This is a genomic window from Streptomyces cynarae (assembly GCF_025642135.1).
Classification (GTDB): Bacteria; Actinomycetota; Actinomycetes; order Streptomycetales; family Streptomycetaceae; genus Streptomyces; species Streptomyces cynarae.
Genome location: NZ_CP106793.1, coordinates 5,386,493 through 5,443,100, shown reverse-complemented (window position 1 = coordinate 5,443,100; position 56,608 = coordinate 5,386,493). Strand labels below are relative to the sequence as shown.

The window sequence follows — 56,608 nt, the reverse complement described above, 5'->3', positions numbered from 1 at the left end:
TGGCGGCGGCGAGCTGGCGCCGCCAGACGTAGACGAGGAACTCCTCCAGTTCCGGCAGGAGCAGCTCGACCAGCGGGTACGTCACCTCGGTGCGGGTCATGCCGGGCTCGGGCGGCTCGGTCAGGCCCTCCAGGAAGGAGTCGATCTGCCACTCGGCCAGGCGGGCGGTGGTCTGCCCGGTGGAGCGGGCCACCTGTACGGCCATGGCCTCACTGAGCAGTCCCGCCTCCACGAGACCGGCCAGGCGCCGCAGGGCGAGGACGTCGGCCTCGGTCAGGGCCCTGGCCTGGCCTATGTCGGCGAAGCCCATGGCCCGCCAGAAGCGGGACGCCAGTTCCATCGAGACGCCCGCGCTGCGGGCCGCCTGGAAGGGGGTGTAGCGGCGCTCGGCCCCCAGGATGAGCTGCTCGAGGCGGAGCGCGAGGGGGTTCTCCTCGGACTCGGCGTGTGCGTCGCGCCCCGGTTCACCGTCGGGGGCGGGATGTACGCCCGTGCCCGAGCCCGTGTCGTCGACGGTCACGCGTGCTGCCCTTCCGATCTGCCGCGGTCAGGTATCGACCGCGGTCAACTCTACGGCAGGTGTGCGGTAGCTCACTCCCCAGCGGCCGTTACGTCCCCGGCGCCGGGTGCGCACCCGGCGTCGGGGTGACCGTTCCGGGGGCTCCGCCACAGGCCCCCGATCGACCTGAACGGCCTCGTCCTCAGACTCCCCCGAGCTCTTCGAGCAGGGGGACTCCCAGACGGGCCGAGATCGCCCGCCCCACGCCGAGCAGCACCGTCCCTTCAGGCCGACCGCAGGTGCACCACATCTCCGGCACCCACCGGCTCCTGCATCCCTTCCTCCGTCGCCAGTACGAGGCGTCCGTCACCGTCGATCGCCACCGCCTCCCCCGTGATCGAGCGGTTGCCCGGGAGTTCCGCGCGGACCAGGCGGCCCAGGGTCGCGCTGCCCGCCGCGTACGTCTCCTGCAGACCGCTCGCGGTCGGGTCGCCGTCCGCCGCGCGCCAGCGGCCGTACCAGTCCTCCAAGGAACGCAGTACCGCACGCAGCAGCGGGTCGCGGTCGGTGGTGCGGGCGCCCGCCAGGGCCAGGGAGCCCGCCGTGGGCACCGGCAGCTCGGCCTGGCGCAGGGTGACGTTGATGCCGATGCCGATCACGACCCCCGCGTTCCCGGCCCGCTCCGCGAGGATCCCGCCGGTCTTGCGCTCCTCCCCGCCCACGGTGACCAGCACGTCGTTGGGCCACTTGAGTGCCGTGTCGACGCCGGCCGCCTGCGCGAGTCCGGTCGCGACGGCGACTCCGGCCAGCAGCGGCAGCCAGCCCCAGCGGGCCACGGGCACCTCGGCCGGGTTGAGCAGGACCGAGAAGAACAGCCCGGAGCGGGGCGGGGCCGTCCAGACCCGGTCCAGCCGCCCGCGTCCCGCGTTCTGCTCCTCGGCGACCAGCACGGCGCCCTCGGCGGCCTGACCGGCCGTGGCGCGGGCGACCAGGTCGGAGTTGGTGGACCCGGTGCGCTGCACCACGTCGACCCCGGTCCACAGCCCGCCCTCGCGCACCAACCCCCGGCGCAGCGCGGCGGTGTTCAAGGGCGGGCGGTCCAGGTCGGACCAGCGGCTGCCACCACCCGCGGCACCGTTCGACCTGTCGTCAGCGTCAGAGGAATCTCGCGGCATCATGCAAGCCACCCTAGGTGTGGTAAACGCCGCACTGCCGATCGGTAGGCACAGCACTACGCTACGGATGAGTAACCGTTCCTTCTTCTGAGCACTTACAGCACGTACAGGTAGCACCTCACCCTCACGTCCCCACTTGAGCAGGCAGGGAGCCGCATCCCGATGTCCGAGCCGGAAGAGATCGACATTCACACCACCGCGGGAAAGCTCGCGGACCTGCAGCGCCGCGTGCAGGAGGCGACGCACGCCGGCTCGGAGCGCGCGGTCGAGAAACAGCACGCGAAGGGCAAGCTGACGGCCCGTGAGCGCATCGAACTGCTGCTCGACGAGGACTCGTTCGTCGAGTTGGACGAGTTCGCCCGGCACCGCTCGACCAACTTCGGGCTCGATAAGAACCGCCCGTACGGAGACGGTGTCGTCACCGGCTACGGGACCGTGGACGGCCGCCCGGTCGCGGTCTTCTCCCAGGACTTCACGGTCTTCGGCGGGGCGCTGGGCGAGGTCTACGGACAGAAGATCGTCAAGGTGATGGACTTCGCCCTGAAGACCGGCTGCCCGGTCATCGGCATCAACGACTCCGGTGGCGCCCGGATCCAGGAAGGCGTCGCCTCGCTCGGCGCGTACGGGGAGATCTTCCGGCGCAACACGCACGCCTCCGGTGTCATCCCGCAGATCTCACTCGTCGTGGGTCCGTGCGCGGGCGGTGCCGTCTACTCGCCGGCCATCACCGACTTCACGATCATGGTCGACCAGACCTCGCACATGTTCATCACCGGCCCGGACGTCATCAAGACGGTCACCGGCGAGGACGTCGGCTTCGAGGAGCTGGGCGGCGCCCGCACCCACAACTCCACCTCCGGCGTGGCCCACCACATGGCCGGGGACGAGAAGGACGCGATCGAGTACGTCAAGCAGCTGCTGTCGTACCTGCCGTCGAACAACCTCAGCGAGCCCCCGGCCTTCCCGGAGGAGGCGGACCTCACCGTCACCGAGGAGGACCGCGAGCTGGACACGCTGGTGCCGGACAGCGCGAACCAGCCGTACGACATGCACACGGTCATCGAGCACGTCCTGGACGACGGCGAGTTCTTCGAGACCCAGCCGTTGTTCGCGCCGAACATCCTCACCGGCTTCGGCCGGGTCGAGGGCCGCCCGGTGGGCATCGTCGCCAACCAGCCGATGCAGTTCGCCGGCTGCCTGGACATCGACGCCAGCGAGAAGGCCGCCCGTTTCGTGCGGACGTGCGACGCCTTCAATGTCCCGGTCGTCACCTTCGTCGACGTGCCCGGCTTCCTGCCCGGCGTCGGCCAGGAGCACGAGGGCATCATCCGCCGCGGCGCCAAGCTGATCTTCGCCTACGCCGAGGCCACCGTCCCGCTGATCACGGTGATCACCCGGAAGGCGTTCGGCGGCGCCTACGACGTCATGGGCTCCAAGCACCTGGGCGCCGACCTCAACCTCGCCTGGCCGACCGCCCAGATCGCCGTCATGGGCGCGCAGGGCGCCGTCAACATCCTGCACCGCCGCACGATCGGCGAGGCCGACGACCCGGAGACGACCCGGGCGCGGCTGATCCAGGAGTACGAGGACACGCTCCTCAACCCGTACGTCGCGGCCGAGCGCGGTTACATCGACGCGGTGGTCATGCCGTCGGACACCCGCCGCCACATCGTCCGCGGCCTGCGTCAGCTGCGCACGAAGCGGGAATCCCTTCCCCCGAAGAAGCACGGCAACATCCCTCTGTAACCCCGGGACTCCTGGAGCCGTCATGAACATCAAGGTCATACGGGGCAATCCGACCCCGGAGGAGCTGGCCGCCGCCCTGGCGGTGGTCCGCGTCCGCGCCGCGGCGGCGGCGGCCACGCCGTCCGGCGCGGCGCAGCGGGACTCCTGGGCCGACCCGGCCCGTGTCGCCGCCCACCGCGTTCCCCAGCCGGGCCCGACGGCCTGGGCCCGGACCTACTGGCCCGGCTGACCCGCGACCCCCGGCCATGTCCGGGGGCGCCACGCGCACGTCGGGCACGTCCGCGACGGCTTCCGAGGTCCGGCGCGCCCGGCACCTTCACGACGGCTTCGGCCGTCACCACGCACCCGCGTCGTCCGGTGCAGGTGACGGCCGAAGCCGTGTGCCGTGTGCCGTGTGCCGTGTGCCGTCGACAGACGTCCCGGCGGCCGGCGGCGGAAGTTGAGTACGGGTACTCAGGCGCCGCCGCGGCCGCCCGCCGGACGATGGAAGGCATGCTGTGGTCCGACCCCGAGAACGAGCCGCCCGACGAACTCCGCGAGACGCAGGAGATGTTGAGGCGGCTGGGGGTCCTCATGGCGCTGGCCATGGTGCTGGCGATGATCATCATCGGCACCAGATGAGGGCCGCCTATACGCTGAGCGCATGACCGATCAGCCGCGCCGCCGTCTCGTTCTCGCCTCCCAGTCCCCCGCCCGGCTCGGACTGCTCCGACAGGCCGGGCTCGACCCCGAGGTGATCGTCAGCGGGGTCGACGAGGACGCCGTCACCGCCCCGACCCCCGCCGAACTCGCGCTCGCGCTCGCCGAGGCCAAGGCCTCCGTCGTGGCGGCGAAGCCCGAGGTCAAGGGGGCCCTGGTGATCGGCTGCGACTCCGTGCTCGACCTGGACGGCGAGGCCCTCGGCAAGCCCTCGGACGCCGAGGAGGCGACGGCCCGCTGGAAGTCGATGCGCGGCCGGGCGGGCACGCTCCAGACCGGCCACTGCGTCTACGACACGCTCAGCGGCCGGTACGCGTCCGCCACCGCGTCCACCGTGGTCCGCTTCGGTGAGCCCACGGACGAGGAGATCGCCGCCTACGTTGCCTCCGGCGAGCCCCTCCACGTGGCCGGAGCGTTCACGCTCGACGGCCGCTCGGCGCCCTTCATCGACGGCATCGACGGCGACCACGGCAACGTCATCGGCATCTCGCTGCCCCTGATCCGCCGACTGCTGGCCGAACTGGGCGTGGGCATCACGGAGTTGTGGGCACCGCGGGAGCGGTGAACGGGGCGGGCCCGGGCTCTGTCCGGTCGACGTGCACGTGCGACGTTCAGGGGGTGACGGGCGCGGGGCCGCCGTCCTCCAGGGGGCCGGCCCGCTCCGGGGACTCGGCGGGCTCCGGGGCCTGCCGCGCGGCCCTGTCGCCGTCCTCCGGGCCGTCGCCGGCGGGCGGCGCACCGGCCGCCGCGCCCCCCGGGCGGTCGTACGTCATCAGGGTGAGCACGATCAGCCCGAGCACCACCATCATGAACCCGAACGCGCCCCAGCCGACCAGGCCCACCACGAACGCCCCGAGCAGGCCGTGCACCACCGCGGCGCTGATCAGCAGCATGCGCCAGATGCCGGACGGCGCGCGGTCGCGCACGGCGACCAGCAGGGCGGCCAGCCCGCACACCGCGAAATAGAGCCCGAAGACGACGCCGGCCGCCTTCGACGACACGGACATGGCGTGCGGATCGACGCCCCCCATGGACATGTGCTGGTGGTCGACGACCACTCCGAGGAACCAGTTCAGCAGCGCGACACCGAACGCCTCCACGAAGAGGACGATCGCCACGACCCATGCCACCGGTCTGCGGACCACCGGCCTCCACCCACCTTCGAGTGCCCTCTGGTTTCCTTCAGCATCGCGAACGCTACTAACGGGTAAACCTTCGGACAAGAGGTCCGGCAGGAGCAAAGATTCGTTGGGCCATTAGTAGGGACTCCACAAAGAAACACGACGGGCGGCGGGACTACTTCATAGAGACCTTGGCCACGTCGGAGGGCTAGGGTTTTCCGGTGGATTCCCATGTGCGGCGGTGCGACAAGGGACTTCGCAGGTTGAGTGAGCCTCGTTTCACGCTCCGTGTGGGCAAGCTCACCACTGGGGATGGGTCGAAACGTCGTGTCGGCAGTCCCTAAACTCGGCTTGTTTCAAGGAGAGGGAGCCAACGTGCGCAAGGTGTTGATCGCCAACCGTGGCGAAATCGCTGTCCGCGTCGCCCGGGCCTGCCGGGACGCCGGGATCGCCAGCGTGGCCGTGTACGCCGATCCGGACCGGGACGCCGTGCACGTCCGCGCCGCGGACGAGGCGTTCGCCCTGGGCGGTGACACCCCGGCCACCAGCTACCTGGACATCGACAAGGTCCTGCAGGCGGCCAAGGACTCCGGCGCGGACGCCGTCCACCCCGGCTACGGCTTCCTCTCCGAGAACGCGGACTTCGCCCAGGCGGTGCTGGATGCCGGGCTGATCTGGATCGGCCCGCCGCCGCAGGCCATCCGCGACCTGGGCGACAAGGTCGCCGCCCGCCACATCGCCCAGCGCGCGGGCGCCCCCCTGGTCGCCGGCACCCCCGACCCCGTCTCCGGGGCGGAGGAGGTCGTCGCCTTCGCCGAGGAGCACGGGCTGCCGATCGCCATCAAGGCCGCCTTCGGCGGTGGCGGACGCGGCCTGAAGGTCGCCCGCACCCTGGAAGAGGTCCCCGAGCTGTACGAGTCGGCGGTGCGCGAGGCGGTGGCCGCCTTCGGCCGCGGCGAGTGCTTCGTCGAGCGCTACCTGGACCGGCCGCGGCACGTGGAGACCCAGTGCCTTGCCGACAAGCACGGCAACGTGGTCGTCGTCTCCACCCGCGACTGCTCCCTGCAGCGCCGGCACCAGAAGCTGGTCGAGGAGGCCCCGGCGCCGTTCCTGAACGAGGAGCAGGTCGCCGAGCTGTACCGCGCCTCGAAGGCCATCCTGAAGGAGGCCGGCTACGAGGGCGCGGGCACCTGCGAGTTCCTGGTCGGCCAGGACGGCACCATCTCCTTCCTGGAGGTCAACACCCGTCTGCAGGTCGAGCACCCGGTCACCGAGGAGGTCGCCGGGATCGACCTGGTCCGCGAGATGTTCCGCATCGCCGACGGCGAACCGCTCGGCTACGACGACCCCGAACTGCGCGGCCACTCCTTCGAGTTCCGCATCAACGGCGAGGACCCCGGCCGCAACTTCCTCCCCGCCCCCGGCACGGTGACGACGTTCGCCCCGCCGTCCGGCCCCGGTGTGCGCCTGGACGCGGGCGTGGAGTCGGGATCGGTGATCGGCCCGGCGTGGGACTCGCTGCTGGCCAAGCTCATCGTGACCGGCCGCACCCGCAAGGAGGCCCTTCAGCGGGCCGCCCGCGCGCTGGAGGAGTTCCAGGTCGAGGGCATGGCCACGGCGATCCCGTTCCACCGCAAGGTCGTCACCGACCCCGCGTTCGCTCCGGAGGTGCACGGACAGGACGGTCCGTTCACGGTCCACACCCGCTGGATCGAGACCGAGTTCGTCAACGACATCAAGCCCTTCACCGCCCCCGCCGAGGCGGAGGCCGAGGAGGAGCCGGGCCGCGAGACGGTCGTCGTCGAGGTCGGCGGCAAGCGCCTGGAGGTCTCCCTCCCGTCGTCCCTGGGCATGTCCCTGGCCCGCACGGGCCTGGCGGCCGGCGCGAAGCCGAAGCGGCGCGCGGCCCGCAAGTCGGGGCCGGTGGCCTCGGGTGACACCCTCGCCTCGCCGATGCAGGGCACGATCGTGAAGGTCGCGGTCGAGGAGGGCCAGGAGGTCAAGGAGGGCGACCTGGTCGTCGTCCTGGAGGCCATGAAGATGGAGCAGCCGCTGAACGCCCACAAGGCGGGCACCATCAAGGGCCTGAGCGCCGAGGTCGGCGCCTCCGTCACCTCGGGTGCCGCCATCTGCGAGATCAAGGACTGACGGCACGGCCTGACCCACACGGACGGCACAGCGCCCGGCGGACCGGAGGAACCCGACCCGCCGGGCGCCTGCTTTCCCGACGGCTCTGAGCGAGCCGAGTCGTCCGACGGAGGAGGAGTCGGGCCGGACTGACGCCGTACGGCGCCGGCCACCCGGATCGTGGCCCTCGCGGGCCGAACACCTGCGACCGCGTGTCAGCGACGGCGCAGGTCCGCCACCCGGGCGCGCTCTCCCGGGGGGTGCTCGCCGAGAGCCGTGGCACTGCGGAGCTGTGGGCCGGGGGCCTGGCTGCGGCGGGGCCCGGGGAGGGGCACGTCCCGCCGTTGCCGGCTGCCCGCCGGGACCGGGTCCGCGGCCGAGGCTCCGGCGACCGCGATCTGCACGCCCTGGTCGGCCAGCGCCTGCAGTTCCGTCGCCGCGCGGTCGTCGTGCGCCGGGGGCTCGTCCGTCACCAGTCGGGTGATGACGTCCGTCGGCACCGTCTGGAACATCGTGTCCGTGCCCAGCTTGGTGTGATCGGCGAGCACGACCACCTCGGCCGCCGCCTGGACCAGCGCCCGGTCCACGGACGCGGACAGCATGTTCGACGTGGACAGACCGCGCTCGGCGGTGAGTCCGCTCCCGGAGAGGAAGGCCTTGGAGACCCTGAGACCCTGGAGGGACTGCTCCGCGCCGCTGCCGACCAGGGCGTAGTTCGAGCCGCGCAGGGTGCCGCCGGTCATGACCACCTCGACGCGGTTGGCGTGCGCCAGCGCCTGGGCGACCAGGAGCGAGTTGGTGACGACGGTCAGCCCGGGCACCCGCGCGAGCCGGCGGGCCAGCTCCTGCGTGGTCGTACCCGCTCCGACGACGATGGCCTCGCCCTCTTCGACGAAGCTCGCGGCGAGGTCGGCGATGGCCGTCTTCTCGGCGGTCGCGAGGTGGGACTTCTGCGGGAAGCCGGACTCCCGGGTGAACCCGCCCGGCAGGACCGCACCACCGTGCCGGCGGTCCAGGAGTCCTTCGGCCTCCAGTGCGCGCACGTCCCGCCGTACGGTCACTTCGGAGGTCTGGACGACGCGGGCGAGCTCACGGAGCGACACTGCCCCATTGGCCCGCACCATTTCGAGGATCAGTTGGCGACGTTCTGCAGCGAACACGAAACTGACAGTAACCCCAACGACCGTCTGCTTTCAGCAGTTTGCGCCGAATAACAGAAGTTGTTCGCACGGCAGGGCGGAAAGTGGTATAGGCGCCCGATCCATGCCCATCCGGGCCACCCCTGCCGTGAGCATCACCGGCCGCCCGCCGCGACCAGCCGCCTGACCTGCGGATCGGCCGGAAAGCGGGCGCCCGGGCCGTCAGCCTTCGCCCGATGTCTTCCGGGTGTGCAACTGTCGCGCCACCTCGGCGATCGAGCCCGACAAGGACGGGTACACGGTGAAGGCGTTCGCGATCTGTTCGACCGTCAAATTGTTGTCGACCGCGACCGAGATGGGATGGATCAGTTCCGAGGCGCGCGGTGCGACCACGACACCGCCGACGACGATCCCCGTGCCCGGGCGGCAGAAGATCTTCACGAAGCCGTCCCTGATGCCCTGCATCTTCGCGCGCGGGTTGCGCAGCAGCGGCAGCTTGACGACCCGGGCGTCGATCTTGCCCGCGTCCACGTCGGCCTGCGTGTAGCCGACGGTGGCGATCTCGGGGTCGGTGAAGACGTTCGAGGAGACGGTCTTCAGGTTGAGCGGGGCCACCGCGTCGCCCAGGAAGTGGTACATGGCGATGCGTCCCTGCATGGCGGCCACGGACGCCAGCGCGAAGACACCGGTCACGTCACCGGCCGCGTACACGCCCGGAGCCGTCGTGCGGGAGACCTTGTCCGTCCAGATGTGTCCGGACTCGCGCAGCTTGACCCCGGCCTCCTCCAGGCCCATCCCGCTGCTGTTGGGTATGGAGCCGACGGCCATCAGGCAGTGGGAGCCGGCGATCACGCGGCCGTCGGAGAGAGTGACCTCGACCCGGTCGCCCACGCGCTTGGCGGACTGCGCCCGGGAGCGGGCCATGACGTTCATGCCGCGGCGCCGGAACACCTCCTCGAGGACGGCGGCGGCGTCGGGGTCCTCGCCCGGCAGCACACGGTCGCGCGAGGAGACGAGGGTGACCTTGGACCCGAGGGCCTGGTAGGCGCCGGCGAACTCGGCACCGGTGACACCGGACCCCACGACGATCAGCTCCTCGGGCAGCTCGTCGAGGTCGTAGACCTGGGTCCAGTTCAGGATCCGCTCGCCATCGGGCTGCGCATCGGGCAGCTCGCGCGGGTGACCGCCGGTGGCGATGAGCACGGCGTCGGCGCTGAGCGTCTCCTCGCTGCCGTCCGCGGCGCGCACGACGACCTTGCGCGAGCCGTCCAGGGCCTGCATGCCCTCCAGCCGGCCGCGGCCGCGCATGACCCGGGCGCCGGCGCGCGTGACGGAGGCGGTGATGTCGTGGGACTGGGCGAGCGCGAGCCGCTTGACCCGTCGGTTGACCTTGCCGAGGTCGACCCCGACCACGCGAGCGGCCCGCTCGAGGGGCGGGGTGTCGTCGGCGACGATGATCCCGAGCTCTTCGTACGACGAGTCGAAGGTGGTCATCACCTCGGCCGTCGCGATGAGTGTCTTGGACGGCACGCAGTCGGTGAGCACCGACGCCCCGCCCAGACCGTCGCAGTCGACGACGGTCACCTCCGCGCCGAGTTGTGCGGCCACCAGCGCCGCTTCGTATCCGCCGGGTCCGCCACCGATGATCACGATCCGAGTCACGTACTCCATTGTCCCGCACCCTTCGGGCGGCGCTCCTCCTGGGGGCGGCCGGTGATGCTTCTGTTACGGCAGAGGCGCCCGAAACGCTGCCGTACCCTCGACTCCATGTCGCTCTACGCCGCGTACGCCGGCAACCTCGACGCGCGGCTGATGACCCGCCGCGCTCCCCATTCGCCGCTGCGCGCCACGGGCTGGCTGAACGGCTGGCGGCTGACCTTCGGGGGCGAGCACATGGGGTGGGAGGGCGCCCTCGCGACGATCGTGGAGGACCCGCTGTCGCAGGTCTTCGTCGCGCTGTACGAGATCGCGCCGATGGACGAGGAGTCGATGGACCGCTGGGAGGGCGTGGGCCTCGACGTCTACCGCCGGCTGCGCAGCGTCCGCGTCCACACGCTGGACGGCGAGGAGACGGCATGGGCGTACGTCCTCAACGCCTACGAGGGCGGCCTCCCCTCGGCCCGCTACCTGGGCGAGATCGCGGACGCGGCGGAGTCCGCGGGGGCGCCGCACGACTATGTGATGGAGCTGCGCAAGCGGCCCTGCTGACCCCTTTCAGCCCGTTTTTCTCCCTTTCTCCGAAAACGGCAAGACAACGATCGCATTGCCGTGACCTCCGTCATCTACGCGCGTAGGCAAAGACCGGCTACCCTCATGCGCGTGAACGCATCTCTTCTTCCGGACGACATCCAGGGCGACCCCTACGCCGCCGCCGACGCCGCCGCCGCGCGCCTGCGCGAGCTGACGGGTGCCGAGACCCACGATGTCGCCCTCGTGATGGGCTCCGGCTGGGCTCCGGCCGTCGACGCCCTCGGCGCCCCCGCCGCCGAGCACCACGTCACCGAGCTGCCCGGCTTCCCGCCGCCGGCCGTCGAGGGCCACGGCGGCAAGATCCGCTCGTACCGGATCGGCGACAAGCGTGCCCTGGTCTTCCTCGGCCGTACGCACTACTACGAGGGCCGCGGCGTCGCCGCCGTCGCGCACGGCGTCCGCACCGCCGTCGCCGCCGGCGCCAAGACCGTCGTGCTGACCAACGGCTGCGGCGGCCTGCGCGAGACGATGCGCCCGGGCCAGCCGGTCCTGATAAGCGACCACATCAACCTGACGGCGACCTCACCGATCGTCGGCGCCAACTTCGTCGACCTCACCGACCTGTACTCCCCGCGCCTGCGCGCCCTGTGCAAGGAGATCGACCCCACCCTCGAGGAGGGCGTCTACGCGCAGTTCACCGGCCCGCACTACGAGACCCCGGCGGAGATCCGCATGGCCCGCACCATCGGCGCGGACCTGGTCGGCATGTCGACGGTCCTCGAGGCGATCGCCGCGCGCGAGGCGGGCGCCGAGGTCCTGGGCATCTCCCTGGTCACGAACCTCGCCGCCGGTATGACGGGCGAGCCGCTGAACCACGAGGAGGTCCTGCAGGCGGGCCGCGACTCCGCCACGCGGATGGGAGCACTGCTGGCGCAGGTGCTGGAACGGCTGTAGGGCACCGTCGCACGGGGTGCCCTCCTCTGGGGGCTCCGCCCCCAGACCCCCGGGTCGGCCTTCGGTCTCGTCCTCGAACTCTCCCGGCCTCTTCGAGCAGGGGGACCCCCAGACGGGCTGACCTCGCCGGCCTGGGCCGAGAGGCGCGGACCGACATGCCGCCGCACCCGGCTCCCCCACCTGTCCGGCCGCCGTGCTGCACTGGACGGGAAAGCGATGCGCGACGCACCCGCCCGCTCCCCACACGCAACGCCACCGACCACACAACGAGAGGTTGACCCGACGTGCACGACGAACTCATCGCACGGGCCAAGGCGTGGCTGGCCGAGGATCCCGACGCGGACACCCGTGACGAACTCGCCAAGCTCATCGACGCCGAGGACCACGCCGAGCTCGCCACGCGTTTCAGCGGCACCCTCCAGTTCGGCACCGCCGGCCTGCGCGGCGAACTCGGCGCCGGCCCGATGCGCATGAACCGCTCGGTGGTCATCCGCGCCGCCGCGGGACTCGCCGCGTATCTCAAGGCCCAGGGGCACGGCGGCGGCCTCGTCGTCATCGGCTACGACGCCCGCCACAAGTCCGCCGACTTCGCCCGGGACACCGCGGCCGTCATGACGGGCGCGGGCCTGCGCGCGGCCCTCCTCCCCCGCCCCCTGCCCACTCCCGTCCTCGCCTTTGCCATCCGGCACCTCGGCGCGGTCGCCGGCGTGGAGGTCACCGCCAGCCACAATCCGCCGCGCGACAACGGCTACAAGGTCTACCTCGGCGACGGTTCCCAGATCGTGCCCCCGGCGGACGCCGAGATCGCGGCCGAGATCGACGCGATCACGACCCTCACCGCCGTCCCCCGCCCGGACGCAGGCTGGGACACCCTGGACGACAGCGTCCTCGAGGCCTACCTCGCCCGCACGGACGCCGTCCTCGCCCCGGACTCCCCGCGCATCGCCCGCACCGTCTACACGGCGATGCACGGCGTCGGCAAGGACGTCCTCCTCGCGGCCTTCGCCCGGGCCGGCTTCCCCGAACCGGTCCTCGTCGCCGAGCAGGCCGAACCCGACCCGGACTTCCCGACCGTCGCCTTCCCCAACCCGGAAGAGCCCGGCGCCATGGACCTCGCCTTCGCCAAGGCCCGCGAGACGGACCCCGACCTGGTCATCGCCAACGACCCGGACGCCGACCGCTGTGCCGCCGCAGTCAAGGACGGCAGCGACTGGCGCATGCTCCGCGGCGACGAGGTCGGCGCCCTGCTCGCGGCCCACCTGGTCCGGCGCGGCGCGCACGGCACTTTCGCCGAGTCGATCGTCTCCTCCTCCCTCCTCGGCCGCATCGCCGAGAAGGCGGGCCTGCCGTACGAGGAGACCCTCACCGGCTTCAAGTGGATCGCCCGTGTCGAGGGCCTGCGCTACGGCTACGAGGAGGCGCTCGGCTACTGCGTCGACCCGGACGGCGTACGCGACAAGGACGGCATCACCGCGGCGCTCCTGATCACGGAGCTCGCCTCGCAGCTGAAGTCCGAGGGCCGCACGCTGCTGGACCTCCTCGACGACCTCGCCGTCGAGCACGGCCTGCACGCCACCGACCAGCTCTCGGTCCGCGTCCAGGACCTGTCGCTCATCGCCGCCGCGATGCGCCGCCTGCGTGAGCAGCCTCCGACCGCGCTGGCGGGGCTGCCCATCACGAAGTCGGAGGACCTCACCCAGGGCACGGACATGCTCCCGCCCACGGACGGCCTGCGCTACACGCTCGACGGCGCCCGCGTGATCGTCCGCCCCAGCGGTACGGAGCCCAAGCTCAAGTGCTATCTGGAGGTCGTGGTCCCGGTCGCGACGCACGCCGACCTCCCGGCGGCCCGGGCGAGGGCCACCGAGCTGCTGGCGTCGATCAAGCGCGACCTGTCGGCGGCGGCAGGCATCTGACCTGTCCCCGCCGGGGGTGCGCGGCCGGGGGGCTTCGGCTCGCCGGGGGTTGTGAGGTGGCCGTTGGGCCGCTCGCTTCTTGGTCAGGGTCGTGCTTCCGCGGGCCGAGTCAAGGGCGCTGCACTCCGCTGCGCTGCGTTCCGCGTCGGCTGCGCCGATGGCCCTTCGGGCCACCCTTGACTAGTCCCGCTCCAGCACGGGGGAGAAGCGAGCGAGCGGCCCGGAGGAACGGGTGCCCAGGCCGGGCGACCTGCGCGTGGGCTGCGCTGTACTCGGGGTTCGGGGTTCGGGACGCGATCGCATCTCGCCTGCACGCCGGGTGGGTTCAGCGGCATACGGCGGGTAGCGGATGCGCGATCGCAACTCGCATGCACGCCGGCCCGGCAAAGCGGCAGACGGCCGATAGGGGTTCGCGATCGCATCTCGCCCGCACGACGAGTGGGTTCAGCGGCTGACGGTGCGAAGGCGGGAACGCGACCGCGGATCGGCGGCGCATCGGCGGACTTGGTGCTCACGGTGCGTGGGCGGACGGACCCGGCCCCGTCGGCTCACACGGCATGCAGATGGGGAGGGGAGCGCAAGGGCAAGCGGCGACCGGCGGCACATGCGCAGAGCCGCCATGCCGGGGACCGCCACTCACACGGACCCGACCGCCACCCCCAAAGGAGGGCCAACCCCAAAGGAGGATGGGAGACCGTCACGCTCGCAGGGCGAGGGCAGTGTCTCTCCCGCGAAGTGCGACAGATGACGCGGATGTGTTGCACTCTCCGCACACACACCACCCACCACCCACCACCATCAACCGGCCGCACGCCGCTTCGCCGATCCGGCGTGCCCACCCACCACCATCCACCGGCAGCCGCACGCCGCTTCGCCAGCCCGGCGAGCCTCCCACCACCATCAACCGGCCGCACGCCGCCTTGCCGGCCCGGCGTGCCCACCCACCACCATCCACCGGCAGCCGCACGCCGCTTCGCCAGCCCGGCGAGCCTCCCACCACCATCAACCGGCCGCACGCCGCTTCGCCGATCCGGCGTGCCCACCCACCACCATCCACCGGCAGCCGCACGCCGCTTCGCCAGCCCGGCGAGCCTCCCACCACCATCAACCGGCCGCACGCCGCCTTGCCGGCCCGGCATAACCACCCACCATCCATCCATCCACCGGCCGTATGCCGCTTTGCCGGCCCGGCGTGCATGTGAGGCGTTGATGCGTCCGCCCAGCCACCGGGCACAAGCCGGACGACAGGCTCCTTGAACCCCGCCGGCCCCCCGTTCCATCCCCGGCCGCTCGCTCGCTTCTCCCCCGTGCTGGAGCGGGACTAGTCAAGGGTGGCCCGAAGGGCCATCGGCGCAGCCGACGCGGAACGCAGCGCAGCGGAGTGCAGCGCCCTTGACTCGGCCCGCGGAAGCACGACCCTGACAAAGAAGCGAGCGGCCCGACAGCCACCCCGGCAACGGACGTCCACCGATCCAACCCCCGGGGCAGCCCACCCCGCCCCCGCCTCAAGAGCTCACCGCGCGCAGCCCGCCCGGCTCAGCCCACCGCCAGCAGAATCGCCAGCACCACCGCTCCCGCGACCGCCGGCCCCGCGATCTCGTAGGCCCAGCGGACCGTCACCTCACCCTGAGCCGTCTCCTCCGGCTCTCGGGTCTCGTGCAGCTGACGCAGGTCATCCATGATCTGGTCGGTGGTGGCGCGGGCGGGACCGGTCGGGCCGGCGGGGCCCACCGAGCCGGCGTCCAGTGCGCCGGGGCCGAAGGGCCGAGGCCGCAACAGCCGGTCCTTCCCGCGATCCCCGGCCCCGGCGGCCCGCGCCTGCTGCCGTGCCGCCCTCTTGCGTGCCCGCATCGACACGGGCACCGCCCACAGCTGGTACTTGGTGCCGGACTTGGCGATGACCTCGTTCGAGTAGCCGGACCGCAGGGCGGCGACCTGGCCCCAGGGCAGGACGATCACGCGGAAGGGGTTGCGGATGCGCAGCCGCTCGTCGTTGGCGTACACGGCCGGCCGCAGGGTGAAGGCGACCACCAGCGGCACGACGAGGATCATCGCGGCGAGCGCCAGCCACGGGGTGCGGCCGTGGCCGGTGAACAGCGCGTCGAAGCCGAGCCACGCGACGATGGCGAGCAGCAGGACACCGCCCGCGATGCCTCCGGACGACCGGTGGACCCGGTCCCTGAACTCGGGGGCCGGCGGCTGCGGCGCTGGTGACTCGTGCTCGGGCGTCGTCATGGTCCCGATTCTGCACGACGGGGCCGGCGCGGTCGTGGGCGGTCTCGTCGGCATTGCGTCGGCGTTGCGATGCGCACACGGGGGTGTACAGCCGCTACGCGCGTAGATATGCTCGGCTGGTGACCATGCCCACCACTGCACCCACAGCACACGCCCTGTCGGACGTCACCGCGTCCGACAGTACGCTGCGCCGCTTCCTCCACGGGCTGCCCGGCGTCGACGCGGTCGGCCTCGAGGCGCGCGCCGCCTCGCTCGGCACCCGATCCATCAAGACCACCGCGAAGGCGTACGCCATCGACCTCGCCATCTCGATGGTCGACCTGACGACGCTGGAAGGCGCGGACACCCCCGGCAAGGTCCGGGCGCTCGGCGCCAAGGCGGTCCACCCCGACCCGACGGACCGTACGACCCCGACCACCGCGGCGGTCTGCGTCTACCCCGACATGGTGGCCGTCGCCAAGGAGGCCGTCGCGGGCTCCGGCGTGAAGGTGGCCTCGGTCGCCACCGCCTTCCCGGCCGGCCGTGCCGCCCTCGACGTGAAGCTGGCCGACGTGCGTGAGGCCGTCGCCGCGGGCGCCGACGAGATCGACATGGTCATCGACCGCGGGGCGTTCCTCGCCGGCCGGTACCTGAAGGTGTACGACGAGATCACCGCCGTGAAGGAGGCCTGCGGGACGTCCGCCCGCCTGAAGGTCATCTTCGAGACCGGCGAGCTGTCGACGTACGACAACATCCGGCGCGCGAGCTGGCTCGGCATGCTGGCGGGCGCCGACTTCATCAAGACCTCGACGGGCAAGGTCGCGGTCAACGCCACGCCCGCCAACACCCTCCTCATGCTGGAGGCCGTGCGCGACTTCCGCGCGCAGACCGGCGTCCAGGTCGGCGTGAAGCCGGCCGGCGGCATCCGCACCAGCAAGGACGCGATCAAGTTCCTCGTCCTGGTCAACGAGACCGTCGGTGAGGACTGGCTGGACAACCACTGGTTCCGCTTCGGCGCCTCCTCGCTGCTGAACGATCTGCTGATGCAGCGTCAGAAGCTGGCCACCGGCCGCTACTCCGGCCCCGACTACGTGACGGTGGACTGATCACCATGGCATCCGCATTCGAGTACGCACCGGCGCCCGAGTCCCGCTCGATCGTCGACATCGCACCCTCCTACGGCCTGTTCATCGACGGCGAGTTCACCGAGGCGGCCGACGGCAAGGTCTTCAAGACGATCTCGCCCAGCACGGAAGAGGTGCTGTCCGAGGTCGCCCAGGCCGGCGAGGCCGACGTCGACCGAGCGGTGAAGGCCGCCCGCAAGGCGTTCGAGAAGTGGTCGGCTCTGCCCGGCTCCGAGCGCGCCAAGTACCTGTTCCGCATCGCCCGCATCATCCAGGAGCGCAGCCGCGAGCTCGCGGTCCTGGAGACCCTGGACAACGGCAAGCCCATCAAGGAGACCCGCGACGCCGACCTGCCCCTGGTCGCCGCGCACTTCTTCTACTACGCGGGCTGGGCCGACAAGCTGGAGTACGCCGGGTTCGGCCAGAGGACGACAAACGGGCACAGCGGCTCGAACCCGCGTCCGCTGGGCGTCGCCGGCCAGGTCATCCCCTGGAACTTCCCCCTGCTCATGCTCGCGTGGAAGATCGCCCCGGCGCTGGCCACCGGCAACACGGTCGTCCTCAAGCCGGCGGAGACGACCCCGCTGTCCGCCCTGTTCTTCGCGGACATCTGCCGCCAGGCAGGCCTGCCCAAGGGCGTCGTCAACATCCTCCCCGGCTACGGCGACACCGGCGCCGCTCTCGTCGCGCACCCGGATGTGAACAAGGTCGCCTTCACCGGCTCCACGGCCGTCGGCAAGGAGATCGCCCGCACGGTGGCGGGCACGGAGAAGAAGCTCACGCTCGAACTGGGCGGCAAGGGCGCCAACATCGTCTTCGACGACGCACCCGTAGACCAGGCCGTCGAGGGCATCGTGGGCGGCATCTTCTTCAACCAGGGCCAGGTCTGCTGCGCGGGCTCCCGCCTGCTGGTCCAGGAGTCGATCCACGACGAGCTCCTCGACTCCCTCAAGCGCCGTCTGTCCACGCTCCGCCTGGGCGATCCGCTGGACAAGAACACCGACATCGGCGCGATCAACTCCGCCGAGCAGCTGGCCCGGATCACCGCGCTCGCCGAGCAGGGCGAGGCGGAGGGCGCCGAGCGCTGGTCCCCTGCCTGCGACATCCCGGAGAGCGGCTACTGGTTCGCCCCGACCCTCTTCACGAACGTCACCCAGGCCCACACCATCGCCCGCGACGAGATCTTCGGCCCGGTGCTCTCCGTCCTGACCTTCCGCACGCCGGACGAGGCGGTCGCCAAGGCGAACAACACGCAGTACGGCCTGTCCGCCGGCATCTGGACGGAGAAGGGCTCCCGCATCCTGGCCGTCGCGAACAAGCTGCGCGCCGGTGTCGTCTGGTCCAACACGTTCAACAAGTTCGACCCGACCTCGCCGTTCGGCGGCTACAAGGAGTCGGGCTTCGGCCGCGAGGGCGGCCGCCACGGCCTGGAGGCGTACCTCGATGTCTGACCGACTCAGTGTGTTCAAGACCTACAAGCTGTACGTCGGCGGGAAGTTCCCGCGTTCCGAGAGCGGCCGGGTGTACGAGGTGCAGGACTCGAAGGGCAACTGGCTGGCCAACGCTCCGCTGTCCTCCCGCAAGGACGCCCGCGACGCGGTGGTCGCCGCGCGCAAGGCGTTCGGCGGCTGGTCCGGCGCGACCGCCTACAACCGCGGCCAGGTCCTCTACCGCGTCGCTGAGATGCTGGAGGGCCGGCGCGACCAGTTCGTGCGCGAGGTGGCCGACGCGGAGGGGCTGTCGAAGTCGAAGGCGGCGGCGGTCGTGGACGCGACCATCGACCGCTGGGTCTGGTACGCGGGCTGGACCGACAAGATCGCCCAGGTGATCGGCGGTGCCAACCCGGTCGCGGGCCCGTACTTCAACCTCTCCTCCCCCGAGCCGACGGGCGTGGTCGCCGTACTGGCCCCGCAGGAGTCGTCCTTCCTCGGCCTTGTCTCGGTCGTGGCCCCGGTGATCGCCACCGGCAACACGGCGATCGTGGTCGCCTCCGAGAAGGCCCCGCTGCCCGCTCTGTCGCTGGGCGAGGTGCTGGCCACCTCCGACGTCCCGGGTGGTGTCGTGAACGTCCTCTCCGGCCGTACGGCGGAGATCGCCGCGCCGCTGGCCGCGCACCAGGACGTCAACGCGATCGACCTGGCCGGCGCCGACGACGTCCTGGCGAAGGAGCTGGAGATCGCGGCGGCGGACAACCTGAAGCGCGTTCTTCGTCCACAGCCTGTGGATTACTTCGAGACGCCCGGCATCGAGCGCATGACGGCCTTCCTGGAGACGAAGACGGTCTGGCACCCGACGGGTTCGCTGGGCGCGTCCGGTTCGTCGTACTGACGCCGGTCCGCGGGGCGGCCGGCGGACCGACCGCTCCCACAGACAGCAGAGCCGCGCTTTCCCCGTCCGGGGAAGCGCGGCTCTGCGTCGGTGGCCGCCGGCCGGGAAGCGGTCAGTGCAGCGCCCCGACCACCTGCCCGACCACCGGCACACTGCCGAGCGACTCCGCCTCGGCCACCGGCCGGGTCAGGGACCGGGACGACAGCTGCTTGAAGTCGGCGAGTTGGGTGGCGACGCCGTTGTCGAGCGGGTCGACGCCCGTGCCGGCGAGCGGGTTGGGCTTCAGGCCCGCGAGCGGCCCGGCCGCGTACCGCACGGGCCCGGTGACGTACCCCACGGTCCCCGTCAGTGCCGACACCCCTGCCTGCGGGTCGACCTTGCCGAGCGACGTGGGCCGGGTCCGCATCACGTCGGCCAGTGGGCCGCCGTCCGCCGCCGACGCCGAGGCGGCGCCCGCCCCCAGGGCGACGCCCGCGGTCGCGAGAGCGACGAGCGCGCGCTGGGCGGTGGGGGACTTGGGGGAGGCGTGTCGTGCCATGGCTGCTGCCACCTTCTTGCTGCGAAACGTGAGAATGTCGCCACGCAGCGTAGTTGAGGTGTGATCTGCGCTCCAAACGTCGACCCGCGGGGTCCGCAAGGTGTACGGAGTGCGTCACACTGGTGTCTCGTGAGCCTTCATCCCCCGGCCCCCGCCCGTGTCGTGCTGCTGTGCGGCCCCTCCGGCTCCGGCAAGTCCCTCGTCGCTGCCCGCTCCGGCCTGCCCGTGCTGCGGCTCGACGACTTCTACAAGGAGGGTGACGACCCCACACTGCCCCTGGTGGAGGGGAGTTCGGACATCGACTGGGACCATCCGCAGTCGTGGGACGCGGACGTCGCGGTCGCGGCCATCGCCGAACTGTGCGCCACGGGCCGTACGACCGTGCCGGTGTACGACATCGCCCTGAGCGCGCGTACGGGCGAGGAGACGCTGGACATCGACCGTGCTCCGGTGGTCATCGCGGAGGGCGTCTTCGCCGCCGAGATCACAGAGCGCTGCCGGGAGCTAGGGGTGCTCGCGGACGCGCTGTGCCTGACCCGTGGACCCCTCACCACGTTCCGCCGCCGCTTCCTGCGCGATCTGAGGGAGGGCCGCAAGTCGGTGCCGTTCCTGTTGCGCCGCGGCTGGCGGCTGATGCGCGCCGAGCGGTCGATCGTGGCCCGGCAGACGGCGCTCGGCGCGTACGCCTGCGACCGGGACGAGGCACTGAGCCGACTGGCCGCGGCGGCCGCGGGACGGCGGGCGTCGGTGGGTACGGCGGCGTAGCCCGTCCGTCCGAGGACGGCACGGGAAACAAGAACGGAAGCAAGAAGCGGGACTGGTTGGACCCCCGGCCCTCCAGTCCCGCTCCCCCGTGCTCCCCCGTGTTCCCCCGCGGTTCCCCCCCGGTACCGCTCCCCCGTTCCCCCGTTCCCCCGTTTCCCCCGTGCTCCCCGTGTCCCCCCGTCCCTCAGGCGACGAGCTCGCCGAAGGACTCCTCCTGGTCACGGCCGAAGCTGAGGACCTCGTCCTCACGCAGCCGGCGGAGCGACCGCCAGATGCTCGACTTCACCGTGCCCACACTGATGTCGAGGATCTCCGCGATCTCCGGGTCCGTGCGGCCCTCGTAGTAGCGCAGGACCAGCATGGTGCGCTGGAGTTCCGGCAGCCGGGCGAGCGCCTGCCACAGGACCGCGCGCAGCTCCGTACCGCGCATCGCGTCCGTGTCGCCGGGCGTCTCCGGCAGCTCCTCGGTCGGGTACTCGTTCAGCTTGCGGCGGCGCCACGCGCTGATGTGCAGGTTGGTCATCGTGCGGCGCAGGTAGCCCCCCACGGCGGCCTTGTCGCTGATCCGGTCCCACGCCCGGTAGGTCGAGAACAGGGCGCTCTGCAGCAGGTCCTCGGCCTCGAAGCGGTCACCGGTCAGGTGGTAGGCGGTGGCGTACAGGGAGGCGCGGCGCTCCTCGACGTAGGCGGTGAACTCCGCCTCGGTCGCGGAGCGGCGCTCCCCCGAGTCCTCCCCGTACGCGGCTCCCCCGTGTGTTTCCCCCGTGTGAGCGTCGACCACCGTCATGAACCCGGTGTGCTGACGCCCGGTGCCGCGAGCGCACCCCCGTCCTCCCCCACGCTCGAACACGCTCGCGCGGGAGGGACCCCCCTCTGCACCGGGCTTCTCAGACCCCCGGGTCACGTCGTGCAGACGCGTGACCACTGCGCTGGTACTTGTGCCCTGCAGCGTGTTCATCTCGCGCCCCCCGTCGTGGAGTCCCGGTCGTCGGCTCGCTTCCTTGCCTGTGCCGAAGAGCTTGCCCGGGCCAGTTCATGGCCGTGTCCGTCGACTGTCACAGAGCTGTCACAGGGGTCGTCCGCAGCCGTGCCACAGCCCGCTCACAGAGAACAGCGCTACGGCTACGCAGACGTCACGGGCAGTGGCGCCCTGCCGTGCGCGAGGGGCCGGAGCAGCACGACAGTCGAAAGACGGCCACGGCATGGGCCAGAATGACCCCCGTGCCTTCCCTGTTGCTGATCGAGGACGACGACGCCATCCGAACGGCCCTGGAGCTCTCACTGACGCGCCAGGGACACCGTGTGGCCACCGCTGCCACCGGCGAGGACGGTCTGAAGCTGCTGCGCGAGCAGCGGCCGGACCTGATCGTGCTGGACGTGATGCTGCCCGGCATCGACGGGTTCGAGGTGTGCCGGCGCATCCGGCGCACCGACCAGCTGCCGATCATCCTGCTGACCGCGCGCAGCGACGACATCGACGTCGTGGTCGGGCTGGAGTCCGGCGCCGACGACTATGTCGTCAAGCCCGTGCAGGGGCGGGTGCTGGACGCCCGGATCCGGGCCGTGCTGCGGCGCGGGGAGCGCGAGGCCAGCGATTCGGCGGCCTTCGGGAACCTGGTCATCGACCGGGCCGCGATGACCGTCACCAAGAACGGCCAGGACCTGCAGCTGACGCCGACCGAGCTGCGGCTGCTCCTGGAGCTGAGCCGGCGGCCCGGACAGGCGCTGTCCCGGCAGCAGCTGCTGCGGCTGGTGTGGGAGCACGACTACCTGGGCGACTCGCGGCTGGTCGACGCGTGTGTGCAGCGGCTGCGCGCCAAGGTGGAGGACGTACCGTCCTCGCCCACGCTCATTCGTACGGTCCGTGGGGTCGGATACCGGCTGGACGCGCCTCAGTGACCGATTCACCAGGGGGAATCCGCGGCTGGGCCGCGGCTCGCAGGACCGTACAGTCCCGTCTGCGCTTCACGAGTCTGCGGCTGCGCCTGGTCGTGGTGTTCGGGCTCGTGGCGCTGACCGCCGCCGTGTCGGCGTCCGGCATCGCGTACTGGCTGAACCGGGAGGCCGTGCTCACCCGCGCCCAGGACGCGGTGCTGCGCGACTTCCAGCAGGAGATGCAGAACCACGCGAGTTCGCTGCCGCCGCACCCGACGCAGGACGAGTTGCAGCGCACCGCCGGTCAGATGGCGAACAGCAGCCAGCGCTTCAGTGTGCTGCTGATCGCGCGGGACGAGCGCGGGAAGACGGTCGTCGGCAACTCCGACCTGGACTCCTTCACGCTGGAGGACGTGCCCCCGTCGCTGCGGAAGGCCGTCGACAAGCAGCAGAAGGTGTCCTCCACCAACAAGTACGCCCACCACCTGTACTGGCAGCGGATCGTGGAGGGCGGCAAGCCGTACCTGGTGGGCGGCGCCAAGGTGATCGGCGGCGGTACGACCGGCTACATGCTCAAGTCCCTGGAGCCGGAGGCCAAGGACCTCGACTCGCTCGCCTGGTCGCTCGGTATCGCCACCGGTCTCGCGCTGATCGGCTCGGCGCTGCTCGCGCAGGCCGCCGCCACGACCGTGCTGAAGCCGGTGCACCGCCTCGGCATCGCCGCCCGGCGCCTGGGCGAGGGCAAGCTGGACACCCGGCTGCGGGTGTCCGGCACGGACGAACTGGCCGAACTGTCACGGACGTTCAACCGCGCCGCGGAGTCCCTGGAGAAGACGGTCGCGGACATGAGCGCCCGCGAGGAGGCCTCCCGCCGCTTCGTCGCCGACATGTCCCACGAGCTGCGGACGCCGCTGACGGCGATCACGGCCGTCACGGAGGTACTGGAGGAGGAGCTTGACGCGGAGACCGGCAGCGTGGACCCGATGATCGAGCCGGCCGTGCGGCTGGTGGTCAGCGAGACCCGGCGGCTGGGCGACCTCGTCGAGAACCTGATGGAGGTCACCCGCTTCGACGCGGGCACGGCCCGGCTGGTCCTGGACGACGTGGACATCGCCGACCAGATCACCGCGTGCATCGACGCCCGCGCCTGGCTGGACGCCGTCGAGCTCGATGCCGAGCGCGGCAACATGGCCCGCCTGGACCCGCGCCGCCTCGACGTGATCCTCGCGAACCTGATCGGCAACGCCCTCAAGCACGGAGGTTCGCCGGTACGGGTCTCGGTGCGCGAGGAGGGCGAGGAGCTGGTCATCCGGGTGCGGGACCACGGCCCCGGCATCCCCGAGGACGTCCTGCCGCACGTCTTCGACCGCTTCTACAAGGCGAGCGCCTCCCGGCCGCGCTCCGAGGGCAGCGGCCTCGGTCTGTCCATCGCGCAGGAGAACGCGCACATCCACGGCGGCAGCATCAGCGCCGCCAACTCCCCGGAGGGCGGGGCGGTCTTCACACTGCGCCTGCCGCGCGACGCGTCACCGCTGATCGAGCAGGAGACGCGGAACGGGAACGGCACCGAGGAGAACGCGCGATGAGGGCACGGGGCGGACGCCTTACGGCGATACGGGGCGGTCGCCCGGCGGTGCTGCCGGGCCGACGCCGAGTGGCCGCACGCGGCACACGCCCGGTGGCGGTACGCCGCGCGCGCCGCTGGCTCGGCGTGCCGTTGCTGGCCGCGCTCCTGGCCGGCTGTGGGATCCGGGCCACCCAGGTGCCGACGGACTTCGGGCCGGCGCCGTCCCGGGTGCCGTGCGCGCTGTCCGGTGCGGACCTGGCCACGCAGGCGGGCCGCGGCATTCCCGTCCAGGTCTTCCTGCTGTGCGCCTCGCAGCTGGTGACGGTGGACCGTTCCGTGCACATCCCGGACGGCACGGCCGAGCGGCAGCGCCGGGTGCTGGTGGCGCAGGGGCTGCTCGACCAGCTCGCCATGACGCCGTCGCCCGCGGAGAAGCAGGCCGGCTACACGACGGACGTGGTCGGCGGCATGATTGTGAGCGGCCCGCGCGGCAAGGACCCGGAGGGCACGTTCCGGCTCAGCAGCCGCCTGCAGGACCTCACCTCCTCCGCCCTCGGGCAGATCGTCTGCACGTTCGCCGACTCGGAGGCGACCGCCGCCGACGACGGGACGGTCGTCCTCGGCGGCCCGGACGACCGGCCGCTGCGCCGCTACCGGTGCACGGCTCAGGTGCGGTCGCACCCGGGTGCGGTGGCGCCGCCGTCGACCGAGGTGACCGGCGAGTGAACCGTGGGCCGCGCCCCTGAGGTGAGCGGGCCCGTCACGAAGGGGAACCGATCGTGCCGGGAGCGGCGTCTTGGGGGGCGTGCAGCGTCAAGGCTCAATCGGCGGCAGCGCCGCGATCCGCGTCCGTGTGGCAGGGGGTGTCCTCCTCGTCGCACACCTGGCGCTCGTCGCCTGGATCACGCTGCGCCCCCTGGACGTGCCCTGGGTGAGGCCCGCCAACCTGCATCCGTTCTCCGGTATCAGAGCCGATCTCGCGCTGGGCTGGCCGGAGGCCGCCCGCCGCATCGGCGAGGGGCTCGCGCTGCTCGCGCCGCTCGGAGTGCTGCTGCCCATGGCGGGCGGACGGCTCGTCGTCTCCCCGCTCGCCTCGCTGGCCCGTACGGTCGCCGCGGGCACCCTGATCTCCCTGGGCATCGAGCTGCTGCAGACCGGGGTGCCCGGGCAGGTCGTGGACATCGACGCGATCCTGCTCAACACGGCCGGGGTGGCGCTGGCGCACCTCCTGGTCGTGCCCGCGGCACGGTTCCGGCTGCGCCGGCGGATGGAGTCCCGCAGCCTGGGCGCCCACCCCCGGGAGGAGCCCGCTCAGGGCCGGACCCCGACGATTCCCAGGGTCGGGATAGCTCCGTAGAGTGACGCTTCGTCCGCTTCGCCCCCGTAGCGTGGAACACGTCGAAAGCGCCGATGAGTTCGGCGCCGGCCCCCGGACTTCCGGCAGCCGCCGGAGCGGGGTTCCACCACGGTTCGCGAAGGAGCCACCATGACCGCCCTGTCCCGCCCCACCCACGGACGGATGATCGGCGGAGTGTGCGCAGCGCTGGCACGGCGCTTCGGCACCTCCGCGACCACGATGCGCGTGATCTTCCTGCTGTCCTGTCTGCTTCCGGGCCCGCAGTTCCTGCTCTACATAGCCCTGTGGATCCTGTTCCCCTCGGAGGACAAGGCGGCGGCCGGCACGGCCTGGTGACCTGCCGACCGCACGCACGCCGATGGGCGCCCCGAGCGGGGCGCCCATCGTGGTCGTGGGGGTTCGCTCAGCCCAGCGGGAGGCCGTTCACCGGCAGGCCGTGCGTGGGCAGCCCCTGCACCGGCAGCCCGCCGAGCAGCCCGGCGGCCGGCGCGACGGGGCCGTTGCGAAGGGCCTTCTCGGCGGCGGGCTGCGCGGCGGCCACCACGGTGCCGAGCGCGTTCTGCCCCTGGCCGAGCGCCTGGTCCGCGCCGGGCAGCGTCTTGGCGACGTTGCCCACGGGCAGCGCCTGGGTGACGGAGTCCAGTGCGGCGGTGTCCGGCACGGCGGGGGCCGCGCTCGCGACACCCGCGCCCGCGGCGGCGAAGGCGGCGCCGAGGGCGGCGACACCGAGGGTCCTGGCAGCAGACTGCTTCATGTTGAACGCGTCCTTGGGTCCGTTGACGGAGATCTGAGCGGTCCAAAACCGTAAACACGCGCCGACGGCCTCCGCAAACATACGAATACGGCCGGACGATGATCGACCGGCCGCATCGAAAAAGCCCTCCGTCAGCCCTCGGACGTCACGGAACCCCTGGTGGAGGCGCTCTGCTGGAACAGCCATTCGGACTTCAACTCGGCGTATCCCGGCTTGATGACGTCATTGATCATCGCCAGTCGTTCATCGAAAGGAATGAATGCTGACTTCATAGCATTGACGGAGAACCACTGGAGGTCGTCGAGCGTGTAGCCGAATGCCTCGACCAGGTGGTCGAATTCCCGGCTCATGCTCGTCCCGGACATCAGGCGGTTGTCCGTGTTCACCGTGGCGCGGAAATGCAGCCGCCGCAGCAGCCCGATGGGGTGGTCGGCGTACGAGTCGGCGGCGCCCGTCTGGAGGTTGGAGCTAGGGCACAGCTCCAGCGGGATGCGCTTGTCCCGCACGTAGGAGGCGAGGCGCCCGAGCTTGACCGTGCCGTCCTCGAGCACCTGGATGTCGTCGATGATGCGCACGCCGTGCCCGAGCCGGTCGGCGCCGCACCACTGCAGCGCCTGCCAGATGGACGGCAGCCCGAAGGCCTCCCCCGCGTGGATGGTGAAGTGGTTGTTCTCCCGCTTGAGGTACTCGAAGGCGTCGAGGTGCCGGGTGGGCGGGTATCCGGCCTCCGCTCCGGCGATGTCGAATCCCACGACCCCCAGGTCCCTGTACCGGTTGGCGAGTTCGGCGATCTCCAGGGCGCGGGCGGCGTGCCGCATGGCGGTGAGCAGGGCGCCGACGCGGATGCGGTGGCCGGCCGCCTTGGCCCGCCGCTCGCCCAGCCGGAAGCCCTCGTTGACCGCCTCGACGACCTCCTCCAGGGTGAGCCCGCCCTCCAGGTGCTGCTCGGGCGCGTACCGCACCTCGGCGTAGACGACGCCGTCCTCGGCGAGGTCCTCGGCGCACTCGGCGGCCACGCGCACCAGCGCCTCGCGGGTCTGCATCACGCCGACGGTGTGGGAGAAGGTCTCCAGGTACCGCTCCAGGGAACCGGAGTCGGCGGCCTCGCGGAACCAGACGCCGAGCTTGTCCGGGTCGGTCTCGGGGAGCCGGGTGTACCCGGTCTCGCGGGCGAGGTCGATGATCGTGCCGGGGCGCAGACCCCCGTCGAGGTGGTCGTGGAGCAGGACCTTGGGAGCCCGGCGGATCTGGTCCCAGCTCGGGGTGTTCTGGTGCTGGCTCGTCATTGCCGCACCATACGCCCTACGCGCGTAGAGCACGGGGTGCGGCAAGGCGTCGATACCCAAAGGTGACCCATCGGCCAGGTTTCGTACACCGTCGCTTCTGACACTGTTCTGTCATGGCACTTCAAGCGACGCCGGTTCGCAGGGCCCGGCTGGGGAGGGCGCTCGGCCCGGAACCGACGGCGGTGAGCGGTGCGGTGCTGCTGCTCCCCGGTGGTGACGAGATGTCCTCCCGAAGACCGCTCCCTGTGATGGCCACCGCCTCGGTCCGCGCGCTCGGCCGCCGGCTGACCCGGGCCGGGCACGGCGAAGGCCTGGTCACGCATGTCGTGCACTACCGCTACCGGGGCTGGAACGGCAGCGAGGCGCATCTGGCGCGGGACGCCGACTGGGCCGCCGAGGAGGTCGTCCGCCGCTACGGGGACGTGCCCGTCTGTCTGGTCGGCCTGGGCATGGGCGGCCGGGCGGCGCTGCGCGCGGCCGGGCACACGGCCGTCGACTCCGTTGTCGCGCTGTCCCCTTGGCTGCCCGAGGAGGACGTGGCGGCGCCCCCCGAACCGGTGAAACAGCTCGCCGGACGCCGGGTGCTGATCGTGCACGGCACGAACGACGAACGCACGGACCCGGAGCTGTCGTTCCGCCTGGCGGCGCGCGCGAAGAAGGCGAACCGCGACATCTGCCGCTTCGAAGTCCACTCCGACGGCCATGGGTTGCACCAGTACCGCTCCGAAGTCCACGCCCTGGCCGAGGACTTCGTGATGGGCTCCCTGTTCGGACGGGCGTTCTCCCGCCCGGTCCAGGACGCACTGGCGGCTCCGCCGCCGCTGGGGTTGAGGATGCCGCTGGCGGCGGGGTTCGGGAGGTCGCTGAGGAGGTGAGCCGGGGGCACCCCTTGAGGGCGCGGGACCGCGTCGACATGCGGCGCCTTCACGCGGGCGCGAGCGACCACGACGAACCTGTGCCCTCAGTCCGGCAGCAGCCGCCCCCTCCTCGACAGCAGAAACTTCTTGAAGGCCGCCACCGGCGGCGTGTCCACGTGCCCCGCGAGCCACGCCACGCCGATCTCCCGCGCCGCACGCGGCGCGGTGACCGTGAGCTCCACGACCCCGGGCCGAGGCACGGCCGGCGGTGGCAGCAGAGCCACCCCCAGACCCGCCGCGACCAAACCGCGCAGCGTCTCGGCCTCCTCGCCCTCGAAGGCGATCCGCGGCTTGAACCCCGCCTCGCGGCACAGGTCGTCGGTGATGCGCCGCATCCCGTACCCGGGCTCCAGGGTCACGAACGTCTCGTCGGCGGCTTCCGCGAGCCGTACGCGCCTGCGGCTCGCGAGCCGGTGGTCGGCGGGCACCACGAGCCGCAGCTTCTGCTCGTCCAGGCGCCGGGCGACCAGATCGGGCGCGTCCGGCACCGGAGAGGTCAGGCACAGGTCCAGCTCCCCCGCCCGCAGCCGCTCCAGCATCGCCTCGCCGTAGTTCTGGACCAGGCTGAAGCGGACGCGCGGATGGTCGGCGCGGAAGGCGTGGATCAGCCCGGGCACGGTCTCGGCGCCCATCGTGTGCAGAAAGCCGAAGGCGACCTTGCCGGCGGCCGGGTCGGCGTCCGCGCGCACCTCCTCCGCGGCCCGCTCGATCTCCGCGAGCGCACGCTCGACGGAGGCGAGGAACGTGCGCCCCGCCGGGGTGAGCGCGACCGTGCGGCCACGCCGGGCGAACAGCTCCACGCCCAGGTCCTCCTCGAGCCGGACCACGGCCCGGGACAGGGTGGACTGCGGGACCTGCATCTCCTGCGCGGCGCGCGTGACGTGCTCGGTGCGGGCGACGCCCGCGAAGTACGCGAGGCGCGGCGCGAGCAGGGTGACGATGTCTTCTGCGTCACTTGTGTCACTGAACGATGACAGCCGAGCGGCTGACCTCTGCTGATGCATCACGGGAACGATTATGGCGGTTCTGTGCATTGGACGGATCAACGGTCGTGTCCGTACGTTCGAGACATGCCTGCTGCCGATACCGGGGCGTCCACCACCATGGACGCCGATGCCGTCACCGTTCCTGCCCCCGACTCGCGGATGACCCCGGGCGGCCCCGGCTACCGCCGGATGAGCCTCGCGCTCTTCCTCGCCGGCGTCGCCACCTTCGCGCTCCTCTACTCCACGCAGGCCCTGCTGCCGCTCGTCTCCCGCGACTTCGGGGTGACGGCGAGCGCGGCGAGCTGGACGGTGTCCGGCGCGACCGGCGCACTGGCGCTGTTCGTCCTTCCCATGAGCGCCCTGTCCGAACGCTTCGGGCGGCGCACGCTGATGACGGCGTCGCTGGCCGTGGCCGTGACCGTCGGACTGCTCGTCCCCTTCGCCCCGTCGCTCGGCTCCCTGATCGTGCTGCGGGCGGTGCAGGGCGCGGCGCTGGCCGGTCTGCCCGCGTCGGCGACCGCGTACCTGGCCGAGGAGGTACGGCCCAAGGCCCTGGTCACGGCGATCGGTCTGTTCGTGGCCGGGAACAGTGTCGGCGGGATGAGCGGCCGGATCATCACCGGCTGGGTCGCGCAGGAGTGGGGCTGGCGGGTGGCCGTCGGCACGGTCGGTGTGATCGCGGTCGCGTGCGCGGTGGCGTTCCGTCTGCTCCTGCCGGCGCCGAAGCACTTCACGGCGGGTTCGCTGCGCCCGCGCGTGCTGGCCCGCACGGTCCGCGACCACCTCGCCAACCCGCTGCTGCGCCGGCTGTACGCGATCGGCGCGCTGTTCATGACGGTGTTCGGCGGTGTCTACACGGTGATCGGCTACCGCCTGACGGAGGCGCCGTTCGGGCTGCCGCAGGGCATCATCGGCTCGATCTTCCTGGTCTACCTGGTGGGCACGGTGTCGGCGTCGACGGCGGGGCGGCTGGTGGGCCGTCTGGGCCGCCGCGGGGCGCTGTACCTGGCGGGCGGCACGACCACGGCGGGCCTGCTGCTCTCCGTGGCGCCGTCGCTCCCCGTGGTCCTGCTGGGCCTCGTCCTGATCACCGCCGGGTTCTTCGCGGGCCACGCGGTGGCGTCGTCGGCGGTCAGCCACACGGCGAAGGAAGGCCGGGCTCAGGCGTCCGCGCTGTACCAGTCGGCGTACTACATCGGCTCCAGCACGGGCAGCACGCTCGGCGCGGTCGCGTTCCACGCGGCGGGCTGGGCCGGCACGGTGGGCATGGGCGTGCTGGCCGTCGTGGGCGTCGTGGTGATCACCCTGTTCGGGTCGCGGGCGGCGCGCATCGCAGCGCGCCGGGAGCCGGTGCCCGCGCACTGAGCCCGGCCCGGCCCCAAGATCGTCCTCGAAGCCGCTCCGACCTGGGTGTTCATGTGCTCCGGGAGCCGTTGTCAGTGGGCTGCTGTAGCTTCCGAAGTGCTGGGGCGCAATGGCGCGCGACAGGAACGGCCACAGGGGTGGGTGGACCATGGGTGAGGGCACGGCGACGGTGGAGGACCTCGACGTCCGGCTGGAGAAGCACAGGGTCGAGCTGACGGGGTACTGCTACCGGATGCTCGGCTCGTCCTTCGAGGCCGAGGACGCGGTGCAGGACACGATGGTCCGGGCCTGGCGGAGCTACGAGAAGTTCGAGGGCCGCTCCAGCCTGCGCTCGTGGCTGTACCGGATCGCGACGAACGTCTGCCTGGACATGCTGAACGCGGGCAACAAGCGGGCCCGCCCGATGGACCTGACCGAGGCCACACCGCTGGAGCGGGCCGCCCTCTCGCCGCGCCCGGACCACACATGGCTGGAGCCGATGCCGGACGCCCGCGTGCTGCCGACGACCGGGGACCCGGCGGAGGCGGCCGTCGCCAAGGAGTCCGTCCGCCTGGCCTTCATGGCGGCCCTGCAGCAGCTGCCGCCCAAGCAGCGCGCGGTGCTCATCCTGCGGGAGGTGCTGGCCTGGAAGGCGAGCGAGGTCGCCGAGCTGCTCGACACCTCGGTCGCCTCGGTCAACAGCGCGTTGCAGCGGGCGCGGGCGACGCTCTCGGAGAAGAGTGGCGAGGGGGCCGACGCGGCCGTCTCCGACCCCCTCGACGAGGAGCAGAAGAGACTCCTCGAGCGCTATGTGGCCGCCTTCGAGGGGTACGACATGGCGGCGCTGACGGCCCTGCTGCACGAGGACGCGGTGATGACGATGCCGCCGTTCGACCTGTGGCTGCGCGGCACCTCGGACATCACCGGTTTCATGACCACGCTCGGCGCCGCCTGCGCGGGTTCGCGGCTGGTCCCGGTCGCGGTGAACGGCCTGCCGGGCTTCGCCCAGTACAAGCCGGACCCGGAGAAGGGCGGCTTCACGGCCTGGGCGGTGCAGGTGCTGGAGACGTCAGGCGGCCGGATCACCGGGTTCCACTGCTTCCTCGACACCCAGCGCTGGTTCCCGCTGTTCGGGCTGCCCCTCGAGCTCGACCGGGAGGCCGACGAGGTCGAGTAGCGCGCGCAGGGCGGGCGCCGGGTCGCGCAGCTGGATACGGCCCCCGGCCCGCCGGGCGGCGAGCTGCAGCCGGGCCAATACGTCGACGGTGGCGAGGCGCACGGGCCTGAGGGCGCCGACGTCGCATACGACGACCCCGGCGCCGGTGGCCTTCAGCAGCGCTCGCACGTCGTCGCCGAGCTGCGCCACGTCGCCGGGGGCGACGGGTCCGGCCAGCACGAGTACGGGGGGTGTCTTGGCGTCCACGGAGGGTGGACCGGGCGGGGCCGTTCAACTCATCGGTGCGAAGCGCGCACCTACTGGGTCGGGAAATCGCTCGTGTCCAAGGTGAAACCGAACGGCTCAGGCAGGTCGATTACGTCGCCGAACTTGCCTGCGCGCAGAACGCGGTAGACATCGCCCTTCGGTTCCCCATACAACGTGACGGTGGGGCCGCCCGGGGCCCAGCCATCGATAAGGAGGTACAGGGGTACTCCGGCCTTGGCATAGCCGGCGGCCTTGGTGATCCGGTCGGTGTTCGCGTTGGACTTCGAGGTGATCTCCACAATCAGTTCGGCGGCACCTGCGGGGATGTACTCGTCGTCTTCACCATCCAATGCATCCTCTGGCGCCACCGCGAGGTCCGGGATGTAGAGGCTGTCTCGGGACGGGACGGCGGTGCCCAGAGTCGGGTAGAGGCCCCAGTCGTCCGGAAGCACATCGGACAGGCGGCGAATCACCTTGCTGACGATCTTGTTGTGGGCCTTGGACGGCGGTGGTGCCACGGTGACGATCCCCTCGATGATCTCCACCCTGCAGCCCTCCGGGGCGTCCGTCTCCTGCCAGATCCGGACGAGGCCGTCCCACTCGTGGCCGCTGGCCGTCGCGTGGTCGACGGTGAGTGCGCTCATGGCGGTCTCCTATCGGTACGTCACCGATCCCAGCATGCCGAACGGGACCGGCACAGGTCCACCGATCCCGTTCACCCGAAAGAAGAAACCCCAGGTCAGGCGATACGTTCCAGCACCACCGGCGACGCCGTGAAGTCCGCCCCGTCCGCCGCGATGTCGTACGACCCTTCCACGGCCTGCAGCGCGTACTCGAAGCGCTCCGGCGTGTCCGTGTGCAGGGTCAGCAGGGGCTGGCCCTCCGTCACCGTGTCGCCCGGCTTGGCGTGCATCTCCACGCCCGCCGCCGCCTGCACCGGGTCCTCCTTGCGGGCCCGACCCGCGCCCAGGCGCCAGGCGGCGACACCGATGTCGTAGGCGTCGAGGCGGGTCAGGACACCCGACGAGGGGGCCTTGATCACGTGCTGCTCCTTCGACGTCGGCAGCGGCGCGTCCGGGTCGCCGCCCTGGGCCGCGATCATGCGACGCCAGACGTCCATCGCGGTGCCGTCCGCCAGGGCCTTCGCCGGGTCCGCGTCCTTCACACCGGCCGCGTCGAGCATCTCGCGGGCCAGGGCGATCGTCAGCTCGACCACGTCGGCCGGGCCGCCACCCGCCAGGACCTCCACCGACTCGCGGACCTCCAGCGCGTTGCCCGCGGTCAGGCCCAGCGGGGTCGACATGTCGGTCAGCAGCGCGATCGTCTTCACGCCGTGGTCCGTGCCGAGGCCCACCATCGTCCGCGCCAGTTCACGGGCGTCGTCGAGGGTCTTCATGAAGGCGCCCGAACCGACCTTCACGTCCAGGACCAGCGAGCCCGTGCCCTCAGCGATCTTCTTCGACATGATGGAGGAGGCGATCAGGGGGATGGCCTCCACCGTGCCCGTCACGTCGCGGAGCGCGTACAGCTTCTTGTCGGCGGGTGCCAGGCCGTCGCCCGCCGCGCAGATCACGGCGCCGACACCGTCCAGGACGGAGAGCATCTCCTCGTTCGACAGCAGTGCGCGCCAGCCCGGGATCGACTCCAGCTTGTCCAGCGTGCCGCCGGTGTGGCCGAGGCCCCGGCCCGACAGCTGCGGGACCGCCGCGCCGCAGGCGGCGACCAGCGGGGCCAGCGGCAGCGTGATCTTGTCGCCGACGCCGCCCGTCGAGTGCTTGTCGGCCGTCGGGCGGGAGAGGGACGAGAAGTCCATGCGCTCGCCCGACGCGATCATCGCCGCCGTCCAGCGGGCGATCTCGCGGCGGTTCATGCCGTTGAGCAGGATGGCCATCGCGAGCGCGGACATCTGCTCGTCGGCGACCTCGCCCCGCGTGTACGCGTCGATGACCCAGTCGATCTGCTCGTCGCTCAGCTCACCGCGGTCCCGCTTGGTGCGGATGACGGAGATGGCGTCCATGGCCATGGGTTCCTTCCGGAGGTTCGAAGGACCTTCAGGTCCGAAGGTGTGCGGCCCCCCTGAGCCGTAGAGATCAACTCAGAGGGGCCGCACAGGAGTTACTTGGTGAGGTGGTCCGGGCCGAAAGCCTGCGGCAGCATCTCCGACAGCGGCAGGACCCCCGCCGGAGAGTCCACCAGCAGATCGGGGCCGCCGAACTCGTACAGCAGCTGGCGGCAGCGACCGCACGGGACGAGCAGCTCGCCCTCGCCGTTCACGCAGGTGAAGTGCGTGAGCCGGCCGCCCCCGGTGTTCTGCAGCTGCGAGACGAGCCCGCACTCGGCGCACAGGCTCAGGCCGTAGGAGGCGTTCTCGACGTTGCAGCCGGTGACGGTCCGCCCGTCCTCGACGAGGGCCGCCACGCCGACCCGGTAGCCGGAGTAGGGGGCGTAGGCGCGGGACATCGCCGCGCGCGCCTCCTCCCTGAGGGCCGCCCAGTCGAACGTCGCGGGGTCGGTCACTTGCCCTGTCCCTTCCGGTACCGCATGCCGTCGGCCTTGGGCATCCGCAGGCGCTGCGCGGACAACGACAGTACAAGCAGGGTGACGACGTACGGGGTCGCGCCGACGAAGTCGCTCGGGACCGTGTCGGTGAGCAGGTACCAGACCAGCACCAGGGCGGCCATGACCAGGCTGACCACGCCCTGCACCATCGCCTTGCGGTACAGCTTCCAGCCGGCCAGGGCGACGAGCAGGACGACCAGCAGGAGCAGCAGCGCGTGCACGGTCGTACCGCCGTTGCGCAGCTGGAGCGCGTCGGAGTAGCCGAACAGGCCTGCGCCCATCGCCAGGCCGCCCGGGCGCCAGTTGCCGAAGATCATCGCCGCGAGGCCGATGTAGCCGCGGCCGCCGGTCTGGCCCTCCAGGTACGTGTGCGAGGTGACCAGCGCCAGGAAGGCGCCGCCGAGGCCGGCGAGGCCGCCGGAGACGGCCACGGCCGCGTACTTGTAGGTGTAGACGTTGACGCCGAGTGACTCGGCGGCGGCCGGGTTCTCGCCGCAGGAGCGCAGCCGCAGACCGAACGGGGTGCGCCACAGCAGCCACCAGCTGGCGAGGAACAGTACCGCTGCCAGGACCGTGATCACAGACAGGTTGGTGACCAGGCCGCCGAGGATGCCGGCGATGTCGGAGATCAGGAACCAGTGGTGGTTCTCGATCGAGTGCAGGCCGTCGGAGAGGCCGGGCACGGTGACGTCGGGCAGGTTGCCGACCGGCGGGGACTGCTTGGGGTTGCCGCCCGCGTTCGCCGCCGCGCCATTGGTGAAGAACAGCTTGGCGAGGTACTGGGTGGCGCCGAGCGCGAGCAGGTTGATCGCGACACCGGAGACGATGTGGTCGACACCGAAGGTGATGGTGGCGACGCCGTGCACCAGGCCTCCGACGACACCGAAGCCGATGCCCATGAGCAGGCCGAGCCAGGGGCTGGTCTGCCAGCCGATCCACCCGGCGCCGAAGGTGCCGAGGATCATCATGCCCTCGAGGCCGATGTTGACCACACCGGCGCGCTCGGACCACAGGCCGGCGAGACCGGCGAGGCCGATGGGCACGGCGAGGCCGAGGGCGGCGCTGACCTGGCCGGCGGAGTCGAGGTCCTGCGAGCCGGTGATCATGCGGACCGCGGCCAGGAGCAGTAGCGCACCCGCGACGATGATGAGGATCTGGCCGAGCGAGCGGCCGGAGCGCTGGGGGGCGTCGCCCGCCTTGGGCGCCGCGGGCGGCGGCGCGTCGGTCATCGTGGCAGTCATCACGCCACCTCCTGCTTCTTCGTCTGGGCGGCGGCCTGGGCGGCGAGTTCGGCGCCGACCTTCTGCTGCTGGCGCTTCAGGCCGTAGCGGCGTACGACCTCGTAGGCGATGACGACGCAGAGCACGATGACGCCCTGGATGACGCCGAGGATTTCCTTGTCGTAGCCCTGGAATTCCAGGTGGTTGGTGGTGCGCTCCAGGAAGCCCCAGAGCAGGGCGCCGAGCGCGATGCCGACCGGGTTGTTGCGGCCGAGCAGCGCGATGGCGATGCCGGTGAAGCCGATGCCCGCCGGGAAGTCGCTGCTGAACTGGTAGCTGTCGTTGAGCAGGGTCGGCATGCCGATCAGACCGGCCACCGCACCCGAGATGATCATGCTGGTGACGACCATCTTCTTCACCGAGACACCGCTGGCGGTCGCCGCGCTCTCGGACTGGCCGACGGTGCGCAGGTCGTAACCGAACCGGGTGCGGCCGAGCACGAACCAGTACGCGATGCCGACGATCACGGCGATGAAGATGAAGCCCCACAGGTCACCGGCCGGGCCGGTGTTGATGCTGAAGAAGTGCGAGGCCGAGGGCAGCGGCTTGGTGGCGACGACGGTGCCGCCCTGCTGGAGCTGGGCCAGCTTTCCGGGCTGGAGCAGGTAGGCGATGATCGCGGTGGCGATCGAGTTCAGCATGATCGTCGAGATGACCTCGCTGACGCCGCGGGTCACCTTCAGGATGCCGGCGATGGCCGCCCACACGGCGCCGGTCGCCATGGCGCAGACCAGGATCAGGATGATGGAGAGCCATCCCGGCGTGGTCAGCGCACCGCCGAGGACGGCGGCGAAGAACGCGGCGAGCCGGTACTGGCCGTCGACGCCGATGTTGAACAGGTTCATCCGGAAGCCGATGGCCACCGAGACGCCCGCCAGGTAGTAGGTGGTCGCCTTGTTGAGGATGTAGACCTGGCTGTCGCTGGCGAAGCCGTAGGTCACCATGTCGTTGAAGGCGGGGCCGGGGTTCTTGCCGGTCGCGAGGATCACCAGGGCGGTGACGACCAGCGCGGCGACGACCGCCAGCACCGGCGCGGCGATGCCGAGGAACAGCCGCTCCTTGTCGATCCGTGAGGTCAGCTTGTTCATCGCGCGTCGTCCTCTGTGTGCTCCAGGTGGCCGGTGGCCGCACCGGTCATGGCGGAGCCCAGCTCTTCGGGGGTGATGGTGGCGGGGTCGGCGTCGGCGACCAGACGGCCGCGGTACATCACCCGCAGGGTGTCGGAGAGCCCGATCAGCTCGTCCAGGTCGGCCGAGATCAGCAGCACGGCCAGGCCCTCGCGGCGGGCCTCGCGGATGTAGTCCCAGATGGCCGCCTGGGCGCCGACGTCCACACCGCGGGTGGGGTGGGCGGCGATGAGCAGCTTGGGGTTGTGGCTCATCTCGCGGCCGACGATCAGCTTCTGCTGGTTGCCGCCGGACAGCGAGGCCGCGGTGACGTCGATGCCGGGCGTGCGGACGTCGTAGGCCTGCACGATCCGCTCGGTGTCGGCGCGGGCCGCCTTGATGTCGATGAGGCCGCCGCGCGAGTTGGGCCTCTCGGTGACGTGGCCGAGGATGCGGTTCTCCCACAGCGGGGCTTCCAGCAGCAGGCCGTGGCGGTGGCGGTCCTCGGGGATGTAGCCGATGCCGGCCTCGCGGCGGCTGCGGGTGGCGGCCTGGGAGATGTCGGTGCCGTCGAGGGTGATCACGCCGGCGTCCGGGTGGCGCATGCCCATGATCGCCTCGACCAGCTCGGACTGGCCGTTGCCCTCCACACCGGCGATGCCGAGGACCTCGCCCTTGTGGATCGTGAAGGAGATCTCGTCGAGGATGATCCGCTCGATGCCGTCGAGGTCGGTCTGCGCCAGGTGCAGGCCGTCGACCGTGAGCATCGGGACGTCCGTGACCGTGGACTCCGCGGTTTCCGGGGTGGGCAGCTCGCTGCCGACCATCATCTCGGCGAGCTGCTTGGGGGTGGTGCGCGACGGCTCGGCGGTGCCGACCGTCGTACCGCGCCGGATGACGGTGATCTCGTCGGCGACCGACAGCACCTCGCCCAGCTTGTGGGAGATGAAGATGACGGTGAGGCCCTCGGACTTCAGCTCACGCAGGTTGTCGAAAAGCGCGTCGACCTCCTGCGGCACGAGCACGGCGGTCGGCTCGTCCAGGATGAGGGTCTTGGCGCCGCGGTAGAGGACCTTGAGGATCTCCACGCGCTGGCGGTCGGCGACGCCCAGCTCCTCCACGAGCACGTCCGGGCGGACGTTGAGACCGTACGCGTCGGAGATCTCCTTGATCTTCGCACGGGCCTTGTTCCCGATGCCGTACAGCTTCTCCGCGCCGAGGACGACGTTCTCCAGCACGGTGAGGTTGTCGGCGAGCATGAAGTGCTGGTGCACCATGCCGATGCCGCGGGCGATGGCGTCACCCGGGTTGTGGAAGACGACCTGTTCGCCATTGACCGTGATGGTGCCCTCGTCCGGCTGCTGCATGCCGTAAAGGATCTTCATCAGGGTGGACTTGCCGGCGCCGTTCTCACCGCACAGGGCGTGGACGGTGCCCGTGCGGACCGTGATGTCGATATCGCGGTTGGCGACGACGCCGGGAAAACGCTTGGTGATGCCGCGCAGTTCGACGGCAGCGGGAGGGCTGGACGCGTTGATGGCGCACTCTCCTCGGGGAAAGGGGCTGCGTGGGGGAGGTGGCGGGCGTCGGCGACGCTAGCGCGGCAACTCCACGCTACACGCGTAGAGTTGACACATTGTTATGGCTCGGCGGGGAGCTTGCGCAAGCTGCCCCCGCGCCGAGCCTGAAATCCGGCGGTCCGGCCGGATCGCCTGGTCGACGGGCCGGCCGGACCTGTCAGGTCACGGGGTCGTCTTGACCTTGATCTGACCGTCGACGATCTTCTTCTTCGCGGCGTCCAGCTTGGGCTGGATGTCGTTGATGAAGCCGCCGCTGGTGGCCAGCGAGACGCCGCCCTTGGCCAGCGAGTAGACGTTGTTGCCGGTCAGCGGCTTGCCGTCCTTGACGGACTTGATGAAGTCGAACACGCCGACGTCGACGTTCTTGACCATGGAGGTCAGGATCGAGCTCTTGTACTGGGCCAGACCCGGGATGTTGTACTGGTCGGAGTCCACGCCGATGGCCCAAGCGCCCTTGGCACCGTGCACGGCCTCGATCGCGCCGTTGCCGGAGGAGCCGGCGGCCGTGTAGATGACGTCGGCGCCGTTGTCCAGCATGCCCTGCGCGGCCTGCTGCCCCTTGTCGGGGCTGGAGAAGCCGGAGAAGTCCTGACCGTGGGACAGGTACTGGACGTCGACCTTGACCTTCGGGTTGGTGTCGTGCACGCCCTGGACGTAACCCGCCTCGAACTTCTTGATCAGCGGGTTGTCGACGCCGCCGATGAAGCCGACGTGGTCCTTCTTGGTCTTCAGCGCCGCGGCGACACCGGCGAGGTAGGAGCCCTGCTCCTCGGTGAACGTGATGCTGTTGACGTTCGCGCCCTGAACGACCGAGTCGACGAGGCCGAAGCTGGTCTTCGGGTACTTCGCGGCGATCTTGGTCACGGCGGGGGCGTAGGAGAAACCGACGGCGACGATCGGGTTGTAACCCGCGTCCGCCAGGTCCTGCAGGCGCTGCTCGCGGTCGGCCTCGGTGTCCGACGTCTTCGCGGTCAGCTCCTTTATGGAGCCGCCCAATTCCTTCTCGGCCTTGTCGGCACCACGCGCGGCGGAGTCGTTGAAGGAGCGGTCACCACGGCCGCCGACGTCGTAGGCAAGGCCGATCTTGATGCCCTTGCCGCCACTGGAGGGCGACGAGCTGCTGTTGTCGGAGGAGGTGCTGCCACAGGCAGTGGCAGTCACGGCGAGGGCTGCGGTGGCGATACACGCAGCGGAAAGCTTGGCCACCCGGCGCATGGAATGAGACTCCTTTGTGCGAGCGCCCAATCCAGGCGCTGGTTCCGCGGCAGCGTAACGCGCGTAGACAATCCGGAAAACCCCTCATTGCCAGAGCGTTATCCGACCGTTTTGAACCGTGTGAACCCTGGGCAGCGATTCCCACGGTAGACCCGGCGCCCTCGGCGCTCGGACGTGATGTACGCGATAGTTGCGCCACCGAGATCCTTCTCGGGCCGACTCGGGCTGGATCTTCTCGCGGCCGCCCACCGCCAGTATCCCTCAGCGAGACGCATCCCCGCAGGTCGGACCGGCCTGCGGTGCCCTCGGACGTACGGGCGCTGCGCGTCGGGCCCCGGCACGACGGCCACCGTCCACGACCCGTGGGTCAACGCCCGTGGGAGCGGGATCCGCGTTCCCTCGCGTGCGCGGGTGCCGTGCTCAGGGGGCGGCCCGATGCCCCGCACGATCCCTGCGGTCGTGCGGGGGCGGTTCTGTCCTTGCCCGATACGGTGATCAACGACTTCCTGCGGGAGCCCTACCGCTCCTGCGCGTCCAGCAGTGCCGCCGCCGTGAACAGTTCCACGCCCACCGTGATGGCGTGCTCGTCCGCGTCGAAGTCCCCCTGGTGCAGGTCCCGCACCACTCGGTCCCCGGGGCGGCGGACGCCGAGGCGGGCCATGGCGCCGGGCACCTTCTCCAGGTACCAGGAGAAGTCCTCGCCGCCGAGGCTCTGCTCGGTGTCCTCCACGGAGTGGGCACCGCGCCGTGCGGTCATCGCGTCGCGCAGGAGTTCGGTGGCACCGGCCTCGTTGACGACCGGCGGCACCCCGCGGACGTAGTTGATCTCGGGCTTGGCCTTGTACTGGTTGGCGATCTCGTCGACCGCCGCGTGCACCAGGTCCGGCGCCTGCCGCCAGGCGTCGAGGTCCAGGCAGCGTACGGTCCCGGAGATCTCGGCGTGCTGGGGGATCACGTTGCAGGCGTGCCCGGACTCGATGCGCCCCCAGGTGACCGAGAGCCCGCTGCGGGCGTCGACGCGGCGCGCGACCATCCCCGGCACCTCGGCGGCGACACGCGCGGCGGCCAGCACCAGGTCCGTGGTGAGGTGCGGGCGGGCGGTGTGGCCGCCCGGGCCGTCGAGCGCGACCTCGAGCCGGTCGCAGGCGGAGGTGATGGGGCCGTGCCGCAGCCCGATGCGCCCTGCGTCGACCTTGGGGTCGCAGTGCACGGCGATGATCCGCCCGACCCCCTCCAGGACACCGGACTCGATGGCGTCGGCGGCCCCGCCCGGCAGGACCTCCTCGGCGGCCTGGAAGACCAGCCGCACCGGCCGCGGCAGCCGCCCCTCGCGGTGCAGCTCGGCGAGGACGAGTCCGGCGCCGAGGACGACCGTGGTGTGCACGTCGTGGCCGCAGGCGTGGGCGCGGTCCGGCACGGTGGACCGGTAGGCGCAGTCGGTCTTGGTGTCCGGGATGGGGAGCGCGTCGATGTCCGCGCGGAGCGCGAGCATCGGGCGTACGCCGTCCGGGTCGCCGATGTCACACACGAGTCCGGTCCCGGTGTCGAGGACGCGCGGCGTGAGACCCGCCTGCTCCAGGCGGGCCTTGATCGCGGCGGTCGTGCGGAACTCCTGGTGGCCGAGTTCAGGGTGCATGTGCAGGTCGCGACGGAAGGCGACGAGTTCGGCGTGCAGCGCCTCGGACAGCGCGCCGGGAAGCACCGCTTCACCGGGGTGATCGGCCTCGGACTCTAGGGACATCAATTGGTTCACCCTTTGAAGGGTAAGGCGATCGGGCGGCCGACCTCCCTGCGATCAACAAAACTTCAGCCCGTCAGGGGAGGAAAATCTGGCCGCACGCCGCATGGTCGGCTGTGGGGATGGGTAAACTCGCCGGGCTTTCCGGGCGACGGAATCGGGCCGGGGGTCGAGAGCGGGGCCGCGGGGGTGACCGCGGCGGCCTCCCGGCGCCGTGGGGGGCGCCCGGTGATCCCAGTACGGGACCGCTTCCGTGTACGGGCGTCCCGTTACGTGAACGCTCGAAGGGTTCCGAGCGATTCCCGTACATCACGGATACCACGTCACGCCGCCTTCCCGTCGCGGAAGCGTCATCTCTCCTACGACTCCCCAACCTGTGCGCGGCCTCACATGGCGAAGTGGTGAACGCGTGAAAGCAGCCTTCTGCCGGTACGCCCGCACGGGTGGGTCGCCCGCGTGAAAGCCGAGGAAGGGACTTCCTAGGGACCACCCGGGTGTCGTACGACGCCATGTCGCACGACGCCATGGCCCCGGACTGCGCCGGCCGCATGCCCGACGATCTGGCGGGACTCCGGCCCGGTCGGCGGTCTATCCCGCCGCCACGTCCTGCTCGGCGGCCGCCACGTCCGGTCCCCCCGTCACCGACGACACCCGGTCCACGTCCCGCGCAGTGTCCGTCACCCCCGACAGGAAGCCCTGCGCCCGGGGCGAGGCGTGGTCCGTGAGCCAGGCGGGGTCGATGTCGCACACCGCGACGCGGACCTCCGTGCCGACGAGGGCCAGCGGCAGGGTGTGGACGACCGTGGAGGGGAAGCTGAGGATCGTACGGCCGACGGGGCCGCGGCGGGCGATCAGCTCCAGGGGCAGGTCCGGCCGGACCACCTCCAGGCCCGTCTCCACCGCCAGCTTGTGGAGTTTCACGGGGCTCTCCCGGCGGTGGGCGAAGTAGCGGGTCGCCCCGTGCGCCGTGGCGAGCGACCGCACCGCCTCCAGATAGCGCTCGCCGTCCACCACGCCCGTCTCGACGAGGGAGGTGCCGACCAGGTCCGCGCCCTTGGTCAGGCGTGGCGGGCCGAAGCGGGCCCGGGTCCAGGTGAAGTCGTTCGACGTGATCGTGACCCCGGCCGGGGCCTCCTCGATCGGCATGGAGGAGAAGATCTCCACGGTGCGCCGGGTGCCCGGGGTCAGCCTGCGGCGCGCCGAGGTCGACACCGGGGCGAACAACAGGTCCCGGGGGCTCCGGCGGCCGCCCTTGCGGTGCCAGCGCACCAGGCGTTCACCGCGGGCGAGCTGGGCGACGAACTCCATGGTCGCGGTGCCGTCGTCCACCACCACCAGCTCCCGCGCCCCGGTGATGGTCAGCAGCAGCTGGACGTAGCGGGAGAACGGGTCCCCCATCACCACCCGGCGCGCCCGGCGCAGCAGCGGGGTGAGGCCGCCGATGGTGTGGAAGGGCGCCAGGGCACCGCCCCGGGCCTCCTCCCAGCGGACCTCGTACCCCTCGTCACGGGCCAGTTCCGCCATGCGGCGCAGCTGGCCCCGGGTCATCGGGTCGGTGGGCGCCAGCACCACGAGGGTGAGCCCCTCCTGCGCCGTATCCTCCGCCGCGCCCCCGTCCCGCGGCGCCGTACCGCCCGCCGCGCCCCCGTCCCGCGGCCCCGCACCGCCCGCCGCCGCGTCCGCCGCGCCCCCGTCCCGCGGCCCCGCACCGCCCGCCGCCGCGTCCGCCGCGCCCCCGTCCCGCGGCCCCGCACCGCCCGCCGCCGCGTCCGCCGCGACCCCGTCCCGCGGCCCCGCACCGCCCGCCGCCGCGTCCGCCGCGACCCCGTCCCGCGGCCCCGTACCGCCCGCCGCCGCGTCCGCTCCGTCCCCCGCCGTACGCCCCGCTCCGGACCCCCGGTCCCCCTGCGCGGGCATCCCCCCCGGCCGCCGGCGCCCCTGCGCCGGGATCGCCGCCGCGCGCCCGGGTACGGCGCCCCCCGCGGTGCCCAGGGCGTGCGCGTGGGCCCACTCCAGCACGTTCAGGAGCTGTACCGGGCTCTCGACGAAGGCCAGCGTGGAACGGGGGTGGCCGGCGGATCCGGCGCGGGGGCTCATCGGTGTACGACCGTCCCGTAAGGCGCTCAGACCGCCACCGGCTCGCCGGCGGCCACGGCGATCTCCGCCTCGGCGACGACGCCGGTGACGCGGCGCAGCTTCTTCATCGGGCCGAGCTCGGAGTCGTAGACCTTCTTCACGCCGTCGCCCAGTGCCGCCTCGATGGTGCGGATGTCGCGCACCAGGCGCGTGAGGCCCTGCGGCTCGACGGAGGCCGCCTGGTCCGAGCCCCACATGGCGCGGTCCAGGGTGATGTGGCGCTCGACGAACACCGCGCCGAGGGCGACCGCGGCCAGCGTGGTCTGCAGGCCGGTCTCGTGGCCGGAGTAGCCGATCGGGACGTTCGGGTACTCCTTCTCCAGCGTGTTGATCACGCGGAGGTTGAGCTCCTCGGCCTTCGCCGGGTAGGTCGAGGTGGCGTGGCACATGAGGATGTTGTCGCTGCCGAGCACCTCCACCGCGTGGCGGATCTGCCGCGGGGTCGACATGCCCGTGGACAGGATGATCGTGCGGCCGGTCGCGCGCAGGGCGCGCAGCAGCTCGTCGTCGGTGAGGGACGCGGAGGCGACCTTGTGGGCGGGGAGGTCGAACTTCTCCAGGAAGGCGACCGCCTCGGTGTCCCACGGGGACGCGAACCAGTCGATGCCCTTCTGCGTGCAGTACTCGTCGATCCGGCGGTACTCGTCCTCGCCGAACTCCACGCGGTGGCGGTAGTCGATGTAGGTCATCCGGCCCCAGGGGGTGTCGCGCTCGATGTCCCACTGGTCGCGCGGGGTGCAGATCTCAGGAGTGCGCTTCTGGAACTTCACGGCGTCGCAGCCGGCCTCGGCGGCCACGTCGATCAGCTTGAAGGCGTTCTCCAGCTCACCGTTGTGGTTGATGCCGATCTCACCGCAGATGTAGACGGGCTTGCCCGGGCCGACCTCGCGGGAACCGAACGTGCGCAGACGGGAGTTGGTGCTCATGGCAGGAACTGTCCTTACGTGTGGAGGGAATCGAGAGAGGGGCCGAGGATCCAGCGGGCGATCTCTCGGATCGCGCCGTCGCCACCGGGGACGGTGGTGACCGCACGGGCGGCGCCGCGTACCACGTCGTGGGCGCTCGCGACCGCCACGGGCCAGCCGACGAGGGCGAGGCACGGGAGGTCGTTGACGTCGTTGCCGACGTAGAGCACGCGCTCGGGCGCGATGCCCTGCTCCTCGCACCACTGCTTCAGCGCGAGGTCCTTCCGGTCGATGCCGTGCAGGACCGGAACCTTGAGCTTCCGGGCCCGTGCGGCGACGACCGGGTTCACTTCCGTGGAGAGGATCAGCATCTTCAGCCCGCTCTTGCGCAGGGCCGCGATGCCGAGTCCGTCCCCGCGGTACACGGAGACGAACTCCCTTCCATCGGAGTCGATCAGCACCCGGTCGTCGGTCTGGGTGCCGTCGAAGTCCAGTACGACCGCGTCGACGTCATCAGCAGTGGGCAGTGAACCGGGGAGGTCCGCGTCGAAGAGGGGCGCCAGAGCCCGTGCCCGCGCCAGGTCGTGCGGGTCGTCGATCTCCAGGACCCGCGCCGGGTCCGTCCGTACCAGTTCCGTACGGCCGAAGAAGCGGTGCCGGTGCTCGCGGAAGCCGGCCGCGTCCATCGCGTAGGCGGCGCCGGTCTCCAGCAGGTCCTGGGGGCGGTCCTGGCGGCGCGGGCGGAAGGACTTGTCGTGGTTGACGCCGTAGCCGCCGCCGACGGCCGCGTCGGCCTCCGCGACGGTGCCGGCGGCGACCTCGTCCGCCGTGCCCTCGTGGTCTCGCCAGATGAAGCCGTGGAAGGGGGCCACGGTCACCGCGGTGTCCGCGCCGTTCTCGACGATCGCGGCCGCCACCCCGTCGATGTCCTCGCGGACGATGAACGGGCTGGTGCACTGCACGAGCAGGACGACGTCGACGGACGCGCCGTGCAGGGCCTCGTGGGCGTCCATGGCGTGCAGGACGGCGGCCTCCGAGGTCGCCGTGTCACCGGCGATGGCGGCCGGCCGCAGCACGACCTCGGCGCCGGCCTGGCGCGCGGTCGCGGCGATGGCCTGGTCGTCGGTGGACACCACGACGTCCGTCACCAGGCGGGTCGCGAGGCACTCGCGCACCGCGCGCGCCACCAGCGGCACACCGCCGACGGAGGCGAGGTTCTTCGCGGGCACGCCCTTGGAGCCGCCGCGCGCGGGGATCACTGCGAGCACCCGGCGCACCGAAGCGCCTCGGCCCGCTTCCGGGTTGGGCATGGGGTCCACTCCTTGAAGAGAGGTCACAGCTCACCCATCCGCCTGATGACGGGCGCCACCCGCTGCACCCCGTGCCGGTACGCGCCCCGCGCCGCGCGGCGGACGATCTGGCGTACGGGTCCGGGCGCCTTGTCGGAGGCGGGCGCGCCCGGCAACGGGCTGCCGTCCGGGGCGAGGTGGTGGCGGGCGAGGACGCCGGGCAGATAGCCGGGCGCGGTGACGGGGGTGTAGTAGGGCTTCAGCGGCGGGAGTTCACCGGTGGTCAGCAGCTCGGCGATGCGCCCCCGGGCCTCGTCGAAGGCGGTGGCGTACGAACCTTCCCCAAAGAGGGTGCCTCCGGCAGCGACGCCCTGCCGGGCCACCCACTCCGCATCGGGTGTCGGCTCGTGCCCGGCGTCGAGCTGGTCCCAGGAGGCGAGGCAGCCCGAACCCACGAAGTGGTGGTTGCCGAGCGCCTCCCGCACCCCGAGGTCGGTGAGGACGACGGTGGGGATACGGCGGTGCAGGGACTCCAGGGCGGCTGTCGAGCTGATCGTGACCAGCAGGTCGGTGTCGTCGAGGACCTCGCCCATGTTCCCGTAGACCAGACGGAAGTTGGCCGGCAGGTCGTGCCGCCGGGCCAGCTTCTGGTAGGGCAGTTCCTCGATGTGGGTGGTGTGCTCGCCCGGCTTGGAGCGCAGCTTGAGCAGCACCTCGCGCTCGGGGTGGCGACGCGCGTGCCGGACGAGCCGGTCCAGCAGGTACGCACGGTCCTCGCGGGTCTCCGGGACGGAGGGCTGTGCGGCGAAGACGACCGTGTAGGGGTCCTTCTTCTCGTAGGGAGCGCCGTCGAGGAAGGGCAGCGCGACCTCGGTGACCGACGAGGCGTCGGCGCCCACCCCCTCGAAGACGGCCCTGAAACGCTCGGCGTCCTGGCGGGAGTTGGCGAGGACCAGGTCCGCGCCGTGCCGCAGCAGAAGGCCGTCGGCGAGCTTCTCGTAGACGACACCGACGTAGCCGGTGACCACCACGGGCCGCTCCGGGCGTCCCCGCCAGGCGTGGGCGAGCCCGTGCAGCATCGCCTGGACGCCACCGCCGACTAGGGCGAGCACGAGGACGTCGTACGTCTCCTGCGTCATCTCGCGCAGGAATTCGACGGCGGTGACCTCGCGGAGGGAGTCCGCGCGGACGCCGACCTCCCTGAGCTGGCGGGCGGTGGGGGTGGCACGGCCCCGCAGGAGGAAACCGTCGAGCCGGATGTCCGAATCGGCTGTTTTATCGGAGGTTTCCGTCGATTCGGTGGTCTCCGCGAATTCCGTCGGTGAAATGCGGGCGGCGGTGAGCGCACCCCATTTCCACCGGGTGTCGGAATCGGCTAGGACGGCGACCCGCAGGCGCCTTGCAGTACTTGCTGGCACGACGAAGACGCTAGGAAGGAATTTCGAGGCGCGGCCGAAGCGGAATACAACAACGGGTTAACAGCGTGGCGACGAACGGCGAATCAGCCCGTGATGCCGCCGGGAAACAGCTGGGTTCACTATTCCGCCACGCGTCGTTCACTCCCCATCAAACCGCCGGTCAAGACGAATGCCGGGCCGCCGCCTACCGTCACAGGCGTGGTCAAGCTCTCCGTCATCGTGCCGTTCTACAACGTGCAGCAATACGCGCCCGACACCCTGAAGAGCCTGCGTGCGAACGCGCGCGAGGACTTCGAATTCATTCTCGTCGACGATTGCTCGCGCGACGAGACACCGGACATCCTCGCGCGTGCGGAGCGAGAGTTGCCAGGCGCGGTGTACGTCCGGCACGAGAAGAACGGGGGGCTGGCGACCGCGCGCAACACCGGGATCGACACGGCACGCGGCGAGTACCTCACGTTCCTCGACGGGGACGACTGGCTCGCCCCCGGCTACTATCCCAAACTGGTCGCCGCCATCGAGGAGTTGGGCTGCGACTTCGTGCGCACCGACCACGTCCAGTGCACCGGGCGGGCGCGTGCCGTCCACCGGGTGCCGCACGGCCGGCGCGGTGTGGTGATGAACCCGCGCGACGCGATCCTGCCCGCCGACCGCTCCACCTCCGTCGACTACGCGTACGCGTGGGCGGGTGCGTACCACCGCCGCCTCGTCGACCGCGGTCTGCTGCACTTCACCGACGGCCTGCGCACGGCCGAGGACCGGCCCTGGATCTGGAAGCTGCACCGGGAGGCGGAGTCCTTCGCCGCGGTGAGCCTCATGGGCGTCTACTACCGGCGCGGTGTCGCCTCCTCGCTCACGCAGATCGGGGATGTGCGGCAACTGGACTTCATCCGCGCGTTCGACCAGGTCGTGGCGGAGACCGCCGGGGACCGGGATGCCGACGACCTGCTCCCCAAGGCCGTGCGCACCTACTGCGCGATCATCTCCCACCATCTGGGATCCATCGAAAGGTTCGAGCCGCCGGTGGCACGGAAACTGAAGTCGATGAGTGCTGTCGCGCTGCGGCGCATGCCGCAGGACGTGCTCGACGACGCCCTGGACTCCATGGACATCGAGCGGGCATCGCGTCTGCGCCGGCTGCGCCGCCGTCCCGCACCCGCGGGGGTGGCCGCGTGACGACGCAGATCTTCCTGGCGTCGACGCTGTACGGCACCGCGACCCTGGCCGCGGCGCTGGACAGCGAGTGCTTCGCGCCCGCCGACCGGCGCATCCTGCTCGTGTCCAACAACGCGGCGACGCCCGAGACCACGCCCGGGCTGGACGAGGTACCCGGCTTCGAGCGGCTGCGCGGCCGCTTCGACGAGGTCATCTCCTGGAACGAGACCATCCACCCCTTCCACCCGGGCGGCTGGGCGCCGCGCCTTGACGACGTCCCGCTGTGGGAGCGGCACCTGCGGCTCCTGTGGAACCTCGGCGACGACGACGTCGAACTGGCCGTCGAGTCCATCCAGGTCAACCCGGCGCTCGGCGTCTGCCAGATCTTCACCGGCGCGCCCGTCACCGTCTACGCGGACGGCCTGATGAGCTACGGCCCCACCCGCAACAAGATCGACCCGCTGGTCGGCACCCGCGTGGACCGGCTACTGCACCTGGACCTGGTCCCGGGCCTGAAGCCGCTGCTGCTGACCGAGTTCGGCGTCGAGCCGGAGATCGTGCCGACGGACGCGTTCTCCAAGGTGCTCGCGGAACTCGAGGACACCGGCGACGCGCTGCCCGCCGTCCAGGCCCCCGCGCTGCTGCTCGGCCAGTACCTCTCGGCGCTCGACATACTCACCGCCGTGGAGGAGGAGAACCTCCACGTGCGGATGCTGAAGGGCGCCGTCGCGCTCGGGCACACCCGGGTGGTGTTCAAGCCGCACCCCTCGGCGCCGGCCCGCTTCTCGCGCACGCTGGAGAAGGAGGCCGAGAAGCTGGGCGCCGACCTGACGGTGCTCGACACCCCGGTCCTCGCCGAGGTGCTGTACCAGCGCATGCGTCCGGCGCTGGTCGTCGGCTGCTTCTCCACCGCGCTGCTCACCGCGTCCGAGTTCCACGGCCTCCCGGTCGCGCGTATCGGCACCGAGACCCTGCTGGAGCGTCTGACCCCGTACGAGAACAGCAACCGCGTCCCGGTCACGATCGTCGACGCGCTGCTGCCCGAGCTGACGGCCCGCAAGGCGGTCGAGGACCAGCGCCGGGGCATGGAGGTCGAGGACCTCGAAGCGCTCGTACGGACCGTGGGCTTCGCGATGCAGCCGAAGATCTACCCGGGTCTGCGGGCGCACGCCGAGCGCTATCTCACCGAGCACCTGAGCCCGCACACCTGGCGGTACTTCAAGCGCCGGCGCCTCACCTCGCTGGCGCTGCCCGGCGGGATCCCCGTCCAGCTGGCGTTCATCCCGCGCAACGCCACCGTCCGCAGGGTCGCCCGCCGGGCCCGGTCCCTCAGGCGCGGGCGCGCCGCCCGGGGCTGAGCCCACCAGCCCCGACTCTCGGTCGCCTCACAGGAATTGGCCCGCTGTTCACCTCGCCGCCCGTTCGGATGACCCCTGCCGGGCAGATGCTGGGCAGTTCTCGCACCGTTTCCGTCCGCACAAGGGAGTGCCCCGTCCTCATGGTCGCCACAGCAGAAACGGCTCCACCGCCCCGCCGGCTCGATGACGTCCCCGGCTGGTTCCCGGTACTCGACCAGACGCTCTTCAACTGGTTCCTCGACCGGCAGGAATCCGCCGGGATGCGCGGAGACCTGCTGGAGGTCGGGGTGTACATGGGCAAGAGTGCGATCTTCCTCGGCCGGCATCTGAGGGACGGCGAGGGGTTCACGGTGTGCGACCTCTTCGGGGGCGACGCACCGGACGACGCCAACCGGGCGGAGTCGACGAAGTCGTACAGCGCCCTGACCCGGCAGGCCTTCGAGGAGAACTACCTCTCCTTCCACGACGCGCTGCCCCGCGTCCTTCAGGGACCGAGCTCGATGGTGCCCGACGAGGTCCCGCCGCGCTCCTGCCGGTTCGTCCACATCGACGGCTCGCACCTGTACGAGCACGTCCACGGCGACATAGGAGCGGCCCACGACCTGCTGCTGCCCGGCGGAATCGTCGTCCTGGACGACTTCCGCTCGGAGCACACCCCCGGTGTCTCGGTCGCCGCCTGGGAAGCGGTGCTGAACAGGGGCCTGCGCCCGATCTGTCTGAGCACGCAGAAGCTCTACGGGACCTGGGGCGATCCCGAGCCCGTCCAGGAGGAACTGCTGGCGATGGCACAGGGGCGCGAGGACTGCCACCTGAGCGTCCAGCAGGCCGCCGGCCACCGCATCGTCCGCCTCAAGTCCAAGGGCATGCAGGCACCGCCGTTCCCGCCGTCGCGGCACGCGAACACCCCCGAGCCCCCTGCGGCCACGATCCCCACGCAGCCCACCCGGCGGCCCGTGGACCCGCCGAAGCGTCCCGCGGTCCCGCGCAGCCGCACCCGTAAGATCGCCGCGGACCTGCTCCCGCCGGTGGTCACCCGCGCGATCCGCAAGGCCCGCAACCGCTGAGCGGCGCGTTCACGCCCGGGGCCGTCCCGCGCTCACGCCCGGGCCCGTCCCGCGCTCACCCGGGCCGGGGCCGCCGCCCCGGCCCGGTTCAGCCGGCCTGCGCCCTGTCGTGGGGCGACCTGCCCGAGGACCGGCCGGACCGCACGAACTGACGGGGACCGGCTAGGCGCTCGCCAGCGACAGCTTCACCGCGAACCCGAGGAACAGCAGGCCCACGGCCGAGGTGGCCCCCGCCGACAGCCGCTTGCGCCGCCGGAAGGCCGCCGCGAGGCGGGTGCCGCTGAATATCAGGGCGCTGAGGTAGAGGAAGCTGGCGAGCTGGGCGAAGGCGCCGAGGACGACGAAGGACAGCGCGGGGTAGGCGTATCCCGGGTCGACGAACTGCACGAAGAACGTTCCAGAATCCAACTGCCTGTAAGCTCCGGCCTCATGGCAACCACACAGACGGCCCCCGAGTGGACCCCCGAAGAGCTGGCAGAGTTGGCCGACCTCCAGGCTGGGAACGACGCGCTACCGGAGGGGGCTCCCCGTGGGCTCCTGTCGGTGCGACTGTCGATCCTCACGGAGGACACCACAAGTCCGGCACGGCAGGAACTTGACCTACGCCGCTACGCGCTCCGGGAGGGCATCAGGGTCGTTGGAGTGGCTAGAGACCTCGGCGTGTCTGCCACCAAGAGGGCACCTTGGGAGCGGAAGGAACTCGGGGACTGGCTGAACAACCGAACCCCTGAGTTTGATCTCATCCTGTTTTGGAAGCTTGACCGCTTCATCAGGCGTATTTCTGACCTCCACGAGGTCATCAAATGGTGCGAAAAGTTCGGGAAGAACCTGGTTTCCCTTAATGACACGCTGGACCTGTCATCTCCGATGGCACAGGCAATGGTGACCTTCATTGCTGCTGTGGCAGAGATTGAAGCAGCCAACACCAAGACGCGTGTTGCGTCGCACTGGGAGTACACGAAACAACAGGACCAATGGCGTATCGGTAAGCCGTCGTACGGCTACAGAACCGCCAGGGTGGACGGGAAACTTAGGCTCGTTCAGAACCCCAGGCAGGCACAGGCAGTGCGCTACATGTACCAAGCTGCAATGCGGGGGGTTCCGGCAAACCGAATTGCCAAGGTTCTAGACAGGGCTAAGGTCCCGACTTACAGCAACAGGAAATGGAACAATCAGCAAGTTCTCAGAATTCTCAGGAACCCTGCCGTAAAGGGCATCCGCACTGAGGGCGGCACGAGGGCTACGACCTACAAGTCTAAGCCGGTGCTGGACAAGAATGGCCAGGAAATCAGGGTAACGGATGAACCGATCCTCACCAGTGAAGAATTCGAGGACGTACAAGCGGCGCTTGCTACGCGTGCCAAGAATAAGCGCCATCACGAGAAGAACCGTCGTCCTACCCGGTTCCTGGGCATCATGAAGCACCAGGGTTGCGGCAGGAACGTCAATGAAACGAATAACTACAAGACACTCTCGACTGGAGAGGTGAAGGAGTACCGATACCTGAGGTGCCCTGAGTGCAGGAAGCCCGGATTCGTGACCCCGGACCCTGAGCATGTGTACTCCGCCCTAGCGCAAGCGGTATTTGAGGCCCTGGGAGACTATGAGGTGATCCGTCGCGAGTACGCCCGTGGCGACGAGAACAGGCGTGAGCGGAAACGGTTGGAAGAGTCCATCGCCTACTACATGTCTGGACTGGAGCCGGGCGGAAGATTCGATAAAGCCGGGTTCATTCGCGAGAAAGCCGAAGCAACCCTAGACGCTCTCATGGAAGACCTGGGCAAGATCGACCCGGATTCCACAAAGGATAGGTGGATCTACGAAAGCACCGGCATGACGTACAGGCAACATTGGGAGGCTGGTGGCGTAGAGGCCATGGAAAAGGACCTGCTAAGTGCCGGAATAACTTTCGAACTCGGAAAGCAGGACGATGGGGAACTGTTGGGGCAGCTGATCATTCCGCACGATGTTAAGAAGCGACTGATCAGGATGGACAACAACTGGAGTTAGCCATACCGGCGCACTCCCCGAAACCAAGATGCCCCCTCGGGAAAGAGGGGGCATTTCTTATGTCAACTCTCGGCGGGATAGACGACATCAGCAACGACTTTCCGGTTACCGTCCTGATCCTGGATCACGGTTACAACACGCATACTCCCCCTGTCTCGGCCCCGAGGTTGTGCGCCGGGTGCTAGCGGTGAAGAAACTTTGCATCGCTCCCCCCTGGCGAAGTCAAAGGTGCACCGGTAGGGGTGACGGTTTCAAGGTTGGTCAGCGTGGTGTGTTTAAACGACCCCCTGCACGCCGCGTTTAAACGCGTGGGCGATCCCACACCCTCGCAGGCTTACTCAGCATGGATTCCGTCAGGGGTTCGGCTGTAGACATAGCCGAGCACTGCGAGAACGAGGGAGAGACATGAGCGGGCAGGAACAGAAGAGCGTCAAGGCGGAAGACTTCCCCGACTTCGAGCCGAAGACCGCCAAGCCCGGAACCTTTTACAAGTGGTCGCAGTTGAGCGACGAAAAGATCGTGATGATTCTCCGTCCGATCCATGCCAATCACCTTGGCGTTCTGGCCGAGGTTTTCGCGCTGGAAGGTGACCGACTCCGCGAAGTCAACGGACAGGAAATGTTCCTCGCCGACGACTCGGGTGAATACTTCATGGCGGAACACATCCCCATGGACTACTACACGCCCGACACTCTTCAAGTCATCGCCGACGAATACGCCCGCGCTGCGGCCTTCCTTCGCTCCGTGATGGAAGACTGACGCACCACCGCCCACCTTGAGCCCCGGCGAAAGTCGGGGCTTTCTCATGCCCACACCCACCGGACACCCGAGGAAAGAGTGACCATTGGATTCGGACCCGGCGCCCCGTGGGGTGCCATTTCTCAGCACGACTGCCGAGCGAAAGCACGTAACCCTCTAATCAAGCCGCTCGCTCTCCGGGTGTACTTCGCTGCCCTCGGATGGGGCAACCAGGTGGGTCACGCGGAGTTTGCCGAGGGCGCCCTAGCGTCCATCCTGGCCGGGGAGAGCGGCCAGGTGCTCACCAAACAGGCCGTACAGAAGGGCATTGCTGCGGCCAAAGCCATGCAACTGATAGCGCCTGAGTCGGGCGCACGCTGCCTCGTAGTGCCTCGCCACCACTTCCAGAAGAACGGTCTAGGGTCGGCTTCCTGTCGGGTGCACTCCGTTCGCACTGCTGCGTAACCCTGTGAGGGTTACCGCGTATCCCTGTCAGGGTTACCTATTTCTGTTTGACCTGCGGAAACCTTCACTGCCTCTCTATCTCTATTAGTCATCCCCTGGCCGAGGAACGTAGGCCAGGCATAGAGCACCACTACGGGCACCCTGTCGAGGGTGCCCTACCTATTTCTAGCTAAGGGCGCCCCCTCGAAGGGGCGCCCCTTCCTCTGGAGTAGCTATTGCCTTACCTGATGTGTAGCCGCTGTAAGCGGCTCTTTCCTCTCGGCTCACGGTGCGAGCCGTGCGCCTCGGCCGGAGCGAAGCGACGGGAACAGAAGAGACAGCACACGCGCGCATCGCCCTGGGCGCGCGGTTACAACACTCAATACCTGAAAGCTAGAGCCTCGATCCTCGCGGCTCAGCCTCTCTGCTCTATCTGCTATTCGAGGCCGGCAACGACGGCCGATCACATCGTTCCACTCAGCCGAGGCGGAACGAACGACATAGAGAATCTTCGCCCGGCCTGCGGGCCGTGCAACTTCAGCCGAGGCAACAGAATGACTTAGGCGGTAGCTGTCCCTTCGGAGTCCGGGGAGTCTCCGCCACCAGCCGCAGCAGCATTCCGCTCGCTTTCGCGGCGTCGCCGAAACTCACCTCGTATATCACGTCCAGTTTCCTTGAGGGTTGCCGAGATCTCCCGCAATGCCTTTGCGGCATCATGAGTGCGGTACTCGGTCATGCGCAGAAGATCGTAGCGAATTGAAAGATCAAGAATATAGGTGAGGGGCTCTTGGCGCTTACCGTGTGCGTCTTCAAACTCGATCGTCGCCGTGTACTTAGTGGGCAGCCCTGCGTCGTATCGCTCATGCGCTATATCGAAGAGTGCGGTGATGCGCTTACCTGGCGGCATTGACGGGATAGCTTGCGTGAGGAGAGGCGAAGAAGCCAAAGGGTGGCCGCTGTTATCCATCGTTGTTTGAAACGGAGGATCTATCTTGATCTTGACGTTTCTCGCCAGAGTCTGGCCCATGTTCTCGACGACAAAGTCGATTGCCTTGCCCCAGACAGGGTTGTCAGCGAAGTCAACCACGACGAATGGCTGAGCTTGATCCTCACGCAACTGTCGAGCCAAATCGACTTGCTGCTTCGCGTAGAGCGCGGCAGCGAGGGCGATGCCAACAGTGGCGATGGTGAAGATGGCCGTGGCTACTGTCGCGGCGGCCGACCAGTCCTCGGGCGTCCAAGCCTTCAGGTCGACCGCGAGTAGCTGATGTGCGGTTGTCATGCGCGCAGGCTAGTGCAGGGCCCTGGCGCCCCGCAGGGCTTCTCCTGCCCTTCCTTGGACAGCACATCGGGTCGCTAGCCGATGGTAGGCAGGTCTGAAACTTTTTTGCTCCCTTCCCCGCACCCGCCGCCTTCCCTGTTTCGGAATGCGCGTCGTGAACGCGGAAAAAGGCACACGGCTACGGATCGCGCCGCATAGGCGCGGACAGTAACGAATCACAACGGATTGGAGATCAACCCATGCCGAGGGGAAACATCCCTGCGACTCCCGCCCTGCGCGTTCTGCGCGGGCAAGCGAGCAAGCGGGAGGCCGAGGCCGTGGCCAGGCCGAGGGAGGACGCTCCTGCGCCCCCTGACGGCCTTCCGGCCGGGGCTCGGGCCGAGTGGGGCCGTGTGGTGCCTGAGCTGTACGCACGCGGCGTCTATGACCCCGCCCTAGACCGGGCCTTCATGGTCGTCTACTGCTCGGCATGGGCCGTTTACACGGCCGCCCTGGCGGAGCTTGCTACGGGCGGCCTGATGACCGAGGGATACCGGGGCCAGGTGAAGAAGTCCCCGGCTCATCAGATAGCGCGGGATGCCGCCGCGCTGATGCTCACGTTTGGTGCTCGGTTCGGTTTGAATCCGCTCGACAGGCAGCGGCTTTCTATGCCGCAGCCTGACAGCAGTGATGACACGTTCGGGGGTCTGCTCAGCTAATGGCCCAGGATATCTATTGCAGCCACTGTGAGCGGCCTACGGCCGCTTGCCCTGTGGCTCAGGCTGCCGAGGCTAAGCGACGGCTGGAGAACCGCTCTAGGGCGCGTGCGCGGCTCTTCAGCTTTGGGGAAGTGGGTAAGCCGCTCGGCGGTGGCAGAGAGACGTACCTTCCCAGGTGACCGAGGTCACATAATTTCGGGTCGAGTATTCGACCAATTAACAGGTCTACCTCTAGTGAAAGCTTCGGTTCCCTTCGGGATCGAGGGCGAGTAAGGCACTGGGCGGGTGCAGCAGCGATAGCGGTCCGGCTTCCACGTTTCCTCCAATGCGCGTGGGCCGGGCCGCTTCGCATATCCCCTGCCGATAGCTGCGCCCCGTCCTTCCTCGAAGGAGATACACAATGAGTGGCACTGTCACTTTGCGATGTTGGACATGCGAGCACGAGTTCGCCACGGCCTATGGCCCTGGTCGACCCCCTCGGCACTGTTCAGATGACTGCCGCGCCCTAGCGCGAAAGGTTCGACGCCGAGTGAGGTACGTCGAACAGGCCGAGCTTCGACGCTCGGCCTGTTATCCGCCGTTCTAGGAA

52 protein-coding genes and 1 pseudogene (1 of these 53 only partly in view) are annotated in these 56,608 nt (G+C 70.3%); 27 read left to right on the top strand and 26 right to left on the bottom strand.

Features of this window, described 5'->3' with window-relative positions; all coding sequences use genetic code 11:
- Together N8I84_RS25015 and N8I84_RS25010 are read right to left on the bottom strand one after the other, a co-directional pair.
- A protein-coding gene (locus N8I84_RS25015) for an adenylate/guanylate cyclase domain-containing protein (protein WP_263231651.1) crosses the window boundary here: on the bottom strand, window positions 1–520 show its 5' portion. It extends 620 nt beyond the left edge of the window; 520 of the gene's 1,140 nt are visible here — the first part of the coding sequence; it begins with the start codon at window positions 518–520; its stop codon lies off the left edge, out of view.
- Window positions 521–783: 263 nt separating this feature from the next.
- Window positions 784–1,677, bottom strand: a complete 894-nt coding sequence (locus N8I84_RS25010) for a biotin--[acetyl-CoA-carboxylase] ligase (RefSeq protein ID WP_263231650.1) — start codon at window positions 1,675–1,677, stop codon at window positions 784–786.
- A gap of 159 nt (window positions 1,678–1,836) precedes the next feature.
- Between N8I84_RS25010 and N8I84_RS25005 the strand changes: the two genes are divergently transcribed.
- The 4 genes from N8I84_RS25005 to N8I84_RS24990 all read left to right on the top strand — a co-directional run bounded on the left by N8I84_RS25005 (window position 1,837) and on the right by N8I84_RS24990 (window position 4,684).
- The gene (locus N8I84_RS25005) at window positions 1,837–3,420 is read left to right on the top strand and encodes an acyl-CoA carboxylase subunit beta (protein ID WP_263231648.1); all 1,584 of its coding nucleotides are present in this window, start codon (window positions 1,837–1,839) and stop codon (window positions 3,418–3,420) included.
- Window positions 3,421–3,442: 22 nt separating this feature from the next.
- Window positions 3,443–3,649, top strand: a complete 207-nt coding sequence (locus tag N8I84_RS25000) for an acyl-CoA carboxylase epsilon subunit (RefSeq protein ID WP_103840056.1) — start codon at window positions 3,443–3,445, stop codon at window positions 3,647–3,649.
- Between the two features lie 263 nt (window positions 3,650–3,912).
- A complete protein-coding gene (mmpB, locus tag N8I84_RS24995) occupies window positions 3,913–4,041 on the top strand; it encodes a morphogenic membrane protein MmpB (RefSeq protein ID WP_263231646.1) in 129 nt (42 codons plus the stop codon).
- Between the two features lie 22 nt (window positions 4,042–4,063).
- Window positions 4,064–4,684: a Maf family protein gene (locus N8I84_RS24990; RefSeq protein WP_263231645.1), complete on the top strand. Its 621-nt coding sequence runs from the start codon at window positions 4,064–4,066 to the stop codon at window positions 4,682–4,684.
- Window positions 4,685–4,730: 46 nt separating this feature from the next.
- Here N8I84_RS24990 and N8I84_RS24985 read toward each other — a convergent pair whose 3' ends face one another.
- The gene (locus tag N8I84_RS24985; RefSeq protein ID WP_263231643.1) at window positions 4,731–5,264 is read right to left on the bottom strand and encodes a hypothetical protein; all 534 of its coding nucleotides are present in this window, start codon (window positions 5,262–5,264) and stop codon (window positions 4,731–4,733) included.
- 351 nt (window positions 5,265–5,615) lie between these two features.
- On the opposite strand from N8I84_RS24985, the gene N8I84_RS24980 reads away from it, so the two are divergent.
- Entirely contained in the window at window positions 5,616–7,388 is a 1,773-nt protein-coding gene (locus tag N8I84_RS24980) for an acetyl/propionyl/methylcrotonyl-CoA carboxylase subunit alpha (RefSeq protein ID WP_263231641.1), read from the top strand.
- 194 nt (window positions 7,389–7,582) lie between these two features.
- On the opposite strand, the gene N8I84_RS24975 is transcribed toward N8I84_RS24980, so the two are convergent.
- On the bottom strand, window positions 7,583–8,527 hold the full coding sequence (locus N8I84_RS24975; protein WP_263231640.1) for a DeoR/GlpR family DNA-binding transcription regulator: 945 nt from the start codon (window positions 8,525–8,527) through the stop codon (window positions 7,583–7,585).
- A gap of 201 nt (window positions 8,528–8,728) precedes the next feature.
- On the bottom strand, window positions 8,729–10,177 hold the full coding sequence (locus tag N8I84_RS24970) for an NAD(P)H-quinone dehydrogenase (protein ID WP_263231638.1): 1,449 nt from the start codon (window positions 10,175–10,177) through the stop codon (window positions 8,729–8,731).
- Window positions 10,178–10,273: 96 nt separating this feature from the next.
- Between N8I84_RS24970 and N8I84_RS24965 the strand changes: the two genes are divergently transcribed.
- The 3 genes from N8I84_RS24965 (at window position 10,274) to N8I84_RS24955 (ending at window position 13,566) form a co-directional block, all read left to right on the top strand.
- Window positions 10,274–10,714, top strand: a complete 441-nt coding sequence (locus N8I84_RS24965) for a gamma-glutamylcyclotransferase (RefSeq protein WP_263231636.1) — start codon at window positions 10,274–10,276, stop codon at window positions 10,712–10,714.
- 111 nt (window positions 10,715–10,825) lie between these two features.
- On the top strand, window positions 10,826–11,650 hold the full coding sequence (locus N8I84_RS24960; RefSeq protein ID WP_200418981.1) for a purine-nucleoside phosphorylase: 825 nt from the start codon (window positions 10,826–10,828) through the stop codon (window positions 11,648–11,650).
- 284 nt (window positions 11,651–11,934) lie between these two features.
- Window positions 11,935–13,566 (top strand): phospho-sugar mutase, encoded by a 1,632-nt coding sequence (locus N8I84_RS24955; RefSeq protein WP_263231633.1) that lies wholly within the window; start codon window positions 11,935–11,937, stop codon window positions 13,564–13,566.
- A 1,536-nt stretch (window positions 13,567–15,102) separates the two neighbouring features.
- Here the strand turns inward: N8I84_RS24955 and N8I84_RS24950 are convergent.
- Window positions 15,103–15,801, bottom strand: a complete 699-nt coding sequence (locus N8I84_RS24950; RefSeq protein WP_263231632.1) for a PH domain-containing protein — start codon at window positions 15,799–15,801, stop codon at window positions 15,103–15,105.
- Window positions 15,802–15,926: 125 nt separating this feature from the next.
- Here N8I84_RS24950 and deoC point away from each other — a divergent pair, with 125 nt between their 5' ends.
- The 3 genes from deoC to N8I84_RS24935 are packed head-to-tail and all read left to right on the top strand — an operon-like array spanning window position 15,927 to window position 19,232.
- Window positions 15,927–16,886: a deoxyribose-phosphate aldolase gene (deoC, locus tag N8I84_RS24945; protein WP_263231630.1), complete on the top strand. Its 960-nt coding sequence runs from the start codon at window positions 15,927–15,929 to the stop codon at window positions 16,884–16,886.
- Between the two features lie 5 nt (window positions 16,887–16,891).
- On the top strand, window positions 16,892–18,355 hold the full coding sequence (locus N8I84_RS24940; protein WP_263231628.1) for an aldehyde dehydrogenase family protein: 1,464 nt from the start codon (window positions 16,892–16,894) through the stop codon (window positions 18,353–18,355).
- Window positions 18,348–19,232 carry an aldehyde dehydrogenase family protein gene (locus N8I84_RS24935; RefSeq protein WP_263231626.1) on the top strand — a complete coding sequence of 295 codons (885 nt, stop codon included), beginning with the start codon at window positions 18,348–18,350 and terminating at the stop codon, window positions 19,230–19,232. Before N8I84_RS24940 ends, N8I84_RS24935 begins: the two co-directional genes overlap by 8 nt.
- A gap of 112 nt (window positions 19,233–19,344) precedes the next feature.
- On the opposite strand, the gene N8I84_RS24930 is transcribed toward N8I84_RS24935, so the two are convergent.
- Entirely contained in the window at window positions 19,345–19,770 is a 426-nt protein-coding gene (locus N8I84_RS24930; RefSeq protein ID WP_263231625.1) for a hypothetical protein, read from the bottom strand.
- 129 nt (window positions 19,771–19,899) lie between these two features.
- Between N8I84_RS24930 and N8I84_RS24925 the strand changes: the two genes are divergently transcribed.
- Window positions 19,900–20,535, top strand: coding sequence for a uridine kinase family protein (locus N8I84_RS24925; protein ID WP_263231624.1), 636 nt, complete (start codon window positions 19,900–19,902; stop codon window positions 20,533–20,535).
- 184 nt (window positions 20,536–20,719) lie between these two features.
- Here N8I84_RS24925 and N8I84_RS24920 read toward each other — a convergent pair whose 3' ends face one another.
- Complete coding sequence (locus N8I84_RS24920; RefSeq protein WP_263231623.1) at window positions 20,720–21,493, bottom strand: SigE family RNA polymerase sigma factor; 774 nt, start codon at window positions 21,491–21,493, stop codon at window positions 20,720–20,722.
- A 263-nt stretch (window positions 21,494–21,756) separates the two neighbouring features.
- Here N8I84_RS24920 and afsQ1 point away from each other — a divergent pair, with 263 nt between their 5' ends.
- From afsQ1 to N8I84_RS24895, 5 genes are all read left to right on the top strand, one after another.
- Window positions 21,757–22,434 carry a two-component system response regulator AfsQ1 gene (gene afsQ1 / locus N8I84_RS24915; protein WP_103837555.1) on the top strand — a complete coding sequence of 226 codons (678 nt, stop codon included), beginning with the start codon at window positions 21,757–21,759 and terminating at the stop codon, window positions 22,432–22,434.
- Window positions 22,431–23,996: a sensor histidine kinase gene (locus N8I84_RS24910; protein WP_263231622.1), complete on the top strand. Its 1,566-nt coding sequence runs from the start codon at window positions 22,431–22,433 to the stop codon at window positions 23,994–23,996. The genes afsQ1 and N8I84_RS24910 overlap by 4 nt, the downstream gene beginning before the upstream one ends.
- On the top strand, window positions 23,993–24,703 hold the full coding sequence (locus N8I84_RS24905; protein ID WP_263231620.1) for a hypothetical protein: 711 nt from the start codon (window positions 23,993–23,995) through the stop codon (window positions 24,701–24,703). Before N8I84_RS24910 ends, N8I84_RS24905 begins: the two co-directional genes overlap by 4 nt.
- A gap of 79 nt (window positions 24,704–24,782) precedes the next feature.
- Window positions 24,783–25,334, top strand: a complete 552-nt coding sequence (locus N8I84_RS24900; RefSeq protein ID WP_263231618.1) for a VanZ family protein — start codon at window positions 24,783–24,785, stop codon at window positions 25,332–25,334.
- Window positions 25,335–25,463: 129 nt separating this feature from the next.
- Window positions 25,464–25,670 carry a PspC domain-containing protein gene (locus N8I84_RS24895; protein ID WP_200418970.1) on the top strand — a complete coding sequence of 69 codons (207 nt, stop codon included), beginning with the start codon at window positions 25,464–25,466 and terminating at the stop codon, window positions 25,668–25,670.
- 67 nt (window positions 25,671–25,737) lie between these two features.
- Here N8I84_RS24895 and N8I84_RS24890 read toward each other — a convergent pair whose 3' ends face one another.
- Window positions 25,738–26,088: an ATP-binding protein gene (locus tag N8I84_RS24890; protein WP_200418969.1), complete on the bottom strand. Its 351-nt coding sequence runs from the start codon at window positions 26,086–26,088 to the stop codon at window positions 25,738–25,740.
- 131 nt (window positions 26,089–26,219) lie between these two features.
- Window positions 26,220–27,374: an adenosine deaminase gene (locus N8I84_RS24885; protein WP_263231617.1), complete on the bottom strand. Its 1,155-nt coding sequence runs from the start codon at window positions 27,372–27,374 to the stop codon at window positions 26,220–26,222.
- A 113-nt stretch (window positions 27,375–27,487) separates the two neighbouring features.
- On the opposite strand from N8I84_RS24885, the gene N8I84_RS24880 reads away from it, so the two are divergent.
- A complete protein-coding gene (locus N8I84_RS24880; RefSeq protein WP_263231616.1) occupies window positions 27,488–28,249 on the top strand; it encodes an alpha/beta fold hydrolase in 762 nt (253 codons plus the stop codon).
- Window positions 28,250–28,335: 86 nt separating this feature from the next.
- Here N8I84_RS24880 and N8I84_RS24875 read toward each other — a convergent pair whose 3' ends face one another.
- Entirely contained in the window at window positions 28,336–29,298 is a 963-nt protein-coding gene (locus tag N8I84_RS24875) for a LysR family transcriptional regulator (protein WP_263231615.1), read from the bottom strand.
- Window positions 29,299–29,361: 63 nt separating this feature from the next.
- Here N8I84_RS24875 and N8I84_RS24870 point away from each other — a divergent pair, with 63 nt between their 5' ends.
- Together N8I84_RS24870 and N8I84_RS24865 are read left to right on the top strand one after the other, a co-directional pair.
- A complete protein-coding gene (locus N8I84_RS24870) occupies window positions 29,362–30,642 on the top strand; it encodes an MFS transporter (RefSeq protein WP_263231614.1) in 1,281 nt (426 codons plus the stop codon).
- 148 nt (window positions 30,643–30,790) lie between these two features.
- Window positions 30,791–31,798, top strand: a complete 1,008-nt coding sequence (locus N8I84_RS24865; protein WP_263231613.1) for a sigma-70 family RNA polymerase sigma factor — start codon at window positions 30,791–30,793, stop codon at window positions 31,796–31,798.
- On the opposite strand, the gene N8I84_RS24860 is transcribed toward N8I84_RS24865, so the two are convergent.
- The 13 genes from N8I84_RS24860 to N8I84_RS24800 all read right to left on the bottom strand — a co-directional run bounded on the left by N8I84_RS24860 (window position 31,691) and on the right by N8I84_RS24800 (window position 47,270).
- Window positions 31,691–32,044: an STAS domain-containing protein gene (locus N8I84_RS24860; protein WP_263231612.1), complete on the bottom strand. Its 354-nt coding sequence runs from the start codon at window positions 32,042–32,044 to the stop codon at window positions 31,691–31,693. The two genes, N8I84_RS24865 and N8I84_RS24860, sit on opposite strands and share 108 nt — an antisense overlap.
- A 50-nt stretch (window positions 32,045–32,094) precedes the next feature.
- Complete coding sequence (locus N8I84_RS24855; RefSeq protein ID WP_263231611.1) at window positions 32,095–32,688, bottom strand: Uma2 family endonuclease; 594 nt, start codon at window positions 32,686–32,688, stop codon at window positions 32,095–32,097.
- 95 nt (window positions 32,689–32,783) lie between these two features.
- A complete protein-coding gene (locus N8I84_RS24850; RefSeq protein WP_263231610.1) occupies window positions 32,784–34,067 on the bottom strand; it encodes a thymidine phosphorylase in 1,284 nt (427 codons plus the stop codon).
- Between the two features lie 92 nt (window positions 34,068–34,159).
- Window positions 34,160–34,561, bottom strand: a complete 402-nt coding sequence (locus N8I84_RS24845) for a cytidine deaminase (protein ID WP_263231609.1) — start codon at window positions 34,559–34,561, stop codon at window positions 34,160–34,162.
- On the bottom strand, window positions 34,558–35,844 hold the full coding sequence (locus tag N8I84_RS24840) for an ABC transporter permease (protein WP_263231608.1): 1,287 nt from the start codon (window positions 35,842–35,844) through the stop codon (window positions 34,558–34,560). Before N8I84_RS24840 ends, N8I84_RS24845 begins: the two co-directional genes overlap by 4 nt.
- Window positions 35,844–36,971, bottom strand: coding sequence for an ABC transporter permease (locus tag N8I84_RS24835; protein ID WP_263231606.1), 1,128 nt, complete (start codon window positions 36,969–36,971; stop codon window positions 35,844–35,846). Before N8I84_RS24835 ends, N8I84_RS24840 begins: the two co-directional genes overlap by 1 nt.
- Window positions 36,968–38,527 (bottom strand): ABC transporter ATP-binding protein, encoded by a 1,560-nt coding sequence (locus N8I84_RS24830; RefSeq protein WP_263234877.1) that lies wholly within the window; start codon window positions 38,525–38,527, stop codon window positions 36,968–36,970. Before N8I84_RS24830 ends, N8I84_RS24835 begins: the two co-directional genes overlap by 4 nt.
- Window positions 38,528–38,731: 204 nt before the next feature.
- Entirely contained in the window at window positions 38,732–39,784 is a 1,053-nt protein-coding gene (locus tag N8I84_RS24825) for a BMP family lipoprotein (protein ID WP_263231605.1), read from the bottom strand.
- A 517-nt stretch (window positions 39,785–40,301) separates the two neighbouring features.
- Window positions 40,302–41,525 (bottom strand): amidohydrolase, encoded by a 1,224-nt coding sequence (locus N8I84_RS24820; protein WP_263231603.1) that lies wholly within the window; start codon window positions 41,523–41,525, stop codon window positions 40,302–40,304.
- Window positions 41,526–42,110: 585 nt separating this feature from the next.
- Entirely contained in the window at window positions 42,111–43,619 is a 1,509-nt protein-coding gene (locus N8I84_RS24815; RefSeq protein ID WP_263231602.1) for a hypothetical protein, read from the bottom strand.
- A 26-nt stretch (window positions 43,620–43,645) separates the two neighbouring features.
- Window positions 43,646–44,584 (bottom strand): N-acetylneuraminate synthase family protein, encoded by a 939-nt coding sequence (locus tag N8I84_RS24810; protein WP_263231600.1) that lies wholly within the window; start codon window positions 44,582–44,584, stop codon window positions 43,646–43,648.
- 14 nt (window positions 44,585–44,598) lie between these two features.
- Window positions 44,599–45,873 carry an acylneuraminate cytidylyltransferase gene (locus N8I84_RS24805; protein ID WP_263231598.1) on the bottom strand — a complete coding sequence of 425 codons (1,275 nt, stop codon included), beginning with the start codon at window positions 45,871–45,873 and terminating at the stop codon, window positions 44,599–44,601.
- Window positions 45,874–45,896: 23 nt separating this feature from the next.
- Window positions 45,897–47,270 carry a DUF6716 putative glycosyltransferase gene (locus tag N8I84_RS24800; RefSeq protein WP_263231597.1) on the bottom strand — a complete coding sequence of 458 codons (1,374 nt, stop codon included), beginning with the start codon at window positions 47,268–47,270 and terminating at the stop codon, window positions 45,897–45,899.
- A gap of 198 nt (window positions 47,271–47,468) precedes the next feature.
- On the opposite strand from N8I84_RS24800, the gene N8I84_RS24795 reads away from it, so the two are divergent.
- From N8I84_RS24795 to N8I84_RS24785, 3 genes are all read left to right on the top strand, one after another.
- Window positions 47,469–48,446: a glycosyltransferase family 2 protein gene (locus N8I84_RS24795; RefSeq protein WP_263231596.1), complete on the top strand. Its 978-nt coding sequence runs from the start codon at window positions 47,469–47,471 to the stop codon at window positions 48,444–48,446.
- Window positions 48,443–49,783 (top strand): alpha-2,8-polysialyltransferase family protein, encoded by a 1,341-nt coding sequence (locus tag N8I84_RS24790; RefSeq protein WP_263231594.1) that lies wholly within the window; start codon window positions 48,443–48,445, stop codon window positions 49,781–49,783. Before N8I84_RS24795 ends, N8I84_RS24790 begins: the two co-directional genes overlap by 4 nt.
- Window positions 49,784–49,923: 140 nt before the next feature.
- The gene (locus N8I84_RS24785; protein WP_263231592.1) at window positions 49,924–50,847 is read left to right on the top strand and encodes a class I SAM-dependent methyltransferase; all 924 of its coding nucleotides are present in this window, start codon (window positions 49,924–49,926) and stop codon (window positions 50,845–50,847) included.
- A 162-nt stretch (window positions 50,848–51,009) separates the two neighbouring features.
- Here N8I84_RS24785 and N8I84_RS24780 read toward each other — a convergent pair.
- Window positions 51,010–51,243, bottom strand: a pseudogene (locus N8I84_RS24780) (LysE family transporter); the annotation flags it as partial.
- Window positions 51,244–51,276: 33 nt separating this feature from the next.
- On the opposite strand from N8I84_RS24780, the gene N8I84_RS24775 reads away from it, so the two are divergent.
- The 3 genes from N8I84_RS24775 to N8I84_RS43175 all read left to right on the top strand — a co-directional run bounded on the left by N8I84_RS24775 (window position 51,277) and on the right by N8I84_RS43175 (window position 54,602).
- The gene (locus tag N8I84_RS24775; protein WP_263231591.1) at window positions 51,277–52,857 is read left to right on the top strand and encodes a recombinase family protein; all 1,581 of its coding nucleotides are present in this window, start codon (window positions 51,277–51,279) and stop codon (window positions 52,855–52,857) included.
- A 405-nt stretch (window positions 52,858–53,262) separates the two neighbouring features.
- Window positions 53,263–53,616: a hypothetical protein gene (locus tag N8I84_RS24770; protein WP_263231590.1), complete on the top strand. Its 354-nt coding sequence runs from the start codon at window positions 53,263–53,265 to the stop codon at window positions 53,614–53,616.
- Window positions 53,617–54,287: 671 nt separating this feature from the next.
- Window positions 54,288–54,602 (top strand): HNH endonuclease signature motif containing protein, encoded by a 315-nt coding sequence (locus N8I84_RS43175; RefSeq protein WP_390899049.1) that lies wholly within the window; start codon window positions 54,288–54,290, stop codon window positions 54,600–54,602.
- Here N8I84_RS43175 and N8I84_RS24765 read toward each other — a convergent pair.
- On the bottom strand, window positions 54,599–55,321 hold the full coding sequence (locus N8I84_RS24765; protein WP_263231589.1) for a COG1361 family protein: 723 nt from the start codon (window positions 55,319–55,321) through the stop codon (window positions 54,599–54,601). The genes N8I84_RS43175 and N8I84_RS24765 overlap by 4 nt on opposite strands.
- A gap of 239 nt (window positions 55,322–55,560) precedes the next feature.
- On the opposite strand from N8I84_RS24765, the gene N8I84_RS24760 reads away from it, so the two are divergent.
- Window positions 55,561–56,019: a phage terminase small subunit P27 family gene (locus N8I84_RS24760; protein ID WP_263231588.1), complete on the top strand. Its 459-nt coding sequence runs from the start codon at window positions 55,561–55,563 to the stop codon at window positions 56,017–56,019.
- Window positions 56,020–56,608: the final 589 nt, after the last annotated feature.

Bases quoted from the DNA above. Each gene is read 5' to 3' on its own strand.
- N8I84_RS25010 (WP_263231650.1), bottom strand. From the start codon at position 1,677: ATGATGCCGCGAGATTCCTCTGACGCTGACGACAGGTCGAACGGTGCC.
- N8I84_RS25005 (WP_263231648.1), top strand. From the start codon at position 1,837: ATGTCCGAGCCGGAAGAGATCGACATTCACACCACCGCGGGAAAGCTC.
- N8I84_RS25000 (WP_103840056.1), top strand. From the start codon at position 3,443: ATGAACATCAAGGTCATACGGGGCAATCCGACCCCGGAGGAGCTGGCC.
- mmpB (WP_263231646.1), top strand. From the start codon at position 3,913: ATGCTGTGGTCCGACCCCGAGAACGAGCCGCCCGACGAACTCCGCGAG.
- N8I84_RS24990 (WP_263231645.1), top strand. From the start codon at position 4,064: ATGACCGATCAGCCGCGCCGCCGTCTCGTTCTCGCCTCCCAGTCCCCC.
- N8I84_RS24970 (WP_263231638.1), bottom strand. From the start codon at position 10,177: ATGGAGTACGTGACTCGGATCGTGATCATCGGTGGCGGACCCGGCGGA.
- N8I84_RS24965 (WP_263231636.1), top strand. From the start codon at position 10,274: ATGTCGCTCTACGCCGCGTACGCCGGCAACCTCGACGCGCGGCTGATG.
- N8I84_RS24950 (WP_263231632.1), bottom strand. From the start codon at position 15,801: ATGACGACGCCCGAGCACGAGTCACCAGCGCCGCAGCCGCCGGCCCCC.
- deoC (WP_263231630.1), top strand. From the start codon at position 15,927: ATGCCCACCACTGCACCCACAGCACACGCCCTGTCGGACGTCACCGCG.
- N8I84_RS24940 (WP_263231628.1), top strand. From the start codon at position 16,892: ATGGCATCCGCATTCGAGTACGCACCGGCGCCCGAGTCCCGCTCGATC.
- N8I84_RS24935 (WP_263231626.1), top strand. From the start codon at position 18,348: ATGTCTGACCGACTCAGTGTGTTCAAGACCTACAAGCTGTACGTCGGC.
- N8I84_RS24930 (WP_263231625.1), bottom strand. From the start codon at position 19,770: ATGGCACGACACGCCTCCCCCAAGTCCCCCACCGCCCAGCGCGCGCTC.
- N8I84_RS24920 (WP_263231623.1), bottom strand. From the start codon at position 21,493: ATGAACACGCTGCAGGGCACAAGTACCAGCGCAGTGGTCACGCGTCTG.
- N8I84_RS24905 (WP_263231620.1), top strand. From the start codon at position 23,993: ATGAGGGCACGGGGCGGACGCCTTACGGCGATACGGGGCGGTCGCCCG.
- N8I84_RS24895 (WP_200418970.1), top strand. From the start codon at position 25,464: ATGACCGCCCTGTCCCGCCCCACCCACGGACGGATGATCGGCGGAGTG.
- N8I84_RS24890 (WP_200418969.1), bottom strand. From the start codon at position 26,088: ATGAAGCAGTCTGCTGCCAGGACCCTCGGTGTCGCCGCCCTCGGCGCC.
- N8I84_RS24885 (WP_263231617.1), bottom strand. From the start codon at position 27,374: ATGACGAGCCAGCACCAGAACACCCCGAGCTGGGACCAGATCCGCCGG.
- N8I84_RS24880 (WP_263231616.1), top strand. From the start codon at position 27,488: ATGGCACTTCAAGCGACGCCGGTTCGCAGGGCCCGGCTGGGGAGGGCG.
- N8I84_RS24870 (WP_263231614.1), top strand. From the start codon at position 29,362: ATGCCTGCTGCCGATACCGGGGCGTCCACCACCATGGACGCCGATGCC.
- N8I84_RS24865 (WP_263231613.1), top strand. From the start codon at position 30,791: ATGGGTGAGGGCACGGCGACGGTGGAGGACCTCGACGTCCGGCTGGAG.
- N8I84_RS24855 (WP_263231611.1), bottom strand. From the start codon at position 32,688: ATGAGCGCACTCACCGTCGACCACGCGACGGCCAGCGGCCACGAGTGG.
- N8I84_RS24850 (WP_263231610.1), bottom strand. From the start codon at position 34,067: ATGGCCATGGACGCCATCTCCGTCATCCGCACCAAGCGGGACCGCGGT.
- N8I84_RS24840 (WP_263231608.1), bottom strand. From the start codon at position 35,844: ATGACTGCCACGATGACCGACGCGCCGCCGCCCGCGGCGCCCAAGGCG.
- N8I84_RS24835 (WP_263231606.1), bottom strand. From the start codon at position 36,971: ATGAACAAGCTGACCTCACGGATCGACAAGGAGCGGCTGTTCCTCGGC.
- N8I84_RS24825 (WP_263231605.1), bottom strand. From the start codon at position 39,784: ATGCGCCGGGTGGCCAAGCTTTCCGCTGCGTGTATCGCCACCGCAGCC.
- N8I84_RS24820 (WP_263231603.1), bottom strand. From the start codon at position 41,525: ATGTCCCTAGAGTCCGAGGCCGATCACCCCGGTGAAGCGGTGCTTCCC.
- N8I84_RS24815 (WP_263231602.1), bottom strand. From the start codon at position 43,619: ATGAGCCCCCGCGCCGGATCCGCCGGCCACCCCCGTTCCACGCTGGCC.
- N8I84_RS24810 (WP_263231600.1), bottom strand. From the start codon at position 44,584: ATGAGCACCAACTCCCGTCTGCGCACGTTCGGTTCCCGCGAGGTCGGC.
- N8I84_RS24805 (WP_263231598.1), bottom strand. From the start codon at position 45,873: ATGCCCAACCCGGAAGCGGGCCGAGGCGCTTCGGTGCGCCGGGTGCTC.
- N8I84_RS24785 (WP_263231592.1), top strand. From the start codon at position 49,924: ATGGTCGCCACAGCAGAAACGGCTCCACCGCCCCGCCGGCTCGATGAC.
- N8I84_RS24775 (WP_263231591.1), top strand. From the start codon at position 51,277: ATGGCAACCACACAGACGGCCCCCGAGTGGACCCCCGAAGAGCTGGCA.
- N8I84_RS24770 (WP_263231590.1), top strand. From the start codon at position 53,263: ATGAGCGGGCAGGAACAGAAGAGCGTCAAGGCGGAAGACTTCCCCGAC.
- N8I84_RS43175 (WP_390899049.1), top strand. From the start codon at position 54,288: ATGTGTAGCCGCTGTAAGCGGCTCTTTCCTCTCGGCTCACGGTGCGAG.
- N8I84_RS24765 (WP_263231589.1), bottom strand. From the start codon at position 55,321: ATGACAACCGCACATCAGCTACTCGCGGTCGACCTGAAGGCTTGGACG.
- N8I84_RS24760 (WP_263231588.1), top strand. From the start codon at position 55,561: ATGCCGAGGGGAAACATCCCTGCGACTCCCGCCCTGCGCGTTCTGCGC.